The sequence below is a fragment of the Leptospira ilyithenensis genome, assembly GCF_004771005.1.
In the GTDB taxonomy this organism is placed as follows: domain Bacteria; phylum Spirochaetota; class Leptospiria; order Leptospirales; family Leptospiraceae; genus Leptospira_A; species Leptospira_A ilyithenensis.
Map to the genome: position 1 here is coordinate 173015 of NZ_RQHV01000036.1, position 52622 is coordinate 225636.

Annotated in this window: 47 protein-coding genes and 2 tRNA genes (1 of these 49 cut by a window edge); 29 read left to right on the forward strand and 20 right to left on the reverse strand. The window is 40.8% G+C overall.

Annotation, left to right across the window (positions count from 1 at the left end):
* From EHS11_RS05560 to EHS11_RS05600, 10 genes are all read left to right on the forward strand, one after another.
* Positions 1–695, forward strand: partial view of a MiaB/RimO family radical SAM methylthiotransferase gene (locus EHS11_RS05560; RefSeq protein ID WP_135763415.1) — the 3' portion only. 652 nt of this gene lie to the left of the window's left edge; only the last 695 of its 1347 coding nucleotides appear in the window; its start codon lies beyond the left edge, outside the window; it ends in the stop codon at positions 693–695.
* A complete protein-coding gene (pgsA, locus tag EHS11_RS05565) occupies positions 695–1441 on the forward strand; it encodes a CDP-diacylglycerol--glycerol-3-phosphate 3-phosphatidyltransferase (RefSeq protein WP_135763416.1) in 747 nt (248 codons plus the stop codon). The genes EHS11_RS05560 and pgsA overlap by 1 nt, the downstream gene beginning before the upstream one ends.
* Complete coding sequence (trpD, locus tag EHS11_RS05570) at positions 1422–2468, forward strand: anthranilate phosphoribosyltransferase (RefSeq protein WP_135763417.1); 1047 nt, start codon at positions 1422–1424, stop codon at positions 2466–2468. The genes pgsA and trpD overlap by 20 nt, the downstream gene beginning before the upstream one ends.
* A 6-nt stretch (positions 2469–2474) precedes the next feature.
* Complete coding sequence (gene yajC, locus EHS11_RS05575) at positions 2475–2804, forward strand: preprotein translocase subunit YajC (protein ID WP_135763418.1); 330 nt, start codon at positions 2475–2477, stop codon at positions 2802–2804.
* A gap of 3 nt (positions 2805–2807) precedes the next feature.
* Positions 2808–3458, forward strand: a complete 651-nt coding sequence (locus EHS11_RS05580; RefSeq protein ID WP_135763419.1) for an SRP-less Sec system protein — start codon at positions 2808–2810, stop codon at positions 3456–3458.
* A gap of 22 nt (positions 3459–3480) precedes the next feature.
* On the forward strand, positions 3481–5415 hold the full coding sequence (gene secD / locus EHS11_RS05585) for a protein translocase subunit SecD (RefSeq protein ID WP_135763420.1): 1935 nt from the start codon (positions 3481–3483) through the stop codon (positions 5413–5415).
* Positions 5408–6349: a protein translocase subunit SecF gene (secF, locus tag EHS11_RS05590; protein ID WP_135763421.1), complete on the forward strand. Its 942-nt coding sequence runs from the start codon at positions 5408–5410 to the stop codon at positions 6347–6349. The genes secD and secF overlap by 8 nt, the downstream gene beginning before the upstream one ends.
* Positions 6350–6403: 54 nt before the next feature.
* Positions 6404–7663 carry a bifunctional diaminohydroxyphosphoribosylaminopyrimidine deaminase/5-amino-6-(5-phosphoribosylamino)uracil reductase RibD gene (locus tag EHS11_RS05595; RefSeq protein ID WP_167884360.1) on the forward strand — a complete coding sequence of 420 codons (1260 nt, stop codon included), beginning with the start codon at positions 6404–6406 and terminating at the stop codon, positions 7661–7663.
* A 101-nt stretch (positions 7664–7764) separates the two neighbouring features.
* Positions 7765–7908 carry a hypothetical protein gene (locus EHS11_RS19785; RefSeq protein ID WP_167884361.1) on the forward strand — a complete coding sequence of 48 codons (144 nt, stop codon included), beginning with the start codon at positions 7765–7767 and terminating at the stop codon, positions 7906–7908.
* Between the two features lie 33 nt (positions 7909–7941).
* Positions 7942–8553 carry a riboflavin synthase gene (locus EHS11_RS05600; protein ID WP_135763423.1) on the forward strand — a complete coding sequence of 204 codons (612 nt, stop codon included), beginning with the start codon at positions 7942–7944 and terminating at the stop codon, positions 8551–8553.
* Here EHS11_RS05600 and EHS11_RS05605 read toward each other — a convergent pair.
* On the reverse strand, positions 8536–8913 hold the full coding sequence (locus EHS11_RS05605; protein WP_135763424.1) for an STAS domain-containing protein: 378 nt from the start codon (positions 8911–8913) through the stop codon (positions 8536–8538). The genes EHS11_RS05600 and EHS11_RS05605 overlap by 18 nt on opposite strands.
* 119 nt (positions 8914–9032) lie before the next feature.
* Here EHS11_RS05605 and EHS11_RS05610 point away from each other — a divergent pair, with 119 nt between their 5' ends.
* Positions 9033–10241 (forward strand): bifunctional 3,4-dihydroxy-2-butanone-4-phosphate synthase/GTP cyclohydrolase II, encoded by a 1209-nt coding sequence (locus tag EHS11_RS05610; protein ID WP_135763425.1) that lies wholly within the window; start codon positions 9033–9035, stop codon positions 10239–10241.
* A gap of 3 nt (positions 10242–10244) precedes the next feature.
* Here the strand turns inward: EHS11_RS05610 and pdxH are convergent, their stop codons facing one another.
* Genes pdxH through EHS11_RS05625 form a run of 3 tightly spaced genes read right to left on the reverse strand, consistent with a single transcriptional unit; the run spans position 10245 to position 12824 of the window.
* On the reverse strand, positions 10245–10892 hold the full coding sequence (gene pdxH / locus EHS11_RS05615) for a pyridoxamine 5'-phosphate oxidase (protein WP_425460544.1): 648 nt from the start codon (positions 10890–10892) through the stop codon (positions 10245–10247).
* Entirely contained in the window at positions 10879–11709 is an 831-nt protein-coding gene (locus EHS11_RS05620) for a prepilin peptidase (protein ID WP_135763426.1), read from the reverse strand. Before EHS11_RS05620 ends, pdxH begins: the two co-directional genes overlap by 14 nt.
* A gap of 8 nt (positions 11710–11717) precedes the next feature.
* Positions 11718–12824, reverse strand: coding sequence for a pyridoxal phosphate-dependent aminotransferase (locus tag EHS11_RS05625; RefSeq protein WP_425460545.1), 1107 nt, complete (start codon positions 12822–12824; stop codon positions 11718–11720).
* Between the two features lie 84 nt (positions 12825–12908).
* Here EHS11_RS05625 and EHS11_RS05630 point away from each other — a divergent pair, with 84 nt between their 5' ends.
* Genes EHS11_RS05630 through EHS11_RS05650 form a run of 5 tightly spaced genes read left to right on the forward strand, consistent with a single transcriptional unit; the run spans position 12909 to position 19021 of the window.
* Positions 12909–15926, forward strand: coding sequence for an AAA family ATPase (locus EHS11_RS05630; RefSeq protein WP_135763427.1), 3018 nt, complete (start codon positions 12909–12911; stop codon positions 15924–15926).
* Positions 15927–15932: 6 nt separating this feature from the next.
* Entirely contained in the window at positions 15933–16421 is a 489-nt protein-coding gene (gene smpB, locus EHS11_RS05635; protein ID WP_135763428.1) for an SsrA-binding protein, read from the forward strand.
* Complete coding sequence (gene der / locus EHS11_RS05640; RefSeq protein ID WP_135763429.1) at positions 16418–17782, forward strand: ribosome biogenesis GTPase Der; 1365 nt, start codon at positions 16418–16420, stop codon at positions 17780–17782. The genes smpB and der overlap by 4 nt, the downstream gene beginning before the upstream one ends.
* Complete coding sequence (gene plsY, locus EHS11_RS05645; RefSeq protein ID WP_246047615.1) at positions 17779–18402, forward strand: glycerol-3-phosphate 1-O-acyltransferase PlsY; 624 nt, start codon at positions 17779–17781, stop codon at positions 18400–18402. The genes der and plsY overlap by 4 nt, the downstream gene beginning before the upstream one ends.
* Positions 18392–19021, forward strand: coding sequence for a hypothetical protein (locus EHS11_RS05650; RefSeq protein ID WP_135763430.1), 630 nt, complete (start codon positions 18392–18394; stop codon positions 19019–19021). The genes plsY and EHS11_RS05650 overlap by 11 nt, the downstream gene beginning before the upstream one ends.
* Here the strand turns inward: EHS11_RS05650 and EHS11_RS05655 are convergent.
* Positions 18985–20844: a motility associated factor glycosyltransferase family protein gene (locus tag EHS11_RS05655; protein ID WP_135763431.1), complete on the reverse strand. Its 1860-nt coding sequence runs from the start codon at positions 20842–20844 to the stop codon at positions 18985–18987. The two genes, EHS11_RS05650 and EHS11_RS05655, sit on opposite strands and share 37 nt — an antisense overlap.
* A gap of 74 nt (positions 20845–20918) precedes the next feature.
* Between EHS11_RS05655 and EHS11_RS05660 the strand changes: the two genes are divergently transcribed.
* Positions 20919–23696 carry a chromosome segregation SMC family protein gene (locus EHS11_RS05660; protein ID WP_135763432.1) on the forward strand — a complete coding sequence of 926 codons (2778 nt, stop codon included), beginning with the start codon at positions 20919–20921 and terminating at the stop codon, positions 23694–23696.
* Positions 23697–23736: 40 nt separating this feature from the next.
* Here the strand turns inward: EHS11_RS05660 and EHS11_RS05665 are convergent, their stop codons facing one another.
* From EHS11_RS05665 to glnA, 3 genes are all read right to left on the reverse strand, one after another.
* Positions 23737–24024, reverse strand: coding sequence for a Cys-rich protein (locus EHS11_RS05665; protein ID WP_135763433.1), 288 nt, complete (start codon positions 24022–24024; stop codon positions 23737–23739).
* 22 nt (positions 24025–24046) lie between these two features.
* Positions 24047–24123, reverse strand: a tRNA-Met gene (locus EHS11_RS05670).
* Between the two features lie 197 nt (positions 24124–24320).
* Positions 24321–25781 carry a type I glutamate--ammonia ligase gene (gene glnA / locus EHS11_RS05675; protein ID WP_135763434.1) on the reverse strand — a complete coding sequence of 487 codons (1461 nt, stop codon included), beginning with the start codon at positions 25779–25781 and terminating at the stop codon, positions 24321–24323.
* 473 nt (positions 25782–26254) lie between these two features.
* Here glnA and EHS11_RS05680 point away from each other — a divergent pair, with 473 nt between their 5' ends.
* On the forward strand, positions 26255–28000 hold the full coding sequence (locus EHS11_RS05680) for a GAF domain-containing SpoIIE family protein phosphatase (RefSeq protein WP_135763435.1): 1746 nt from the start codon (positions 26255–26257) through the stop codon (positions 27998–28000).
* A gap of 15 nt (positions 28001–28015) precedes the next feature.
* Here the strand turns inward: EHS11_RS05680 and EHS11_RS05685 are convergent, their stop codons facing one another.
* The 3 genes from EHS11_RS05685 to EHS11_RS05695 form a co-directional block, all read right to left on the reverse strand.
* Positions 28016–28732 carry a hypothetical protein gene (locus EHS11_RS05685; protein WP_425460550.1) on the reverse strand — a complete coding sequence of 239 codons (717 nt, stop codon included), beginning with the start codon at positions 28730–28732 and terminating at the stop codon, positions 28016–28018.
* Between the two features lie 109 nt (positions 28733–28841).
* A complete protein-coding gene (locus EHS11_RS05690) occupies positions 28842–29525 on the reverse strand; it encodes a response regulator transcription factor (RefSeq protein WP_135763436.1) in 684 nt (227 codons plus the stop codon).
* The gene (locus EHS11_RS05695; protein WP_135763437.1) at positions 29522–30391 is read right to left on the reverse strand and encodes a sensor histidine kinase; all 870 of its coding nucleotides are present in this window, start codon (positions 30389–30391) and stop codon (positions 29522–29524) included. The genes EHS11_RS05690 and EHS11_RS05695 overlap by 4 nt, the downstream gene beginning before the upstream one ends.
* Before the next feature lie 120 nt (positions 30392–30511).
* Here EHS11_RS05695 and EHS11_RS05700 point away from each other — a divergent pair, with 120 nt between their 5' ends.
* From EHS11_RS05700 to EHS11_RS05720, 5 genes are all read left to right on the forward strand, one after another.
* Complete coding sequence (locus tag EHS11_RS05700) at positions 30512–31936, forward strand: MBOAT family O-acyltransferase (protein WP_135763438.1); 1425 nt, start codon at positions 30512–30514, stop codon at positions 31934–31936.
* On the forward strand, positions 31937–32854 hold the full coding sequence (locus EHS11_RS05705) for an RNA-binding protein (protein ID WP_135763439.1): 918 nt from the start codon (positions 31937–31939) through the stop codon (positions 32852–32854).
* 72 nt (positions 32855–32926) lie between these two features.
* Entirely contained in the window at positions 32927–33991 is a 1065-nt protein-coding gene (locus tag EHS11_RS05710; protein ID WP_135763440.1) for a class I fructose-bisphosphate aldolase, read from the forward strand.
* Positions 33992–34037: 46 nt separating this feature from the next.
* Positions 34038–35735, forward strand: a complete 1698-nt coding sequence (locus EHS11_RS05715; protein WP_281282558.1) for a 4-alpha-glucanotransferase — start codon at positions 34038–34040, stop codon at positions 35733–35735.
* Positions 35736–36013: 278 nt separating this feature from the next.
* The gene (locus EHS11_RS05720) at positions 36014–36556 is read left to right on the forward strand and encodes an Mpo1 family 2-hydroxy fatty acid dioxygenase (protein WP_135763442.1); all 543 of its coding nucleotides are present in this window, start codon (positions 36014–36016) and stop codon (positions 36554–36556) included.
* Between the two features lie 6 nt (positions 36557–36562).
* Here EHS11_RS05720 and EHS11_RS05725 read toward each other — a convergent pair whose 3' ends face one another.
* Positions 36563–37345 carry a helix-turn-helix transcriptional regulator gene (locus EHS11_RS05725; protein ID WP_135763443.1) on the reverse strand — a complete coding sequence of 261 codons (783 nt, stop codon included), beginning with the start codon at positions 37343–37345 and terminating at the stop codon, positions 36563–36565.
* Positions 37346–37474: 129 nt separating this feature from the next.
* On the opposite strand from EHS11_RS05725, the gene EHS11_RS05730 reads away from it, so the two are divergent.
* The 3 genes from EHS11_RS05730 to bla are packed head-to-tail and all read left to right on the forward strand — an operon-like array spanning position 37475 to position 41083.
* Complete coding sequence (locus tag EHS11_RS05730) at positions 37475–38497, forward strand: MBL fold metallo-hydrolase (RefSeq protein ID WP_135763444.1); 1023 nt, start codon at positions 37475–37477, stop codon at positions 38495–38497.
* 20 nt (positions 38498–38517) lie between these two features.
* Entirely contained in the window at positions 38518–40287 is a 1770-nt protein-coding gene (locus EHS11_RS05735) for a transglutaminase-like domain-containing protein (protein ID WP_135763445.1), read from the forward strand.
* The gene (bla, locus tag EHS11_RS05740) at positions 40271–41083 is read left to right on the forward strand and encodes a subclass B1 metallo-beta-lactamase (RefSeq protein WP_425460547.1); all 813 of its coding nucleotides are present in this window, start codon (positions 40271–40273) and stop codon (positions 41081–41083) included. Before EHS11_RS05735 ends, bla begins: the two co-directional genes overlap by 17 nt.
* A gap of 17 nt (positions 41084–41100) precedes the next feature.
* Here bla and EHS11_RS05745 read toward each other — a convergent pair whose 3' ends face one another.
* Genes EHS11_RS05745 through EHS11_RS05765 form a run of 5 tightly spaced genes read right to left on the reverse strand, consistent with a single transcriptional unit; the run spans position 41101 to position 47491 of the window.
* Positions 41101–42231: an alpha/beta hydrolase gene (locus EHS11_RS05745; protein WP_135763447.1), complete on the reverse strand. Its 1131-nt coding sequence runs from the start codon at positions 42229–42231 to the stop codon at positions 41101–41103.
* Positions 42228–43352 (reverse strand): M23 family metallopeptidase, encoded by a 1125-nt coding sequence (locus tag EHS11_RS05750; protein WP_135763448.1) that lies wholly within the window; start codon positions 43350–43352, stop codon positions 42228–42230. The genes EHS11_RS05745 and EHS11_RS05750 overlap by 4 nt, the downstream gene beginning before the upstream one ends.
* 19 nt (positions 43353–43371) lie before the next feature.
* Positions 43372–43776, reverse strand: coding sequence for a bactofilin family protein (locus tag EHS11_RS05755; RefSeq protein WP_109018881.1), 405 nt, complete (start codon positions 43774–43776; stop codon positions 43372–43374).
* 60 nt (positions 43777–43836) lie between these two features.
* Positions 43837–46389 carry a penicillin-binding protein 1A gene (locus EHS11_RS05760; protein ID WP_135763449.1) on the reverse strand — a complete coding sequence of 851 codons (2553 nt, stop codon included), beginning with the start codon at positions 46387–46389 and terminating at the stop codon, positions 43837–43839.
* 31 nt (positions 46390–46420) lie between these two features.
* Complete coding sequence (locus EHS11_RS05765; RefSeq protein ID WP_135763450.1) at positions 46421–47491, reverse strand: zinc dependent phospholipase C family protein; 1071 nt, start codon at positions 47489–47491, stop codon at positions 46421–46423.
* A 57-nt stretch (positions 47492–47548) separates the two neighbouring features.
* Here EHS11_RS05765 and EHS11_RS05770 point away from each other — a divergent pair, with 57 nt between their 5' ends.
* Together EHS11_RS05770 and EHS11_RS05775 are read left to right on the forward strand one after the other, a co-directional pair.
* Positions 47549–48814 carry a diaminopimelate decarboxylase gene (locus EHS11_RS05770; RefSeq protein WP_135763451.1) on the forward strand — a complete coding sequence of 422 codons (1266 nt, stop codon included), beginning with the start codon at positions 47549–47551 and terminating at the stop codon, positions 48812–48814.
* 3 nt (positions 48815–48817) lie between these two features.
* Positions 48818–49510 (forward strand): IspD/TarI family cytidylyltransferase, encoded by a 693-nt coding sequence (locus tag EHS11_RS05775; RefSeq protein WP_135763452.1) that lies wholly within the window; start codon positions 48818–48820, stop codon positions 49508–49510.
* Here the strand turns inward: EHS11_RS05775 and EHS11_RS05780 are convergent.
* From EHS11_RS05780 to EHS11_RS05790, 3 genes are all read right to left on the reverse strand, one after another.
* Positions 49507–50601, reverse strand: coding sequence for a PilZ domain-containing protein (locus EHS11_RS05780; protein WP_246047616.1), 1095 nt, complete (start codon positions 50599–50601; stop codon positions 49507–49509). The two genes, EHS11_RS05775 and EHS11_RS05780, sit on opposite strands and share 4 nt — an antisense overlap.
* 99 nt (positions 50602–50700) lie before the next feature.
* Positions 50701–51231, reverse strand: a complete 531-nt coding sequence (locus EHS11_RS05785; RefSeq protein ID WP_135763453.1) for a Crp/Fnr family transcriptional regulator — start codon at positions 51229–51231, stop codon at positions 50701–50703.
* The gene (locus EHS11_RS05790) at positions 51228–51647 is read right to left on the reverse strand and encodes a cyclic nucleotide-binding domain-containing protein (RefSeq protein ID WP_135763454.1); all 420 of its coding nucleotides are present in this window, start codon (positions 51645–51647) and stop codon (positions 51228–51230) included. The genes EHS11_RS05785 and EHS11_RS05790 overlap by 4 nt, the downstream gene beginning before the upstream one ends.
* A 457-nt stretch (positions 51648–52104) precedes the next feature.
* Here EHS11_RS05790 and EHS11_RS05795 point away from each other — a divergent pair.
* Positions 52105–52186: transfer RNA gene (locus EHS11_RS05795), tRNA-Leu, on the forward strand.
* Positions 52187–52622: the final 436 nt, after the last annotated feature.

Here is a 52622-nt window from a genome sequence, read left to right on the forward strand (position 1 = left end):
AAGATACGGACAAGCTACTCCAATTGATCGAGTCCGTTTCCGAAGTGGAAGGACTTCAGATTTTAAGATTGTTATACCTCTATCCAGATAAAAAAATGGAAAGACTTTTGGATCTTTACGGCAAAATCGATAAGATCGCACCTTACCTGGAATCTCCCCTTCAGCATGTATCCAAATCCGTTTTGAAATCCATGAACCGGACCGGAGAATATTCCTATTTCAAATCTTTGTTTGAAAAAGCAAGATCGGTGAAACCCGGACTTGAGATCCGCACTTCTTTTATCTTGGGTTTTCCGGGAGAAACTACGGCTGACGTGGATGAAATCATCCGATTCATTCAAGATGTAAAACCGGAGAAAGTAAATTTATTTCCTTATTCTCCCCAGGAAGGAACCAAAGGTTTCGATTTGGAAGGCAAACTCAAAGACAAAGAAATTTCCAAACGGGTGAATTTGGTCAGAGATGTTTATCTGGAAGTTTTAAAAGACACTCATCAGTCCAGGATTGGCAAAATTTATCCGGCGATTGTCGATGAAGTTACGGAAGAGGGAGCAATTGTTCGCAGATTTCAAGATGCACCTGAGATTGACGAAGTTGTTTTTGTAGAAGATCGAAATTTACGAGTCGGCCAAATCGGAAATGTGAAAGTAGAATCCTTTTTCGAATTGGATATGGCAGGTTCTTGGATAGCTTGATGGAAGACTGGAAAACAATAGCAAATATACCGAATTTACTTACCGTACTCAGAGTCCTCGCGCTTCCTTTTTTTATTTTTGCGCTCTTTCAAAAGGAAATCAATTATCAGATTTTCGCTTTTGTTCTGTTTGCATTGGCATCTATCACTGATTTGGTGGACGGGTACTTGGCGCGCAAATGGAATCAGCAAACCGAGTTTGGAAAATTTTTAGATCCGCTTGCTGACAAGTTTTTGGTGATCGGTTGTTTCGTTACGTTTTTATTCATCCATGAACCGATTGAAGTCTGGATGGTTGTACTGATCATCGGCCGGGATATGCTGATTACTTTTTTGCGTTATATTGCAGTGCGTTCAGGATCTTCTTTGCGAACCACAATGATGGGAAAAGTAAAAACCGCATTTCAAATGGGAGCGATTCTGATCATTCTAGTTATCTTTATGCTGATCTCCGGCAAAAGAAGAGCGATGATCAATGATATGTATTCGTTAGGCAGAACTGCCGGACTTAGCACTTTTGAAATCGCTTCTGCCAATGCGCACGGATTCGTGGATCTTATCAGTTCTGAAAAAGAAAAAGAAAGCTCCGAGATTTTCACATCCATCGCCTCTTTCGTTCCTTACTTCGGAATGTTATTCACTACGATCATTACTGTGATTTCAGGGCTTCGTTATATTTTTACCAATTACAAGTTGCTTGGTTTTTCCAATTTGAGAAGGGTTTTTTATGACAGAATTAAATCTTAGGGAAATTTTAAACAAAACCATTTCGAAAGCTCATTTAACAAAAGAAGAATCAAAATTCTTCCTGAATGAAGTAATGAATGGCAAAGTTTCCGAGATTTTACTCGCTTCCTTTCTCACCGCATTGAAACAAAAAGGAGAAACCTTAGAAGAGTTAGTCGGTTTTGTTTCCGCAATGCGGGAAAATGCGGAAAAACCTTCCTCAGAGTTCGATTTTGATTTTATAGATACTTGTGGAACGGGGGGAGACGGGAGAGGATCTTTCAATATCTCCACTCTTTCCGCATTCACTTTGGCAACTCTCGGCGCCAAGGTAGCAAAACATGGAAACAGATCCGTTTCTTCTCTTTCCGGTTCCTCCGATATTTTGCAGTCCGTAGGATACAATTTCGAAAAACCGAAAGAAGAGTTGGAGGCGGAATTCGCCCGGACCGGCTTTGTATTTTTATTTGCCCCTGCTTGGCATCCTTCCATGAAGTATGCGGGTCCTGTGAGAAAAGAGCTAGGCTTTCGCACTTTTTTCAATCTGATTGGGCCTCTTTCCAACCCGTTCCGGCCTGCATTCCAGGTTGTCGGGGTCTATGACAAAGCTTTACTTACCGTTGTCTCGGGGATTCTTAAGGAACTGGGGAGCAAACGATCCATTGTCTGCCACTCAGAAGACGGACTGGACGAATTTTCCATTTTTGCGCCGACCGATTATTGTTATTTTGACGGGGAAACCATCCAAAGTTTGCGTTTTGACCCAAAATCCCTTCCTTTGAAAAAACAGATTGAACCGGGGGAAGTCTTTGCTAATTCTAAAGAAGATTCCTTTCGCCTTTTTTCGGAAGTTTTATCAGGAAAGGAAACTTCAGGAACCGATATGGTGGCTTTGAATGCCGGAGCAGGACTTTTTGTTTTGAACCGAGTAGGAAGTATAGAAGAAGGTTTCGGGCTCGCCAAGCAGTCGATTTTAGAGAAAAAAGTTCTCAAATTCACTCAGGAAACATTGAATTTAACCTTAGCTGTTTCATCTTTGGACAAATAGATAATTATGTATACAATCCAATTACTCGCATCCTCATTTTTCTTCTTCGCGCAAGACGCAGGAGCAGATAGTACAAAGTCTTCTTTTCAAACACTTCTGATCATTCCGATCATGTTAGTTGCCATGTATTTTCTTGTGATTCTTCCCAATAAAAAGGAAGATAAAAAAAGAAAAGAAATGATCGCAAATTTGCAAAAAGGCGACACAGTAGTGACCAATAGCGGACTCCACGGAAAGATCGTGGAGTTCAAAGACAATAATGAAACAGTTGTTATTAGCATCAGCGCAAATACGAATGTTACATTTGAAACTTCCGCAATTCAAAAAAAGAAATAGTTAATGAAAAACTCCTTTGTCACAATCTTGCTAACATTTGCTATCGCATGGCAGATTATGGCACAGGACTCTCTAGATTTTTTGGATAAGGTAAACGACAAACCGAAGTCGGCTACTACCGTAAAACAGAAAGAAGAAGCGACCACCACTGTTACCAAAAAGGTTACAGACAAGGCTGTCGCTACTACCCCTACCAAGAAAAAAAGATCGAAGAAAAAAAATAGCAAAGCGGCTTCTCTAGCCACTGAAACAAATGCAAATTTAAATTCCAATCCTGTCCAAACCAATTCCACTCAGACAGCGGTAGTTCCTGTAAACCCGGAACCGAAAAATGTTTCCGAGCCTGCCCAGAAAGTAGAGGAAGAGGTTTCCGTATCAGGTCTCTGGATTGATCCGAAGATTTATGTGGAACCGGACGGACTCCCCGGTTTTGGCGGGGATGCTACCTTAGTCCGTTCTCCAAGCTCCAATGACAAATCATTGGGCAATTCCGGGTCGACAACTGTAAACAAACCATTGTTTAGTTTCTCCGAATTTTTTGATAAATACAAAAAAGCAATGTTGATTCTTGGTTTTATCATTCTATTTGCATTCTATAGATTGCGAATGGCAAGACCTAGCTCAAGTTCCAACAACCGCCCGTATAGAAGATAATTTTACTTTAGGAGCATATCGTTTGCGATCGTTTAGTTTACTATTAATCCCGGCTTTAATTTTAGCTGTTTCTTTTACCATTCTGTATCCGAATTTTGCAGACAGAACGTTAAACCTTTCTGTACAACCCGAAGTTTATAATTTGGATGAAGAAACCAAACAAAAAGTCGTTTCCGGTTTCTTTGAAAGATGGGAAAAAGATTATAATGCAAATGGAAAATGGCTGATAGAGCCGAACACCGGTTTGCCTTCCAAAGAAACTCCTATTTACAAAGTAAAAGGAAGATTCATTACTTCCGCAAAGATCAATCAGATCTCTCAGGAAAATCAGAAATTGATTTTAGAGTCCAAAAACAAATTGGAACCTACCATGATCGAAGAATTGATCCGGGGAGGAAAGTCGCTTTCCATTAAACTCGGGTTAGACTTGCAAGGTGGTATGCGGGTTGTTTTGAAAGGAGACTTTGAGGATTATAGCGCAAAACTCCGTGATATTTACGCGAAAGAAATTTCAGAATTAAAAATAACGATCTCGGATGTTGTCAAATCCGCAGAGGATAAGAAAAAAGCAACTTCCAGATTGGAAGAAATAGAATCCAATTTCGAACTCTCACCTATGCGCAAGTTAGTTGAGCTAGAGAAAGCGAAGATGATTATCGACAATCGTCTCACCAGCCAAAATTTAACCGAACCTCAAGTTCGGATTCAAAAAGAGCAAGATGCGATTGAAGTGTCTCTTCCCGGTGTAACAAACTCCGCTGCCATATTGGAAATACTTCAAAATACGGAAACCGTAGAATACCGAATTGAAGAACCGAATCCTTTTGTTTTCCGATCAAAAATCGAAGAAAGCGAAAGAAGATTTATGGATCTGAACCAACGGGAAGAAACCGATATTTTTAAATTCCAAGAGATTGTTAAAAACAAATTGGGCAAAAAAGTCCAAGACTCGTTTCTCGAATCCCTGGAAAAAAAATACAATATCCCTCCTGAATATAAAATTTTCGCATATTGGGCTCGCGGGTCTGCTGCAAAATCGGCACTTTTGCCCAGAAGTTTTTCCGTTTTGGAAAGAAAGATTGCTCTTTCCGGAAACGATATGACCAATGCGCAACCTGCCTTTAATTCGAATAGTTACGGTTGGATGGTGAGTTTTACCCTCACTCCCAATGGTGCGGAAAAGTTTTTTGATCTGACTTCAGAAAATCGCGGACGGAATTTAGCAATTGTTTGGGGAGATAAGGTAGTATCCAACCCTGTTATCAATGATCCGATTGCAGGGGGACGTGCCGAAATCTCCGGCTCTTTCACACAAGAAGAAGCAATTCGTCTTGCCAATGTGATTTCGGAAGGAGCATTGCCGATCCCGCTTTCGGTTCTTGAAATGAGATTCATCGGACCGACTCTCGGAATAGAGTCGATTGAAGTGGGGATTCGTGCGGTCATCATCGGTTTCATTCTGGTGATGTTATACATGATCATCTATTATCGATTAGGTGGATTTGTTGCCGATATATCACTACTTGCAAACGTAATCATTCTCGCTGCCCTTTTATCCTTAATGGATTTTACTCTTACTTTACCAGGTTTTGCGGGCTTGATCTTAACGATGGGTATGGCGGTTGATGCAAACGTACTTATTTACGAAAGGATTCGGGAAGAAATCGAATCAGGCAATGCATTGCCGATCGCAGTCACTGCCGGTTTTCAGAACGCGTTCTGGACCATCATGGACGCAAACATTACCACTCTCATCGCAGGTATTCTGATGATCCGTTTGGGCAATGGTCCGATCAAAGGTTTTGCTATTACATTATGTTGGGGAATTATAACTACATTGTTTACTTCATTGTTTTTATCCAGATTGTTTGTTGAACTTTTGGTGAACCGAGTAGGAGTTCGCCATTTAAACCTAAGACCTTTCTTTTTTGGAAAGAAGGCGGTATCAAATGTTTAAGTTTGATTTTATCAAATACAAAGCGATTTCGATTACTTTATCTACGATTCTGATCATTGCAGGATTTGCTGTCACCTTTGGAAAATATGACGGGTTTGCACATTCTCTTGATTTTGACGGAGGACTTCGTTCCGTGATTGAACTCCCCATAGGGAAAGGTCGCTCGGATTTGGAATCGTTTTTTAAAAAGACAGAGATTGAAGCTGTGATCATCCTTTTGGAAAAAGATAAAAATATCTACCAAATGGATATTGGTTTGGGATCCACTCCTCAAATCGACCAGTTGTACAACCAAATCCCTGAGAATGAAAGAGAGCTAAAAACTTCTTCAATTGATAAATTTGTAACTATTTTGCAAAGAGAGTTCCAGGTCCCTAAAGAAAAAATTCTATCGGCTGACCAAGTGGGTGCTGTAGTCGGGAGCGAGTTGACTTCGACTGGGATTACACTTTTGGGAACCACTCTTTTGATTATTCTGTTATACTTGAGTTATAGGTCTCAGTTCAAGTTTGCATTGGCTTCGGCACTTGCACTCATTCACGATATACTCTTTACTTTGGCGATGATCGGGTTTTTCCAAATGAAACCGAGTGTTCCTATGATTGCCGCATTACTTACGTTACTTGGTTATTCCATCAATGACAAGATCGTAGTATTCGATAGGATCAGAGAAAATTCGCATGGCAAAGACAATCTGGCGCTTTCGAATGTAATTAATATTTCCATCGGACAAACTCTCGGAAGAACGATCAATACATCCCTAACAACGCTGATTTCCGTCGTTGCTATCATCATCGGTGGCGCGGTCGAATTGTATGATTTTGCTTTCATTCTGATTTTCGGTGTGGTCGTCGGAACATATTCTTCGATTTTTATTGCTGCTCCTATTTCGGAAATTTACGATCAGTTTAGAAGGAAACGTAAGTTAGCGTAAACGTGGGTGTTTTCGGAACTTCCCCCATCTGATAAAAAAAGAATTTTAAATGAATTGAGAAGACTTTCCTTTTCGGCGATGGGATTGTCTTCTCCCAATCCGCCTGTTGCGGCCTTGATCTTAGATGATTCGGGTCGCATTCTTGCTTCCGGGCACACTCAAATTTCAGGCGGTTTTCATGCAGAAAGAGCCGCTTATACAAATTGGAAAGAAACTCTTTCGAGGGAATCTCTAGAGCAAAAAAATATATCCCATTCGCTCGTTGTCAGTTTGGAGCCTTGTACCCATTTCGGCAAAACTCCGCCTTGCAGAGATTTGATTCTCAGTGAAAAACCGAAGGAACTGGTAATCGGATTTAAAGATCCTAATCCTCTTGTTGCTTCCGGAGACTGGGGCAGGTACAAAGAGCAAGGAATTGTAACGAGACTTGCTCCCGAAGTCGCAAAATATTCTTTTCCATATCTCTTCGGTTTTTTTACCAGAATGAAAAAGGAAAAACCATGGATTTGGATCAAATCGGCTGTCACAAAACAAGGGTTTTATGCATCTGAGGCTGAGGAAAGAGTTCAAATTACAAGCGAGTCTTCAGATTATTATTTGCAGATGCTTCGGGGAAAGTTCGATGCAATTGTGGTCGGACCGAAAACGGTCAGTACCGACGAACCGTCGCTTAATTTTCGTTTAACGGAAGAATCTTTTCGGAAAAGGGGAGATGTTACAAAACTTTTTGTTTCGGATAATGAAAAATTCTTTTTTTCTCCGGGAAAGGAGTTTTTGGAAAATCTGTTAACGGAAACAAACGAAAAAGAAAGATATGATTTTCATATTGGTCAAATTCAATCATTTCAACCATACCGTATATTCATGTTAGGTGAAAGTCAGGTTTTATCGAAAACATTTGTTGAAAAACAATCGGATCTAAATTTACAAATGGGAAAAAGGGGCTGCATCTTTTATCGGATCCTTGCAAAAAATTCGAAGAAATCGGATATGAAATCAAAAGAAGATTCAAAACTTCTGGAACTTTCCGATTTTCCTATCGACAGTTTCTATTCTGATGAAGGCGGACTATTTCTTCAATCTCTTGCAAAAAGAGAAATCGGAACAACCATTTTGGAAGTCGGGTCTTTTTTATATGAATTTGTAAAGGATCATTTGGAAGAAGAGGATTGTATTTTGACAGTAGAGGGAAATTCGAATGTTACTATTTCCGATGGGAAAAAATTTGCAGGATTTTCCGAGGGGGAGTTGGTTTCCGGGTTCCAAGTGGGTGAAGATCGTTGGAATTTGCACTGTTTGTCCAAGCGGGTTTAATAAGCTTTGAAGGTATGAGTTTCACAAACGGCAAAAAGGCGAAATTTTGTTCGTTTTTTTTGGTAGTTTGGAAAAAGAATTTGTGAGAAAATAGGAGAAATATGGTAGAGGAAAGCCATTGGGTGGCTTTGTGGTTAACCCCACCCCTTCTTCACGCCAATAGAAGCGAAGAAGTATTCGAAGAATCATCAGCAAAGCTGATCTCGGGCGGGGATTTTAGTACCATCACCCAATCCATCCCTTGACGAATTTCCTCCTCTCTTTAATCTGGAAGTAAGATGTTTACAGGGATCATTGAAACCAAAGGCAAAATAGTAAAGGCGAGTCCTATCAATTCGGGGATTGAATTTCAAATCCAAACTGAGTGGGACAAACCTGACCTTTCCGTCGGAGACTCCGTTGCTATCAACGGCGCTTGCATGACTGTTACTACGTTTCAAGAGAAGGGGAATATTTTTTCATTCTACACTTCTTATAAATCCCTGGAACTGACCAACTTATCCAAGTTACATGTCGGAGGATCGGTGAATCTGGAAAGAGCCATGTCGGCAGGACAAAGATTTGGTGGTCATATGGTTCAGGGTCATGTGGACGGAGTAGGAAAGATTCATAGCCGAAAGACAATCGAGTCCGATTCTGTTGAAGAGTTTTGGGTGGAATGTCCCGAGTCCTTAATCAGATACTTGGTAAAAAAGGGAAGCATTACCGTAGACGGAGTAAGCCTCACAATCGTTGAAGTTGAGAACCGATTGTTTCAATTGATTTTGATTCCGGAAACACTTCGCAAAACAAACGCTATGTCTTGGGAGGTCGGAAAAATCGTAAACTTGGAGGTGGATGTTCTTGCAAAGTATATTGAAAATTTTATGGAATTAAGATTTTCGAAGTAAGTCGTTTATGTCCGCGTCATCGTCTCCTTCCCCATACTTAGTTTGAAAATCACCCAAACTTAAGATTTCAAAAAACATATCTAATTTTGCTAATTTAAATACGTTCTGAATCATCGGTTTCATTCCAATCAGGATGAGTTTGCCTTTTTTGTTTTTCAGATTGTTCAGACTCTTGATAAGAGAACCGATACCGGAGGAATCAATATAATCAAGTCGGCTCATCTCTATCGCAACTATGCTAGGATTCGCTTCGGTTACCTTGGAAAAAATGGATTCAAATTCTTCGGTGGACTCGATATCAAATTTCCCTGAAATTTCTATCGTCTTCACCTTGCCGGATGTGTTTAACTTGAGCTCCATTGGCCCTCCTCAATTTGACAATCTTACGCTAAAACTGACATAAAAATCAATGAATTTCTTCTAGTTTCTACTTTTAATCGGAGGGCTTGGGTAAGTCTTAGTAAATAGAGGGCAAAAATATGATTCGGCCTATTGAAGAAGCAATCGAAGAAATCCGCCAAGGAAAAATGATCATCCTAGTCGATTCGGAAGATCGGGAAAACGAAGGTGACCTGGTCGTTGCTTCTGAATTTGCAACCAAAGAACAAATCAATTTTATGGCAACCTACGGCCGTGGCCTTATCTGTGTGCCAATGGAAGCGGAAAGATTGCGTCGTTTGGGCTTGGGGAAGATGGTCGATGATCATACCCTGGGAGACAAACACGGAACAGCATTTACCGTATCTGTGGATGCAAAACACGGAACTACTACAGGGATTTCCGCAGGAGATCGCGCCAAAACCGTAGAAGTTTTGTTAGATGAAAAAACGGAATCCTCCGATCTGGTCCGCCCGGGCCATCTATTTCCATTGCAGGCAGTCTCCGGAGGAGTCTTAAGAAGAGCGGGTCATACCGAAGCTGCTGTCGACCTATCCAAATTGGCAGGTCTGTATCCGAGCGGGGTGATCTGTGAAATCATGAATGATGACGGAACCATGGCCCGTCTTCCCGATTTGGAAAAATTCGCCGCTACTCATAAACTGAATATATATACAATCGAAGATCTGATTCGCTACCGCCGTAACCAGGAAAAGTTGATTCGAATGGAAGTGGAGGCAAACCTGCCGACGGAATACGGAGAATTTAAGATCCGTGCCTATTCAACCGAAATCGACGATAAAATTCACGTAGCTCTCATCAAGGGAGACATTGATTCGGAAACTCCGATACTTGTCAGAGTACATAGCGAGTGTTTGACGGGAGATATTTTCTCCTCTCAAAGGTGTGATTGCGGACCTCAATTGCATAGCGCACTTCGAATGATCGAAAAAGAAGGAAAAGGTATTTTGCTTTATATGCGCCAAGAGGGGCGAGGGATCGGAATCATCAATAAACTGAAAGCATATTCTTTGCAGGAAGGCGGTTTGGATACTGTCGAGGCAAACGCACAACTGGGTTTTGCTCCCGATTTACGCGATTACGGAATCGGTGCACAGATCTTACGGGATATCGGAGTGCAAAAAATGCGACTCATTACAAATAACCCACGTAAGATTGTAGGTTTGGAAGGATACAGTTTGCAAGTAGTCGAACGGATTCCGATTGAAATTGTTCCTGAGGCAAATAACGCGCATTATCTGGCGACAAAGAAATTGAAACTAGGGCACCTTCTCAACCTACACGGTTGAATTTTAAGGGGCGAGTCGGTCTTTTTGCCAACCTTCGCCCGTTAAGGTAAATTGGATTCGATCGTGTAGTCGCCCCTTTCTTCCCTGCCAGAATTCGATTCTATGGGGGGCGAGTCCGTAACCTCCCCATTCTTCCGGCGTAGGAACATCCTTACCTTCCAGTTCTTTTTCGTAACGTTCCAATTCCTTTTCCAGATAATTTCGATCGGGAACAACCGAGCTTTGTTTGGAAACGATTGCTCCTAATTGTGAGACTCTCGGACGTTTGGAAAAATAATCGATCGATTCTTTTCGGCTTACTTTTGTTATACTACCTTCGATTCGAACTTGTCTTTCCAGGTTTGCCCAAAAAAAAGTAAGTGCGGCTTTGGGATTTTCTTCCAGTTCTTTTCCTTTGCGGGAATCGTAATTGGTAAAAAATAAAAACTTATTTTCAGAGATGCCTTTCAGGAGCACGATTCTCCCCGATGGTTGGCCGTCTTTGCTCACTGTGGAGAGATGCATAACATTCGGTTCTTCCACATTTTCTTCTTCCGCAATGGAAAACCATTTTTGAAAAAATAAAATAGGATCGTTTCCCGTTTCTTCTTCACTTAATGTAAATTTTTCATAGGACTTGCGCATATCTTCCATGTGTTCATTCGGTTTCATCGACTGTAATTCCTTCTATTCCTAAATGAAAAAATAATATTTTGGATAAATATGTAAAGAAGAGTCCTATCGAAAAATAGACTCCCATCGGGATGGCTTTGCCCCGAAGAGACTCTCCTTTTTTACGGGAGAGTAAAGTAACAATCGTAGCAATCAAATAAGATGAGTTTAAAAACATCATCCACCAAGGATGACCGGATAAAAACGCGAAAACAGGTGCAAACAATACATCTCCAAATCCGATTCCCTTCCGGTAAACCAGATAGAGGGTGAGATAAAATCCTGCAAATCCCAGAAACACATATAAATCGGTGAACACGGGCCATTCTTCCGATAAAAAATAATTGCAAACAAGACCGAATGCCAGAATAAAAAAAAGATTCTCATAATCTAACGAGAAATAGTTGGCATCCGTATAGATACTGATCATTAAATGCCCCAGTAAAAACGGAAAAAAAACGGCAAATCCAAGAGAACCTGTCATTTGAAAAAAGATGACTACAACGATTCCAAAAAACAATTCGGATACCGGATAGATCCAGGAAAGTTTCGAATGACAGGATTTGCATTTTCCTTTTGTAAGAAAGAAACCTAAAATAGGAATGAGGTAGAGTGAGGAAACCGGAGTTTTACAATGGGGACAATGGCTTGGAATGATAAAAAGTTTTTTTAGTCTCTCGAGTCTCGTTCCTTGTTTTCTTTCTTTGCCGTAAAAATAAAGCAAAACCCTCTCGGCAGTAGTGATGTAAAAACTACCGAGAGCCGCGCCATAAACAAATTGAAGGATCGCAAAAACAATGTTAGTTTGGAGATCCATTTTACGGACTAGTTCGCAAGTTCTTTGGAAAGTTCTTGTAAAGCGGTCATCCCTCGTTTTAGGTTGTCCCATTCCGTAGCAAAAGAAAGGCGGACATGATCTTTGTTTTCGCAAAAGATAAAACCGGGAACAAGGATCAATTTCTTAGAGGTGATCGCAAGTTTTGTAAACTCTTCATCTTGGATCGGAACTTTTAGAAAATAGTAAAAAGCTCCTCCCGATTTTTCCAACGGATAAAAATCCTTAAGGCTTTCGTATACAAAATCCCTCTTTTCCCTATAGTCTTGGATATAGGAACTCATATCCGTTTTTAAAGCTTCGATCCCCGCCCATTGAGTGACGGAAGGTGCGCATACCACAGTGTATTGTTGCAATGTAGTCAGTGCTTTTATGACCTCCTCGGGGGCGAGGATGGTGGCAAGTCTGAGCCCGGTCATATTGTATGTTTTTGAAAATCCGGTCAGAGTGATCGTTTTATCATAATCTTTTCCGATCGAATAAAACTTTTTATCATAATCGAATAATTCGTAGATTTCATCCGAGATAAGATAAGCTCCGGTTTCTTCGGCTAAGTTTGCAAGCGCGGTCAATTGTTCTTTTGATAAAACTTTTCCTGTAGGATTGGACGGATTGGAAAAAATAATCAGTTTGATCTTTTTCTTTCGGAATGAATTCAGATCGTCAGTGCCGAAAGATTCTTTTACTGTCAGAACTTTTGCTCCGTAAAATTTCAGCATGGAAGGATACATTAAAAAATAAGGAGAAATCACCAAACATTCGTCATCTGGGTTGACGAGTGCGTTAAAAAGTAAAAACAGAGCGGAGGAAATTCCGGAAGTTACCAATATCCGATCGGGAGTAGCATATTTAATCCCGTTTTCCGAGAGAAATTTTCGGGCCATTGCTTCTTTCAATTCGGGAATCCCGCCGGTAAGGGTGTATGCCGTTTTGCCTTCGCGGGCGGCCTCAGCCATTGCATCGATAATGTTAGGCGGACAAGGGAAGTGAGGTTGTCCTATAGATAAGTTGATTGGGTTTTCTATGGTTCGGGCCAGCTCAAAAGCTTTTCTAATGGGCGAAGAGTCGATTCCATACATTCTAGATGCAAATTCCATACTATTTAAGTGAAAAATTCGGTGCCTTTCGGTCAATAGAATTTGGTTTACAGGGAGTTAAAACATCGAAATCGTGAAGCATATATGGAATTTGTTTCGATCGCATCTGTCAAAGTTCCCGTTTTACCGAATAAAACTTCGTTTCCCGTTTTTCCTTCTAGTTTAGTAGAAACAGATTCGGTTCAGTCTACCTTACAAAAGATCCTATACCCTATGTTGGAAGGGATTCCCGTTCTTCTCGTGGGAGACGCCGGGGTAGGGAAAAATGCTCTTATCTATTATATCAATTCCAGACGCAACCAACCAACTTTACGTTTCAGTTTCAACGAAGACACTCTTCCGGAAGATCTGATCGGCTCCTACCGAATCCTCCTGGATGGAAAAGGGTTTACCTGGTCGAACGGTCCTTTGACCAATGCTCTCGATTCCGGGCTAAGTTTTGTCGCTGATGAGATGAATCTTTGTGCTCCCAATATCATCAAACGGTTTTCTTCCGTTTATGAATCCAATTATTTGGATTTGCTCGAGGGAAGCGGAGAAAGGATTAAATCCAAAACAGGATTTTGGTTTATAGGAACTCAGAATCCGAGTGAAGGATTTGAAGGAAGAAAGCCTCTTCCTTTCGATATCACCAAACACTTCGCAGTTGTTTATGTGGATCCTTATTCTCCGGACGAGATGTTCTATATTTTGAAAAAACTTTATCCGGCTCTCGGAGAAGAAGTTCTGCAAAAAATCATCCGTGTCACGATCGAATCGGAAAATAGAATCAAACGGGGTGATATAGGAAAAGGGGATTTGGAAAAGTACCATTTCAACCTGCGAACCTTGCAAAAATACTGCAACCGACTTATGGCTTTCGGAAAAGAAGATAGAACTGTTGCCTTACGAGAGGCCCTCTATCTATTCCAAGAACTTTTTCGAAAAAACGAAGATCGTAGTTTACAAACGGAACTCATCGAATCCGAGTTTGGTGGCAAAATCAAATCCCGTTCGACAAAAGGATATGTTCAAAACGGAACCATATTCTGGAACGACAAAGAGATCAAAACCTGGGAAGAGAAAAAAACCATTTCGATTCTTTCCAAGTATCCGACCCCGGAACCCATCCTTGGATTTTTGGACCAGGTATTAACAGCCATTCAATGCAAGGAAAATATCCTGATAGAATTCAGAGAAGACCAGGATCCTCAGGAATTTTTACCTTTATTTACGGAACTCACAGGGATCGATATCGAATCGGTTATGTTGTCCAAAGGGATGCATACTTCCGATGTGGTGGGAGCACTCAAACCTACGAGAGACGGAAAGATCGAATCTGTAGATTGGGTGGACGGACCGCTCACTCGTGCGATTCGAAATGGAAAAATTATTCTTATTTCGGGACTTGAGTCTGCCGGAGCGGAACTTGTGGAAAAGATGAATATGTTAACGGACGATGCACGTTCTTTGACTCTTCCTCCCGAATCGGGAGAATCCATTCCGATCCAATTGAAGGAAACTTCCATAGTATTCGGGCTTAAAACTTACCGTCATTCCAAATCAGTTTCCACGATTTCCCGCGCATTCAGAAACCGTTTTACGCCTGTTATCTTTCCTGAATTGGAAGATGCAAAAGTTTTGGAAGAATTATTGAGCTTTTATCTTCCGGAAGGTGTATTGCCCAGAGCTTTAGCAAGTTTTCATACCAAGGCAAAGGAACTCGCAGAAAAACGTACGATCGGGTCAGCCAATTTACAACCATATCGGTTCGGGATTTCCAATTTGCTCAAATGGAAAAATCATATCTATCGCTATAATGAAAAAGATGTAAGGTCCGTCGCCTACCGAGGGGGAACGATCGCCTATACCAATCAAATCTCCGATCCTAAAGAGAGAAAAGAATTGGAGAGACTACTCGATGGTTATCTTTCCGGTGTGGAAGTCGTATCAGAACTCTTCGATGAAATCGAAGAGAAAAAAAAAACTTTTACAGTAGAGTCGAATCTAGATAAAAAAAAATGGTGGGATCCTGAGCTTCATGAAAGGGATCCACTTACCGGCGAAGCAAAAAAACTCAATTCGGGAAATGAACTGAAACGGGGGATTGAAATCAATACCCCTGAGACTGGTGGTCAGACCAAAGAAGGTGCTGATGCCTGGTATGGTTCTGAAACCCAAGGCAATAACGGACAAGGTGAGCCTGCTGGCGGCGGCGGCGGTTGGGGATACCGCACGGAAGAACTTTATAAACAATTCTTAAAGAAAAGAAGACTACTTTGGGATTATTCCATGATCATGGGTCTGGATGAATTCAAAAAAGTATTCGGCAAAGAATTGGAAGAGGTGGAGCTCAACTTAGAACAGTTGTTTGATCCTGAAATCGACATCCATCGTATGTATCGCAACGAAGGTTCGAGAGTAGATGCCCGCAAATACATTTCCTACAAAAGCGGTAAGGGAGATACGAAGATCTTTGATAAGACTACGATTGAAAAGAATGATGAAAAACTGAAAGGCGTAGAAGTTACCTTTCTTGTATCGAAGTGCAGAAGGATTTTCAATTTCGAGTATTCTGTTGCAATGCTTTCCGCGCTGCTTGTCAGCTTACATATATTAAATGAACATGATATTGCAACCAGTGTGAACACATTCTGCGATATCAAAAATTCCAAAGATACAATCGATATCTTTAATTCCAAAACTGCGGACGAAGATTATACTCCGGAGAAAGAACAGGAACTGTTCAATAGTTTCTGCAAAAATTGGCATGGAGATTCCATTCCGGAATACCAACTTCTTTCCAATTGCGAGAGGTTCTTTTCTCCCGATGCTCAAACCAAGATCGTTGTGATTTTGTCCGATTTTCGCGGGCAAAGGGCAAAAATGGATATTTCCGATGAAATCGGCTCTTTTGAGACCAGAAAACTGAAAGAAGCTGTACTAAAAAACCAGGAAAAAAATTATGTATTTTTAGGGGTAGGACTTGGTTCCAGATACATTGCTGAACATGTATTTTCTGACTCATTGCAAATAACAGGGGATAATTTTTTCTCCATGGCAAATTTGATTGGGGCGGAAATTGCCAGACTCATCCAAATCCATCATTCTCTAAGAACCTAAACCAATATGGGCAAAACCAGTAAGGACGATAAACCAAGAGCAACGGATCCTCTCGTCAACAAAAAGGCGAAGTTCAATTTTGAGTTAATCGAATTCTATGAAGCTGGTATTGTTTTAACCGGATCCGAAGTTAAATCCTTACGTAGCAAAAAAGGAAACCTGACCGACTGTTTTGCAAAAATTAGAAACGGAGAAGTTTTTTTAGAAAACTTTCAAATCCCTCCTTACAAGGACGGAGGTTATGCGAATCACCCTGAGATTCGCCCTCGCAAACTTCTATTGAAAGCAAAAGAGATCACTAAGATCGAACGTGCAACCAAAGAGAAGGGACTGGTTCTGATAGCAACTAGATGTTATTTTAAAGACAACCGTTTGGTGAAAGTAGAAGTTGCTACCGCCAAACCGAAAAAACTTTTCGACAAGAGAGAGGACATCCAAAAGAAGGAAGCCAAAATCGAAATCGAAAGAGCTATGAAGGATAAATTACGCAGATGAAAGGCCTCCCCATCGTCTCCATTGTCGGACGACAAAATGTGGGTAAATCCACTTTATTTAACGCGATTCTGCGTGCACAATCCGCGATTACGGAAAATACTCCCGGCGTAACCCGTGACGTATTACAGAAATTAGTCGAAAAAGACGATTTCAAAATTCCGTTTTATCTATGCGATACCCCGGGTCTTGACATTGAAAACCTGGATGAAATCAATACTGAAATTTTAGAGATTGCCTTTGAACATTTGAGAAGGTCGGATCTGATCATTCATGTAATGGATCACAAAGACCTCAGACCGTATGATCATAAATTGGTCGCCTTATTGAAAAAAGACGAAACTCTTTCTCAGATTCCGGTTCTATCTCTTGTCAACAAAGTGGATACCGATCAGGACGAATATGATCTGGAACCTTTTTACCAACTGGGCATCAATGAAATCGTTCCTATTTCCGCGATCGGGAGGAGGAATTTTTCCCTTCTCTACGATAAGATCAATTTTCTATTACCGGTAAATAAAAAGAAACCGGATGATCCTTATTGTAGAATTGCAATTATAGGAAAACCAAACTCAGGTAAGTCGAGTCTTCTGAACACGCTGCTCGGTTTCAAACGCGCGGTAGTCAGTGAAGTTCCCGGTACGACTAGAGATTCCGTTCATAGTCAGTTTATGTTTCAGGAAAAAAAGTTGGAGATCATTGATACGGCGGGGATTCGAAGAAAATCGAAAGGCGGGGAGAGTTTGGAATTTTATTCTTACAAACGCACGTTATTCGCTTTGGGAGAAGCGGACGTAGTCATACTTCTTATCGATGCCTTAAAAGGTTTCGGCGAATTTGACAAAAAGATCTTTAGTGAAATCCAGGAAATGGGAAAACCCATGATCCTTGCTGTGAACAAATGGGATGCTGTGGCGGACAAAGAAAGCAATTCCTGGAAAAACTACCAGGAAAGACTTTTCTTTCGTATGTCGATTCTCAAAGAGCGTCCTGTGCTTTCTCTTTCTGCCACAGAGAAGCTTCGCACTCATAAGCTATTGGAAACCTGTGTTGAGCTCTATGAAAAGTCCCAGAAAAAGCTCACAACACGTGCTCTAAATAACTGGCTAAGCAAATGGAGTGGAAAAAATAAGGTAGGAAAGGCATCCAATCGACCTCCGAAGGTGTTTTACGCCACTCAGATCTCGCAGATACCTTTTAAAATTTTGTTTTTTGTGAATGATTCGAAACTCTTTCCGTCGAATATTTTATCGTTCTTCCGAAAGAATATAGTAAGTGAGTTTGGTTTGGAGGGACTATCCGTCGAACTGGAACTCAGAAACAGAAGCGATTCCAAGGATAAGGACAAAGAAGGTAAAGAATGATCTTTCTTCTCGCAATACTCGCAAGTTACCTGCTCGGAGGGATTCCGGTGGGTTTTTTGATCGCAAAAAAAGTGAAAGGAATCGACCTCCGGGAACATGGAAGTAAAAACATAGGAGCTACCAATGTGGGCCGGGTGATCGGCTGGAAATACGGTAGTGTTGCATTGGTTCTGGATGCTCTGAAAGGTGCCATCCCGGTTTTACTCGCAGATTATATTCCTTCCCCTTATTCACTTGCTACCTCTGAAATTTTATTGGGGTGTGTTGCCATACTTGGCCATACATTCACCCCTTACTTGGGTTTTAAAGGAGGCAAAGGTGTAGCTACTGCCTTGGGTGTTTATCTTACACTTGTTCCGGTTGTTACATTATGTGCGGTTGTTATTTTCTTTATCGTTTATAAAATCAGCGGGTTTGTTTCTTTGGGATCGATCCTCGGAACTCTTTCCATGCCGATTTGGTATTGGGCAATGAACAGATTTCTACCAAACATCGGTTATTCTCCGATCATATTATTTGTTCTTATCGGAACTTTTTTTCTGATTTGTTTTTCTCATCGGGAAAACATCAAACGCATATTACTCGGCAAGGAACTCAAAGCTGTAAGCCATGCAACATGAGAAAGAAGCTACTCTTTCTCATAAAGAGAAGTTATTCCTAATCAATAAATTCATAGAAGAGCACCCGGAAGCGGAAATTCAAGATTTCTACAAGTGGTTGTATTTCGGTGAATTCGGAGTAGAGGAATACAATACATTACTTGCCGGCAAAAAACAAATTCCGGAATTGCATGTCATTCTTTCCGAGATCAAGGAAGAATCAGTCCTTGAAAAAAAAGTAACACATGTTTGGGAACCGTTCGGTTTGTCCGCACGTTTTGTCAAAGTATTCGTAAGCCCTTATTATTTGAATGATTGCCCGATCAAAAGATTGGTGAACTTGATCGAAAGATCTCCCGCATTTCGCGGAGCACGTATGACTTTCAAATTGGATTGGAATCTTTTAAAGGAAACTGTGATCGAAATCCGACAAGATTTAACCAGAAGGGATTTTATCAATTTCGAAGAAAGAATCAATTTTCATCAATTGCCAGAGTTATCATTTACGGAAGCATTCCAAAAACAAAATCCATTCTATTATAGAGTGGTATCTCAAAAACTATTCTTTGATTATTTCCCCGAGTACGTGGATGAAACAGTCTTTCATCCTTTTGTGGACAATAGTTCGCTCATAGGATAGAGACTTCTTTTGAGATACTTTAGTTCCTTTCTTAAAGATTGGGTCAGCAGATTGTTTTTGCGAGCGAGTGTTAGGTCTCCATGGCGAAGCAAATAGATCTCCGTTTTTCTTACCATCCTTCTCAAATACAATTGGTTTTGCACCCAGATCCAAAGAGGACTTGTCAATAGATCGAATTCTTCCTTGTTTTCAGTTTCAATGACGATGAGTTCTTTTTCAATGAATGTTAAGTCGTCACTGATTTGGCGGAATAGTTCTTTCCCCTTTTTGCCGAGCTTTGCATCGGTTTTGTTTTTTTGTCCGAGAAGAGATACAAGCCAAGGTTCTTTTTTTCTCCAGGGATAGCCGTGATCTTTTTTTGTGAGTAAATCCTGGATGCCTCTTTCCGGTTCCAGGTTTTGAAATCCCTCGATGAGTGCTCCATCCGCATTTAAGTTGATCAATTTCAAATCGACAGACCGCGCCGATTCTTCAAACCAATGACGGTAAAGCTCCAAAACATAATCGGTCAGAACCGTTTTTCCGTTACAAGAAGGAACTTCCTTTGTTTCCCGTTTGCGAATGATTACTTCATTGATCCGTTCCAGGCTTTGTCGCCTTGTAACTAGCGTTAACCATTTTTCATTATGATGAGTTCCTGTGGAATGGATTTCCCTTCCTGAGTAAGCAAGATCCTGGCCTACAAAGTAGATTTCGGAAAATCCCATATATCTGAGCATATCGAAGGCTGTTGTGGCAACACTTCCCCCCGATTGAATGTCTCCCACTTCCTCGAAGACAGAGTCTGCGAGTTCTCCTCCGGCTGTTACCTCCCGAATCAAAGTTCCTTCCGCATCCACTTGGAATTTTGCGGTAACTGAATGAATTACGGAACGAAACATAGGTTCCTTCAGCAGAGTGGGGGAACTGACAAGATCGGCAAAGAGAGGAATCGGTTCCAAATTTTCTCCCATAAAATGAAAGAATGAATTTGTCTGTGCATCGAGTGTGACCACGCCATCGGGAATGATCCCGTCTTTCAGTAAAACTTTCAAAGAAGTGTCACAGGAAAGTACAAATACTTTATCTCTGATTTTGTGAATCCATTCCAGATTTTTTCTAAGAGATGGGCCAGCTGATACAAGTAATGCGGAGAGTCCTTGAAAATTATCTTTTAAGGAGGAAATTTTAAATCGTTCCGGTGAAGTTTTTGCTACTTGCAAAAGATTCCAGATGGAATTTTTCACCCATAGTCTTTCGAACTCGAATTTGGTCAGTAGATCACTCATTTTTGCAGAAAACACGGACTGAATTCTGTTTTCGATTTCTGAGTAAAATACAAGTTCCCGTTGCATATCCGATTGGTTTCGGATGATTTTCAGTCCGCTGACTCTATCGATAGGCAACGACTCCAGATAGTTCATTCCTAACGGTAAAAAAGTTTCTCCGGAAAATATATGTCTGCCGGGAATTTTTAATGTATCTTTCAATACACGATCCCACATAACTTCGATTAGCGAAGGGTCGTCTCCTATTATAACGAAAATCTGACCTGGTCTCAAGGCAGAATTGATTCTTTGAATCAGGTGGAGATTTCCGAGTCCCATAAGCAAGACCACGTCCGTAGATTTTAAGTTATGCGATTCAAGCAGTCTTTCCGCTTGTTTGTCAGGGAAAAATTTGGAAGAGAGGGCTTCTCCATTATATGAGACATAATATTGTCCTTCTTCCTTCGCGGGAATTATGTCCCATAAGCCTGCTGTTGGCCAGTTTTGGAAATAATTTCGAAGATAAGGCTTTCGATTAAAAATTTCACTGGAAACTTGATCCGTAATTTGGGACATAATACTATCTAAAGTTTTTTCTTATGTCTCCCAACCTCTGTCAACCGGGAAACGAAGGAAAGCACGAGCAAAACATGCATCTAAAAAGCCTTAATATTGTTGGATTCAAAACTTTCGCAGACGAAACGGAAATCGCATTCGACCCGGGCTTCACCGCCGTAGTAGGTCCCAATGGTTCCGGTAAGTCGAATATTGTCGATTCTGTAAAGTGGGTATTTGGCGAAAAAAGCGCCAAAGGTCTGCGCGGTGAAAAAATGGACGATGTTATCTTTCACGGAACAGAAAGTAGGCGAGCGGCGGGATTTTCCGAAGTTTCCATTCTATTTGATAATCATGATAATTATTTCTCAATCGATTTTCCTTCCGTAAAGATTACACGAAGACTTTACCCTGACGGGGAAAACGAATACTATCTCAATGATGTACGTTCGGCGAGAAAGGATATCGAAAAAACTCTTTTGGATACGGGGATCGGCAAGTCCAGTTACTCCATTTTGGAGCAAGGCAGGGTGGATCAAATCCTAAACTCCAAGCCGGAGGAAAGAAGAGCTATCTTTGAAGAAGCCGCAGGAGTCTCTCGATTCAAGTTGGATCGTAAGGAAGCCACCAAAAAACTGGATGATACCAATCAGAATCTATTACGCATCCAGGACATTATGAACTCCATGATCAAAGAAATGGAGACCAAGGAAAAACAATCAGAAAAAGCGGAAGCATATTTCAAACTAAAGGCTGAGTTAGACGAATCGGATAAAAACCTACGTTATTTGAAATTGAGAGATTTCAAAAAGCGAATGAAAAAATCCGACGAAGATTTGCTGGATATTCGGGATAAAAACAAAAACCTTCTCTCTCAGATCCAAGATGAGACTTCACTTATTTCCGAAAAAGAAAAGTTCAAAGAAGCAAAAGAAAGAGAAATTGCGGATATTGATAAAAAATTATTCGATCATCTTTCCCGAACCCAAATTCAAAAAGAAAAAATTTCAAAAAACAAAACTTTCATCGCTGAATATGACATTCGCCTTTCTGATATTAGTCGGGTTTTGGACGAAGAAAACCAGTCTGCAGTGAAACTGGAAGTGGAAAAAAAACAGATTGAGTCGGAAACGGAACATCTGAAAGAAATCCAAACTCATCTTTCCAAAGAGATTCAGAACCAGGAAGTCATTCGCAAGGATTTGGAAGACAAAATCAAATCGGAAGAGGAATCCATTCTCACCAAAGAAACTAAAATCCAAGAGAATGAAAAAAGACATATATCACTTCGCGAAAAGCAAAAACTGATCATCCAGGAACTCATCCAGGAGTTGGAAAATAAGAAAAAGGAATCTCAAGGAAACGAGGAAAAAAGAAACGAAGACAAAGCGGTTCTTTTGGCCAATTTGGAATCCTACCAAATGTATTTGGAGACTTCTTATTCCTATTTAAACCAAGGGAATTTGGAAGATCTGTCTACGGAACTCCGAAAGATCGATTTGAGCTCTTATAAAGAGCAGTTGAATGTATTTCTACAGAAAGAAGATAGTTTCAGAAATCTGCTTTTCGATAAGGACGGGGTTTTATCAAAGAAGGAAGTCGTTGATCAGGACATCGAAGATTTGCTTTTGGAAAATGAAAACTTAACAAGAAGCATACGGGAAAGTCAGGCATTGATTTTAAGTCTGAGAAATCATTGGGAAACAGCCCGTAATCTGATTGTAGATTTGGATAAAAAAGTTCTGGAAACTCAATCCAGGATAGACAACCAAACCAGACAAACTGTCGAATTGAATGATCGAATCGCCGAGATTTTTAAAAGAATCGCAAGTTCAAAAGAACAGGAAACAGGCATTCGGGAAAAACGGGAAAAGCTGGAAAAAGAAGTAATTTCTCTTGAGAAAGAGATCGAAGATTCCTATCAGGAATTTCTTTCTATGAGCAAGATGTTGGAATCTGAAAAAGAATCCTTACAGAAATTACTCGAAGAAATTCAAAATCTGAAAAGCAATATTTCCAAAAACCAGGAAGTTTTCCAGACTCTACTCCCTCTATTATCCGAAAAAGAAAGAACATCATCCGCATTGAAAGTGCAGATTGATTCGTTGATTGAGGAATTGTACAACGATTATTCGCTCACAGATTCCGAATTGGAGATGGAGAAGGGTGGGGCCACTCTGGAACAGAAGGAAGAAGAGCGTAGACTTCGTTCGGCAAAATCCGAAATCCAATTGCTTGGTTCCATCAATCCTCTGGCGATAGAAGAATACCGTACGATCAAAGAAGTCTATGAACATAATTTAAAACAAAAAGAAGATATAGAAAGTTCCAAAAAGGACATTGAAGATGTATTGAAACGAATCAATACGGAATCCGAAAAATTATTTCAGGAAACTTTTGAAAAGATCAAAGCCAATTTTCAGGAAACTTTCTCCACACTTTTCAACGGAGGAAGAGCGACTCTCGAACTGACCGAAAAAGAAGACAGCCTGAATTCCGGTGTGGAAATTATGGCGGAGCCTCCGGGCAAACATGTGCAAAATTTACGATTATTATCCGGGGGTGAAAAATCCCTTACCGCCATAGCATTGTTATTTGCAATCTATATGGTAAAGCCGAGTCCATTCTGCTTTTTGGATGAGATTGATGCGGCATTGGATGAAGCGAATAAACTCAGGTTTTGCCAGATCCTTGACAGGTTCAAAGACAAAACTCAGTTCATTGTTGTATCCCATGCTCAGTCTACGATTTCGCGTGCAAATGCGATCTTCGGAGTTACGAACGAAGAACCGGGGATTTCGAAAATCGTATCTCTACGACTGGACGAAGCGAAGGTATTCTCCAAACAACTTTCTAAAACCGGAACTGATTGAGGCTAAAGGGAAAGGAAAAAAGTAAGAAAAGAAAAGGCGGTTATTTACCGCCTAGCTCCTTCATAATGCAAGAACTGAAAGTTTTGCAGGAATCTCCTGCGGCGAGGCAAGCTGCAATTTTGTTGTAGTATTTTGGTTTGTTGCAATTGAAATCACAACCTTTTTTAAGCATTTGTTTTTGGTCTTCTGTCGCTTGCGGATTTACTTGCACGGAACAGGTGTAAAAACGATCACAGGCTTCCTTACATTTTGGAAAGTCTGCTGCCATTAGATTGGATGTGATAAGAAGGAGTGAAACCCCTGCTAGTAGAAGAATTGTCTTTTTCATGCGAAAGTCTTCCTTTACGATCTGGTAGCGAAGACGGGAGTCGAACCCGTGACCTCAGGGTTATGAATCCTGTGCTCTAACCATCTGAGCTACCTCGCCCTATACCTTAGATCGTTTTATAGAGCCAAATCATTAGCTCTTTTGTCATTTTTTATGCGATAAGTGACTGGTAAAGGAAAAATCAAAATCTAAGATTCTCAAATCTTTTTTGGAAACTAGGGAACTTTGAAGGAACTAGGTGGGTAAAGGGAAGAGGATACAAAAAAACCCCCGCATTTTCAGCGAGGGTTCTATTCTTAGCAAGAATAAGTTGTTAGGAATTCGTATGGGTGAGGGCGACCTTCCCATGGCCAAATTTCAGTTTCAAACTTATAGTGTTGGTATGTTTGAATGAAATTTTCACTCATTACATCGCCTTGTTTGAAAACATCTTTGCTCGCAAGCATCTCTTCTATAGCTTCTCTCAGAGTGTGAGGCATTTGTTTGATACCTTTCTCTCTGATTTCATCCAAAGAGAGTTCGAATAAATCTTCTTCTCTCGGTTGGCCCGGATCCAATTTCTCTTTAATTCCGGTAAGACCAGCCATAAGCATGGATGTGAACGCCAAGTATGGGTTAGCTGTTGAGTCAGGGAAACGGAATTCCACGCGAATTGCTTTTTCTCCGGACACGAAAGGAATGCGGCAGGATGCCGATCTGTTTTGTGCGGAATAAGCAAGGATAGAAGGAGCTTCAAATCCCGGAATCAATCGCTTATAAGAGTTAGTGGATGCATTTGTAAACGCAGCACAAGCTCTAGCGTATTTTAAAACTCCAGCAACATAATTCAATGCCAAGTCGGAAAGACCTTGGTATTTGTCTCCGGCGAAAAGATTTTTTCCACCTTTCCAAAGGGATTGGTGAACGTGCATACCGTTACCATTATCACCAAACAGAGGCTTTGGCATAAAAGTTGCGGTTTTTCCGTGCTTATGAGCAACCATCTTTACGACGTATTTTAGCTTTTGTACGTTGTCCGCAGCTTCTATCAATGTTCCGAATTTAACACCGATCTCACCTTGAGCTTGCGCTACTTCGTGGTGGACTACGAATGTTTCCATTCCGATGGCTTCGAGTGTTCTTACAAACTCTGCACGAAGATCCACTTGGGAGTCGATCGGTGCAACCGGGAAATAACCGCCTTTTGTTCCGGGTCTGTGACCTGAGTTGAAGTTGATTTTTCCTGCGTTTGGTGCGCCTGGAATTTCAGAATGAGAGTTCCAAATACCTTCGTTGGAATCCAATTCGTAGGATTGACAGTTGATTTCATCACGAACTTTCAAGCTGTCAAAAACGAAAAATTCGTTTTCAGGACCAAAATAAGCAGTATCTGCGATTCCCGTTGTTTTCATGTATTCCAATGCTTTCTTTGCAATGGAACGCGGGCATTTTTCGTAGTATTGTTTTTTGTAAATGTCCCAAACATCACAGAACATAACAAGTGTTTTGTCAGCTGTAAATGGGTCAAGGAATGACGTTGCAATTTCAGGGTGGAGTTGCATATCGGAAGCGTTGATTGGCTGCCATCTAGCAATCGAAGATCCGTCAAATGGGATCCCTTTGAATGTGTTTTCATCCACTGAATTCACATAATAAGAAACATGGTGCCATATTCCTTTAATATCAGTGAATCGGAAATCGTAGAATACGACTCCGTTTTTCTTGGCGAACTCAACCACTTCCTTTCCGGAAGTAAATTTTGGGGTTGCGAACTGCATCTTTTTCTCCTTCGTTCAGAGGTTCGTTTCTGATTCTAATCTGGTTGTCCAATATACTGCAATATCTATACCACGTCAATTCGATGGAAATTTAAGGAAATCGCACCGTTTTTAAGCAGACTGCATTCTATTGATGTGTACCGAAAATGGGCAATATGTCTTAAATATGGCCAATCCGTAAACAGGAAGCGCTTATTTTCATAAGAGAATCGGAATCTAGTTTTACAATCTCGGTTTATTTCTGCAATGAAATCAAATAGTGGGGAATGAAAAAAAAGAAGTCCTTTCTTAAATCGAGAATTCTTAACTGTTGTTAGCATTAAGTAATATGGATTTTTTTGTCATTTTTACCTGGAGGAAATTCAAAATTTTCTCTAAAATTCGTGCTTTAAAAATGAGTATCTTGTATTTGTCAAAATGACATATTTTTTTCGTTTATCCTAAATTGGCTATCTATAAGTATTGGAGCATTGATGGAAAGTAACGGACAGTATGTGCGTACAAGTCGTCTTGAAAGTTTTATTAAATTTTCTTCTGATCCCATCTGGTGTTATGAAGTCGACATTCCTATGCCGACAAATCTTCCCGTCTTAGAACAAGCAAAGTATCTATTCGAACATTCGATTGTAAAGGAATGCAATCTAGCCACGGCTAAAATCTACGGATTTACCAAGCCGGATGATATGATCGGAAAATACATAAAAGATTTGATTCCTCTTCAGGATTTTTCGCCGATCGTTCGGTTTGTCGAATCAGGTTACGAATTTTCCAACGAAGAATATTTGGAAGTTTTATCTGAAAATCGCAAAAGAAATTTTATCATCAATGTTCATAGTGAATTGTTAGACGGTAAATTCGTCCGGTGTTGGGGCCAACAAAAAGAGATTACATTGATGAAGGCTACGGAAGAGAAATTGAACGCTTTGCTTCGTCTTTCCGAAATCCTGAATGAAATTTCAAGAGTCTTTGTGTTCAGTAAGGCTGAGTTTATTACCGACGCAGTTCAATTTGCTTTGGAAAAAATCGGTGAATATACTTCAGCGGATCGTGCTTTTATCATGGAGATATCGCAAGACAGACAATCTATGTCTTTCACACACGAGTGGTTAAACGAGGGAGTCGAGTCAGCAGTTTTAGTAGGCCAGGATTTGCCTATCTCTTCTATGAATCCGGAGAATTTGGCGATTCTGATGAACGACGGAATTTTATTTATGCCTGATTCCAGGGAGCTGCCGGAAGGTTCTTGGGTGAGGGGCATGATGGAAAAAACAGGAGTTAGGTCCTCTCTCTCTATCGGACTTAGGGATGAAGGAAATCTGATGGGAATCATGGGTGTGGTTAGAGTTCATAAAAAATACGAATGGCCGAAAGAATCTCATAATCTGCTTTCTCTTGCGGCGGATTTGATTTCCCAAGGGATGTTAAGGGCACGCAGCGAACTTGTGTTACATGCCAAAGAAAGAAAACTTCAGAATTTTTATTCTGAAATCACCGAAGACCTGATGCTCGCCCGGTTGACTCAGGAATCATGGATTGCAAAGGATTTTCCCAATTATAATAACGTTAGATTTTTCAGTAATTTTTTTCCTTACGGAGAAATCGGGGGCGATATCATACTCTATGATTCTCCTTCTCCCGATTATATTGATATTTTATTCGGAGATATTTCGGGGCATGGGATTTCTTCCGCTTTGGTTTCGGGTATCGTAGCCATGGGTTTTAAAAAACATTCCGATTCCAGACTCTCTCCAAAGGATCTTCTGAAGGCATTGAATACCGAACTTGAGCCGGTGATGGGCAAACATCATATTAGTTGTTGTTTGGTGAGGATTTACCATGAAACCAGAGAAGTCGTTTTTTGTTTTGCGGGGCATCCTCCTTTGCTTATTTGGAATACGCAAAAGAAAGAAAAGATACAATCTCTTATCCATGAAAATTATCCGCTTCTTTTGATAGAAGAATGGGAAGGGATTGAAATAAAATATCAATTTCAGCCTAAGGACCGTTTGTTTCTTTATTCGGACGGAATTTATGAGGTTGAAAATAAGGATAGAGACGGTGTTTTGGGCTTGGAAAAATTTCTAGTTATGGTGGATGAATTGAAGGATTTCAATACTGATGGAGAAGACTTTTTGACTTCCGTCGTAACCAATGCGGTGATACGTGAAGACAGAACCATCCGGGATGATATCGCTCTCTTATTGATTGAGTTTACTTAAGTCAGGAATTTTAAATTATTCTACATCAGCGAGATCTAATACCGGTTTGTCTGCTTGCGGATAACGCGCAAGATACTCTCCCACGATCTTTTGTTTTCCTTCCAGCTTTGCTAAATGATTTTCGATGATATAACCGAAGTCCAATTTGCCTTTTACGATTTCATATCTTTCCGTTTCAATCGTTCCCAAATCCAAATCCGAAGGGACTTCATTCGCTTTGTCGGCATATTCTTTTGCCTTTTCCCAATAAGGGATGGCTTCTTTGTAAAATCCTTCCGCGATCTGAAATGAATTTTTCAATTCATGGGCAAAGTCCAGGTTATAAAAATAAACATGTCTTTTGTCGAACTTGGAAGCGATTCTCATATAAGACCGCATGATCCCCAAGTTGATTTGCATAAACATAAGGTTTCTATACTTATAATATTCCGCTTCCGTTTTTGTTTCGCATAATGCATGTTTTGGGTGACGAAATCTTTTTGTCATAGCGATTTTCAGAAAATAAATGTTTTTCCGAAGTTCGTTTTCGTTATAATGCTGTTTGAGATTGTATAATTCGTAATAATCTTCCAGATACTTCGGATCCCATTTATGCAGTTTGTACGGAACCCAATCCGAAAACTTGGTGTAAGGACCGTTTTTTTCGTATTCATAATTATAATCTATATCCGTTTCCCAGGCAAAAAGAGAAGGGGAAAGTAGGAACAAGATCAGAATGAATTTGGAAAAAATGGATTTCACCTTATCATTGTCGGAAGAATTCGAATTTCCCAAAATAGAAAGGACCGGTCAGCCCTTCTGGAAAACCGTAAAATTGCTAAAAAATCTTTTTTGTAAAGGATCAATTCAGCGGGGAGAGGGGCGCTATCCATTGGTAACCGACTCCTCTTACATTTCGGATGGAAGATTCCCCCAAGGCTTCCCGAAGTCGTACGATCGCATTGTCTATGGTTCTTTGTGTGGGAAATGCGTCTTCTCCTACAATCTGATCCAGGATTTCGTTTCGACTCCAAACATGATTCGGTTCCGAGATAAGAAGTTCCAAAAGGGCGCAGTCTCTTTTGGAAAGAGGGATAAGTTCTCCGCCAGGGGATTTGACGGCAAAGGAATCCAGATGGATTTCCAAACTGCCGGATCTCCATTTTTTACCAAATGGTTTTTGGCTGATTTGGATCACTCTTTCCAGTCGGATGAGTAGTTCTTTTAAATGAAATGGTTTAGGGATAAATTCCACAGCACCCAATTCAAATCCTTTCAATCTTTCCTGGGCGCCTGCCTGTGCTGTAAGAAATAAAAAGGGTGTGTCTTTGGATTCCTTTTTGATGAATTCCGCAACATGAAATCCATTTTCATCGGGAAGCCTGAGATCCAGAATGACGAGGTTCGGTTTTTTTTCTAAGAATACAATTTTGGAATCGGCGGCGGTTTTGGACCAAAAGACTTTATAACCTTCTTTGACCAAACGTTCCCGTAAAGTTTCTCCCAGGCTTTCATCATCTTCTACAATCATTACGGAAGGTTTCATATAATTTGTTTTTTTACCTCAAGCGTAGCCGTGAATCCTTTGTTAGTCGAAAATAAGAATAACTGTCCTCCCATTTTTTTTAGAAGGTTTTTGGCGATATAGAGTCCGATTCCTGTGCCGCTTGTCCTCGTGTGACGCACAAATGGTTTTGTTAGGTCGCGTAAATTTCCCGAAAAACCGATTCCATTGTCTCTGATGCTGAGATGGACTTTTTTGTTTTTAGATTCGGTGCAATCCAATTGAATAGAAGTCGCTTTCCCGTGGAGACCGGCATTTTCGATTAAGTTCTGTAAGATGGATTCGATCGCTTTTTTGTCAGCAATGATTTTGGTTTGGGCATCGCAGGACGGATCGATAATTAAATCGGGATAATCCACTCTGACGGAAGATACCAATTCCTTTAAGGGAAAAGTTTCTATATAAAGTTTTTCGCCTTGCATGAGGCTCGCAAGGTAAAATGCCTTTTCCATTCTGGATTCAATTCGTTTGTTTTCTTTCAGTAATTTTTCATAACGAACCAGAATCTGTTTGTTTTGGTTGTCACTGATCAGTCCTTCGATTTGCAATTGCAGACTTGCCAAAGGGGTTCTCATTTCATGGGTGACTGTTGTGAAAAAATCGGAGATGAGTTTGGCTCTTTTGAAATCTCTATAGGAAAGCCAGGCAAGAGTCACCCCGCCCAGAGTCAGCATTCCCAAAAAGAAGGAACCTTCCAACTTGAGCATACGATCCACCCGTTCTAATTCCTGGGCGCTTCTCGTATCTTTCGTCATTTCCGCGATGGTTTTTGCTTGCCTAAGTCCCAGAATCCACCACCAAATCCCCAAGGAAACGGTTAAGCTGAGCCATGCTACGGCAAAAATCATCCGAAAACGGGCGGAACCCTTCAAGGGAAGGTTTTCTCTTTTAAAAAAATCTTGTCATTTCGACTTTTTACCAAACTTAATACGTAAGCTGGATTTTCAATACGGTAATCCAAAGTTTTCATGTTATTTAATTCTCTACAGTTTTTACTTTTTTTTCCCAGTGTCCTTTTTGTATTATTCTTTCTCAAAAACCAAAAAGCATCTCTTATTTTTTTACTCGTAGCAAGTCTTTACTTTTATGCTTCCTGGAATTTTAACTACCTTTTCTTAATTCTAATTTCCATTATTTCTACTTATATTTCCGCGATCGCAATCGATCAAAATACCGGAAAGGAAAGAGAAAAAAAAATCATTCTGATGTTCGCCATCTTTCTGAATCTTTTGATTTTGTTTTTTTTCAAATACTATGACTTTTTTAGAAAAGAACTTTCTTCTTTCAACATAACAAGTCAGTTTCCCGAATGGAAATTTCTTTTGCCAGTAGGAATTTCTTTTTATACATTTCAAGCCATCGGATATTTGATTGATGTATATAGAAGATCGATTCCTGCAGAAAAAAATTGGATTAACTATTCTTTGTTTATTACATTCTTTCCTCAATTGGTAGCAGGCCCAATTGAAAAAGCGGAACACATTCTGGTTCAGTTTCGCAATCAAATCAAATGGGAAAAGGCAAATCTTGTAAATGGGTTCGATCTTGTACTCTGGGGTTTTTTAAAGAAAGTCGTGCTTGCGGATAGGTTATCGGTTTATGTTGATTCCGTTTATTCGAATTTAGAAGTACATGGCGGTTTGACTTTGTTAGTTGCCTCTGTTTTGTTTTCGATTCAGATTTACTGTGATTTTTCAGGATACTCGGACATTGCCGTCGGGATTGCCAGGATGATGGGATTTAATCTCATTCAGAATTTCAAAAATCCTTATTTTTCAAAAAACATTGGAGAGTTTTGGAGTAGATGGCATATTTCGCTGACTTCCTGGTTTCGTGATTATTTATATATTCCATTAGGTGGAAATCGTGTAACAATATTTCGAAATTATCTCAATGTTTTAATTGTTTTTTTACTAAGTGGGCTTTGGCATGGGGCCAATTGGACATTTGTTGTCTGGGGTTTGTTACACGGTCTTTGCCGAGCCTTTGGGATGGGTTTTCAGAAAATGACTTCTCACCAAACTTTTTTTGTAAAATTGAGTAAATCGAAATTTGTGGATTTAATTAATATTTTGTTAACTTTTGGATTTGTAACTTTCGCATGGATTTATTTTCGAGCCAATAATCTAACGGAAGCACATTACATCATAGGAAATATTCTTTTCAAAATGGAATTAACAAATACTTCCTTGCGGCAAACGATTCTCCCTTTCACACAGTCCAATGTTTCGATTGCACATGCCATTGTAGTAAGTTTTTGGGTGTTTTTTGTTTTTTATATTGAGAAAATAAAAGAGGTTAATTTTAACTTTGTTCTAAGGTTATTTATTTCGATATCGATTCTATTTTTTGGAAAATTTGACAATGTTAGTTTTTTGTATTTTCAATTCTAAATGAAAAAGTCTTCAATACTTATTATTTTAAAAATACTAACGGGAGTTTTTATTTTTTTTACTCTTGTTTTTTTTAAAAATTATTATTCTTATTTATTTTCAAGCACCACTTCCGGGCTCATGGCTTTGCCGGAAAATCCAAATTATTTATTGGTTGGTTCTTCTCTCACTCGCCAATCTTACGATCCGAATATCCTTGGGTCTCAGTTAGGAAAAGTTTACCTACTTGCCTATAATGGAAATCAACCTTGTATGATTTCGGAACAATTACGATTTTTAAAAAAAAGAGGAAAAACTTGGAATCACTTAGTATTGGAATTTTATCCTCAAACCTCAAGCCAAGGTCCATCCATTACTGATTTGAGGATTATGTTGGACAGCGATCTTGATTTAAAAATACGTTACCTAACTTTGCTAGGCAATGAGAGAGATATCAGTTTTTCCGAATATTATGAACTCATTGTAACTTCCAATATAGAATTGATCACTACTCATTTTTTGACAGGAGCATTGATCGATAGTTTTTCTGTTGATGGTGGTTATGTGAATAAAAGAGAAGAGGGATCTTCGGAAGAACGTCTTGCCCAGGAGTCTGCAAAAATCCGTATAGTTTCCCCAAAAATCCATTCTGCACAATTGCAGTGCTGGAAGGATTTGATCGAGGAAAGCCAAACCGAAGGAAAAAAACTAGAAGTTTGGGAAGCACCCAAGTTTTTTTATGTGAGTTCTGATCCAAATTACCAAGAGATCAAGGCAACGTTCTCTCGATTTCTTTTGGAAAAAGGAATTCGTTTTCGTTCCTTTTCTTTTTCGGATCGTGATCCGCTTTTATTCCGTGATCCCATCCATTTGTCAACTAAAGGGAGAGAAGTTCTTAGCAAAACCGTTTTAGAGGTAATCGAAAAAGACCAGAATTGAATCTTCTAGCAAGCAAAAAGGGGTTGTCAGCTCTGGTTTCTAGCAGATTTTACATTGATAAGGAGTACCATCTTGAACTTCGAAGATATATCGAAACATTTAGGAAAAGACGCTGAATCCCTACTTGGATTCAATAAGCCAAAAATCTCAAAAGACCTTTTACACGTTCCTGGAAATGACTGGGTAGACCGGATCTTCGGACCCACGGATCGTTCCATCCCCGTATTACGTAGCATTCAATCCCTTTTAGGACATGGAAGATTGGGGGGAACCGGTTATGTTTCCATCCTTCCTGTCGACCAAGGAATAGAACATTCGGCAGGAGCTTCTTTCGCAAAAAATCCGATTTACTTTGACGGTGAAAATATTATCAAACTAGCGTTAGAAGGTGGTTGCAACGGAGTCGCTACAACTCTAGGAGTATTGGGTTCTGTTGCGCGTAAGTATGCACATAAGATTCCTTTTATTTTGAAAATCAATCATAATGAGCTTCTCACTTATCCGAACAAAAGCGAACAACTTCTTTTTGCTACCGTAAAACAAGCGCATGACCAAGGTTGTGTTGCGATCGGTGCGACTATTTATTTCGGGTCTGCAGACGCCGGAAGAGAAATCGTAGAGATTTCCAAAGTTTTTGAAATGGCGCATCAGTTAGGAATGGCAACCATTCTTTGGTGCTATATTAGAAACAATGCTTTCAAAAAAGATAAGGACTATCATGTTTCGGCGGACTTGACCGGTCAGGCAAATCATTTGGGTGTTACGATCCAAGCTGACATCATCAAACAAAAGTTACCTGAAAATAACGGTGGTTATAATGTTCTGAATACGGAGTCCACTTATGGAAAAACGGATAAGAGAATCTATTCCGATTTGACATCCGACCATCCGATCGATCTGACACGTTATCAAGTGGCAAATTGTTATATGGGAAGAGCTGGTTTGATCAATTCCGGCGGTGCATCCGGTGAAAACGATTTGCAAGATGCGTTGAAAACGGCTGTGATCAATAAGAGAGCAGGCGGAATGGGTTTGATTTCGGGACGTAAAGCTTTCCAAAAACCGATGAATGACGGGGTTTCCCTTCTTCATGCGATCCAAGATGTATATCTTTCCAAAGAAATCACGGTAGCATAATATCGGTTCTTCGAAAGAAAATAGAATCTTAAAAAGAAGAGGGGGGATACTCGTCCCTCTCTCTTCGATTCTCACCAAAGATTCCTTTGAGTGTGGGGATATTTCCTCATTATTTCTCTTGGGAAAATGGGCCAGATCGGCAGGTTTTTCCATTTTACAAATCCTTCCTTTGAATGACACCGGTTTCGGAAAATCGCCTTATAGTTCCATTTCCGCCTTTGCCATCGATCCGATTTATATTTCATTGAAAGAATTGGGAATCAGCATGGTTTCCAGAAAATCCAAAATCGTATCTAACCAGGTGAACCAAACCAGGATACGTGAATTGAAGTTAGTCGAACTTCGTAAGTTTTTTCTTTCTGCTAAGGAAAAAAATGAAAAATTGGCAAATCTGTTTTTATCCGAACATTCCTGGGTGGAGGGTTATGTGTGCTTTCGGGTATTGTATGCCCGGAATGAAGGTAAGGACTGGAGCTTTTGGCCGAAAGAACAGAAAGATCCAGGGAAAGTGAAGGAGCAAATTTTTTCCGATTTCAAGGAAGAGGCTTTGTTTTTATCTTATCTGCAATATATTGCTTTTATACAATTAGAGAAAGCCAAACAGTCATTAGAGAAAATAGGAGTCTTTCTGAAAGGCGATATGCCTATTCTTACTTCCCGTAATTCCGCCGATGTTTGGGAACATCCCGAATATTTCGAATTGGATTTGCAAGCGGGCGCCCCTCCTGACGCGTTTTCGGACGAAGGACAGAACTGGGGTTTTCCCGTTTTGAATTGGAATGTTTTGCGCAAAACAAAGTTTAGCTGGTGGAAAGAAAGGCTTCGGTATCTGGATCATTTTTTTCATCTCTATAGGATTGATCATGTGATCGGAATGTATCGGATTTGGGCAATTCCTATTCAGCAAACAAGTGCTAAATTTGGATGGTTTCATCCTCAAATCGGTTGCAGCCGATCTCATTTTCTGGAAAAGGGATTGGATGTAGAAGACTTAATCAAACGTAAGTTAATTTATGAATTCAAAAAAGATTCTTTTGTTTTTTACTGGGATTTTTGGAAAGAGTCCGGTTGGTCGGAGTTGCCCGAAGAGATTAAGGCAAAGGCATTTCCTCTTTCTGAAATCAATTTGAAAGAAGATGAAACCCTTTGGGCAAAATCGGGAGAAGAGATTCTTTCTGCTTTGGACGGATTTGCAAGTGCGGTACCATGTGCAGAGGACTTGGGAGCCGTTCCCGGTTTTATAAGAGATTCATTGAAGAAGAGAAATACTCTCGGGATCGATGTGATCCGTTGGACCCGTTCTTTGGAAAATGGAAATTATATCGAACCTGAAGGTTATAGGAAGACTGCAATCAGTGTTTTGTCTACTCATGACACTTCACTTGCTTTGGATTGGTGGATGAATCTTTCCAATGGAGAGAAAGAATACGCACAAACCTTCTTTTTTACAGATCAGAAAAAGGAGCTTCCTGCTTCCGCTTCTGAAATTTTAGAGGGTCTGTTGGATTTTTCTTTTTCTACGAACAGTTTATTTTCCATTCAGATTTTGCAGGACCTTCTATTTACGGGGGAAAATGCTATTTTGGAAAACCTTTCCTCCCATAGGTTCAATTTGCCAGGGACTCCGGAAGATAAAAATTGGTCTTACCGGTTTTCCTTTTACATAGAGGATTTGATTCTTGATGAGAAGCTGACTCTTGCTTTGAAAGAAAAGATGGTTCGTTCCCACCGATTCGTGGAATGAATTTGGGCAAAAAGGCGAACTTTTCCAAATTAAAAAAACGAATTTTGGAGATAGGGTTGATCTCCTTTCCCTGACATGGTAAAGGAAGTCATTGGGTGGCGGGTGGTTAACCCCTCCCAATCTCAATAGGGCGGGGATAGTATATCTTTCGATTGCTTTTCGACTCCCGGTCTGTTCGCAACCAAGGATTTTTCGTTTTTCCTAGTTCACTGCAGAATCCTTCAAGTCGGATTCCCTTCTATCTGTTAAGATGTTCTTACATAGAAAGGAGACACCTTATGCGCTTTGCAAAAGAAATGGCGTTTTATTCCGCCTACCATCAAGAAAAAAGAAATGTTTGGATTCATGTCATTGGAGTTCCCATGATTACGTTTACTCTGTTTTTAGTTTTGAGCAGATATTCCCTGACAGAACTACAAGGATTTCATGTAACAGCTGCTACGGTATTTGTTGCGGCAGTTTTGGCGTACTACTTTACATTGGACTTTATTTTCGCTATCGCAGCAACTTTGTTATTCGGTTCTCTTTACGTATTGGCTCAGTATCTGACTTCAACTTTATCTTCCGAAGTGGCATGGGCTGTGTTCGGGCTTGGCCAACTGGTAGGTTGGGGCGCTCAGTTTTACGGACATTTTATTTTCGAAAAAAGCCGCCCGGCACTCTTTGACAATCTATTTCAGGCACTTGTTTCCGCTCCTTTGTTTGTCATTGCCGATGTTTTTTTCGAACTGGGCTATAGAACTGATTTGAAAGATGCGATCGAGAGAGAATTAAAAGAAAGAGGGAAATGGAAAGATTTTTCTCACGCACACGCTAAATAAAAACTGTTAACTGCAGAAAAATAATTTCACTTTATGATTTGCCCCCAAAAATTTTGATGGGGGCACTCCGAACATTCTTTTGAATGTTCGGCTCAAATGCGATTGGTCTGCAAATCCTGCAGCATGAGATGCATCAGTCAAGTTCCCTCCCGATTGCAAAATCTTTGCAGCTTCATGAAGCTTCATCCAGAGTAGATATTGGCGAAAAGGAATTCCTATCTCTTCTTTGAATAAATGCATGAATCTGGATTCGGAAAAACCGAGTTCACCTGCGAGAATAGGAACGGAAAGATCTTCTCTTAAGGAAATTTTCATTTTTTCCACAAGACCTGCAATTCTCGGATCCAATAGTTTTGCTTCGGGCCTTGTAGTTCCCAGTGCACCAAGAATGGACTCAAATAAGGAACGTGCACTTTCACAATCTAGTTTGGCTTCCAATAAATCCTTGCACTCTTCCGTGAAATTTCGGACTTCTTCGATCGGGATTTCTTTGATTCCTTTTCGTCCGAACCTGGTTAATAGTGACGCATAATATTTGCTATATGGGTCGAATTGCAATACGATCATATCGGAATTTTCAGCGAGCAACATATGATGGAAATTTGGTGCGAGGAATGCCGCCTGGTAGTATGTTTTTTCTTTTTCGTCAGTCAGGATGCAAAATGGTTCTGAGATGGAAATAAGAATGGATACTGCAAAATGTGCGTGAAAATCCGTTTCTAATCCGCGTGTTCCCAGAAGAATTTTTCCACCGAAATAAAACAAACTACCGGAATAGGAATCAACCATTTTGAAAAGACCATCTAACTTTGTTTTTGCTTTGTAAATCCATTTTTCCCACCGACCCCGAAAAACGATTGAAAATATAAAAAATTTCCGCACTCTGAAACGCACATTGACGGATAGGATCGTTTAAGAATGAATCGATTAAAAAACCATTTGCAATTTTGTTTTAAGTTTTTTCTGTTTTTTTCCTTTTTATGGATTCAATCTTGTATGTTCGGTTCTTCCGGAAATGTAAGAGATTACAAAAATTATCTTTCCGAACAAAAACAAACGAACTCGGTTCCTTCGGGAAAAGTAAGAGTTACCTTTCTTGGAACTTCTTCGTTGCTCGTTGACGACGGAGAAACACAACTTCTAACGGACGGATTTTTTACCAGACCGTCCTTATTTCGAACTGCATTTTTAAGATTATCTACGGATATATCCATTATCGAATCGGTGATGGCAAAGACCCGGATGAATCGATTGAAAGGGATCTTTGTCTGCCATTCCCATTATGATCATGCAATGGATGCACCTTTCGTGGCAAAACTTACGGGGGCAAATTTGTACGGATCCTCTTCCACTTTGAATGTAGGAGCTGGAGCCGGGCTTTCTTTCGATCGGATGAATTTATTCATTCCCGGTAAACCAGTTCGCATCGGAAAATTCACAGTCACCGTTTTGTCATCCAAACACACTCCTCCTTTTAAAATATTAGGCAAAACAAATGCCACCGATCCCAATCATCCGAATATCGACTCTCCTTTGATACAACCTGCGAAAGCAAGCGATTATATTGAAGGAGGGGCTTTTGATTTTTTGATACAACATGGAAGTCATTCTTTGCTTATCAAAGGAAGTACAAATTATATAGAAGGCGCATTGGATCGTTATAAGGTGGATGTTTTATTTTTAGGAATCGCTCAATTGTCAAAACAGCCAGAAACATTTCAGGAAACGTATTACAAGGAAACTGTGAAAGCAGTAAAAGCAAAACAAGTGATTCCAATTCATTGGGATAATTTTTTCAAACCTCTTGCCGAACCCTTGGAACCGAACTTAAAAATCGGAGATGACTTTAATGCAAATATGAATTTCATACTTCATAAAACAAAAGCTGATAATGTGAATGTTATTCTTTTGCAAGGGTTTGAAACAATAGACTTATTTTAATCGGAAGGTCCAGTACATATATGAAACAACTTAAATTTATTTCCCATTCATCCTTTGCGATTTTGACTTTGTTTTCTTTTTCTCTCTTTTCTGAAACCTCAACTTATACTGCATATCGTTGGAAAGAGGTCAGAGGAGATTATACCATTTCCAATCCACCGGTTTTGGAAGAAGGGGAATCCTTGGATTTATTCGAATCTGTTTTGGTTCATAAAGGGAATGTATTCTATTTGGTTCGTTCGAAAGAAAAACCTTTGGAGATTTTAAAATGGAATTTGAAGTCGGGAGAAAAGATCCGAATCTCCTGGACAGGAGATAAGATCACAGGATGGGCCGGTTTCAAAGACAAAGTTTACTTTCGCACAAAGAAAAAAATTTTAGAAATAAACCCGGACACTCTTCACACTCATGCGTCCTCCGATTGGGAAGACACAAGTTCCAATTGGCATGATATGGTGATTGATGGAACCAAGGTTTATTCCCATCACGGGGTAAAATTCGGTATCTACGATCTAACTACCGGCAAAAAAATAGAAGAGAAAAATTATCCTATAACAGGTGTTCAAAGATTTATTCCCTGGGGAGAAAATCAAGTCGGCCTTGTTTCCACTCTTTGGGGAGCAAAGATCCAAATCCTAGACATCGGATCGAACACGATCACAAATGAATACAAACCCGGCATCACTCACCGCGCACTGATGAAGTCCTACTCCGTAGAGAAAGGGAAACTATTGATATTGGATCCTGTGACAAAGAATTTTTTGGAATTGGGACTTATCGGAGATAAGCTCTACGACTTATCAAAGGGAATTCAATTACTGGAAAATAGGAAGGCGATCCGATTTTCACCGATAGAAAATGAAATTTATGCGGAAGTGAGTATTACCGCATCCTCGGATATGAAAGCTTCCGAAGTTTCCCTTGTCTTACCTCCTAATGAAAGTTATTCGCAAGAGTTGACAGACGAACAGTTTACCAAGGATTCCGAAATAGAGTATGACAGTTTGGGCAACAGATCCGTTAAGTTTTCGGTTCCTGCTCTCTCTTCCGGGGAAAGTTTTGAAAAGATCGTGTACAAAGCGAAAATGAAACGGTTTAAAATCGAATTTGACCTTTCTTCTCTAAGATCCAAACTCAGTGACCTTCGAACGGATTCAAAGTTTTCCGCTTATACGGCAAACGATTGGTTTTTAAAGTATGATGATGAAATTGTCAAGGAAAAACGGACGGAAGTCTTGGGAGAAGATCCTGATATCTTTGAAACTTTATCGCGTACGCAAGAATATGTTTCCAAAATTCCCTATAAATCCGGCAAGTTCGAACCTGCGCCCCAGGTAATTTCCAAAAACAACGGTGCTTGCACGGAACACTCGTATGTTACAATGGCATTTCTCCGAAGTATAGGAATTCCGGCAAGACTGGTTTGGAATTATCTACCGACGGAATCTTCCGATAAGATTTTTTTAAATCATAAATTCGTTGAGGCATGGACGGAGGAGTTCGGTTGGATTCCAATGGAGCCTCTGGCTGGACCTGCAAAAATTCCAGGATCAACTTATGCACGTCATGTGGTATTCGCCAACTTGAACGGAGTTTATCATGAAAAAATTTCAGGAGGAGACAGGCTGATTCAATTTACAAAACCTTTTCTTGGAAACTCTAAAAAGGCAAAACTCCGTCTGGACTTTTATAAAAAAGGAATCGAAGATGGCGAGGTCTCTGAAGTGAAAATCCAAACCAGATCTTTACCAAAACAAAACAATGAGGAAGAGAATGTTTTTGTTCCTTAAATATTTGTGTAAAACATTACCTGTCGCTATTTTATTATTTTGTTTCGGGATGAATTATTTTTGTAAATCCACCGGACTGAAAAATACATCCGGTGCGCCACCGGAACCAGTCGATTCCGGTCTATCCGATTCGGATTCGATTGAACTGATCCGAGTGAAAGAGAATGTTTGGGTTCATCGTAGCAGCGGATTTTTTAAAGGAGAAAAAATTCCTGCGAACGGACTCATAGCCGTTACTTCCAAAGGGATCGTTATCGTTGATACTCCTTGGACGGAAAAACAAACGGAAAACCTGATCCTGGCTGTGAAAGAAAAATTCCAAAAGGAAATCAGTTTCGTTATCATCACTCATGCCCATGCGGATCGGATTACAGGAGCTGGTATATTTATCAAACAATCCGTTCCAGTCTATAGCACCAGTTTGACGGCAAAGGAAGCGGAAAAAAAAGGATTTCCAAAACCGAATCCTAAGCTCGATCTGGACCCAAGAATGAGTCTGGGTGATACTGGGCTCGAAGTATATTATCCGGGACAGGGGCATACCAAGGACAATATTGTAGTTTGGTTGCCCAATACTCATATTTTGTTTACAGGTTGTCTCGTCAAATCCTTGGAATCGAAATCTTTGGGAAACATAGAGGATGCAAATCTAAACGCTTGGCCTATGACCGCAAAAAATCTTTTGGAAAGATACCCTGATGCGGAGATAGTGGTGCCCGGTCACGGTGATTGGGGCAAATCGGATTTGATACGGCATACCATTCGTTTATTGAATGAAAATTCCAAAACCGAATGAATCGGACAAGAGTTTATCTATTTCCTTAAGATCCAACCTTCTCCGTTGTATTGTCCCGCACGTCTGATAAACAATCTTTTCTCTATGGAAACTCCAAGTAACACTTGATATATGTCAGTCAGTATGGGTCTGGAAGAATAATATCCGTGACCAAGTCCGCCGATTCCAAGAACCGGAGAGTCCACTTCATTTACATTGATCACATCTATATCGTTGAATCTAAAACAGGTTCCTGCGCGGCTTCCACCATTTACTTTTTGTGAGGCGATGAGTGCGTTGTCTCCGGGGGAACAGTAAAGAGTCACTCGTTTTGAGGAGGCAACCAGATTCGGAGCAAGATTTGTGAATTCCACCTTGTCAAAGTCAGGTGCATTTAGGATCAATTGTTCCAGAAATTTCGTTTTCCCTCTTTTGACTGCAATATCAATCGCAGGCAGTACCACCTGATGTCCCATACTATGAACTACCAGATGGACTTTTTTATTTAACACTATGATTTTGGATAGAAAGTCGGCAAAGGGTTCTCTGTTTAGTTTTGCTTCGATAAAATTGGCTTCGTAAACGGAACGCACCATCAACTGATTTATAATTCCGGCATCGGTTCCCGCTGGCCAAGAATATAAAATCACTTCGCCCGGAAATTTCAAATCATAACGTATCTGTCCCGCTCTGACTACCGCTTCTTCGAAAGGGACATTGAATCCGTGAACAAAGACAAGTACTTCCTCGAAGGGATTTGATTTTATCTTTTGAAAGAAATCTTCTTCTTTTCTATCTCTTTTGCCATTCAAATGAAAAAATGAATTTTTGTCCTGAGAATTGTCCCAGGTAATATCACCAATGGAATGTTTTGCGGGAATTCCTATGATACATTCTCCGTAATGAGTGGTAATATCGCTTAAAAAATCGAATGTGTTTGAATCACAGTTCGGAGCTGCTACTGTTCTTTCCCTTCTGGTGGTTACGTAATTTATGTTTAAATTTTTTGTTTCATCGAAACTATCTTTTGTTCTTTCGTTTAAAAGTTGGCCTATCGTAGGAGGAGTGGCACAATCAAAAAGAGAGAAAATCAGGGGAAGCAGAAAGAAGAGGATCGGTAATTTTGGGGACTGGTTGAATTTCAGAATGCGATATGGGGAAAATGTCATTTATAAGAAAATCCTCTTAATAGCTTTGAAGGGTTTACGTTTTTGCCGTCTTTGATCACTTCAAAATGCAAATGCGGTCCGAAACAATAACCGGTACATCCTGATCTGGAAATTACCTTTCCGACGGATACATAGTCTCCTGACTTTGCATAGAGACGGGAATTGTGAGCATATAATGTCTGGTAGGCGTTGTCGTGTTGGATGATGATTGCGTTTCCGTAACCCCCCATCCAACCTGAATAAATGACTTTTCCTTTCCTTGCGGCCATGACCGGTTCGTAGTTTGCGCGTAAGTCGATGGCTTGGTGAAATTTGTATTGAGGGTATGATCTTGTTCCCCAGCCTGAAGTAATGACCCGGGAGAGCACTGGTATTTTCCAAATGGGAAGAGGATCCGGGATCACCGCTCCGGGTAAGAATACTTTTTGTCCTGATTTGAACAGGTCGTAATCTTCCAGTGTGTTTTCGGAGTAGATGTCTTCCATCTTTACTTTGTAAAAATCAGCGACTTTTGCAAGAGTGTCTCCTTTTTTCATTTTATAAACTAAACCTTGTTTGTTGGGGATGTTCAGAATCTGCCCGGGCAACAAAACTATTTCCGGTTGGATACCCGAGGAACCCGCAATTGCTTCCGTGGAAACTCGGAACTTGGTAGCAATCTCCGATAAGGTTTCATTCCTTTTTACTTTATATTGAATGACTTTCAGTTTTTTAAGTTTGTCTTCCGCAGGTCTGTCTAGTTCGGCTGACCGTAAGATTGCGAATTTTTTCTCTTCAGTTTCTAAAAGATATTTTTCGTCCGCAGCTTTTGCTTCCTTGTCTTTGGAATCGTTTTCCTGAACTTCGTCAATCGTAGTGCTCGGTTCGACGTCCAGATAACTTTCGCTATAGTTCGGCCTATCCCAAAGGATCCCCAAAAGTAGCGCCATAGTGGCTGAGGATGCGAGTAGTGGAAGAACCCGGTAGCGCTTTCTGTTTAAGTCTATCGTTCCGTGAAATACTGCTGTTTGTAGATGAAGATTGTAAAAGTACTTTCCTGGGGAAAGTTGAATGACATTTAAATTTCCCCAGCGAAGAACATGCTTACCGATCGTTGATTTTTCTGGTGATCGAAGTAGCATCTTTCAAAGTTATGCCAGCTTACTCTTTGCTGTCTAAAGATTTAATGCCGCCAAACGATTCTTCAACGATTTTGCGGACATCTTTTTTCTGGCCACCGGTAATTGTGATGTTACCCTTTGCCACTACACCTTTTTGAAGTTCTAAATAAGGAGCTGTGATATCACCTAACATTCTTCCTGTTCCCTCGAGTTTCACCTCTGATTCGGCTTTTATATTTCCGATAAGGGTTCCGGAAATGACTACTTCACGAGCAGCAATATTGGTTTTAACTTTTCCAGTCTCGCCAACTACAAGTGCGTCTTCCGTTTTGATATCTCCTTCGAATTTACCATCAATTCTAAGGGATCCTGCAATATAAAATTTTCCTTCGAAAATGGAACCAGGTCCGATTACGCTATTGATGGAGTCTTTATTGATCGCCATTCCTACTCCTTTTTACCCTTCTGTGAGATTCGTAATTTGAGGCTTTGATGACAAGCCTTTTTAATAATCTATGTCTTCATCGCCGCTAAAGACACTTTTCTTTTTCTTCTTTTTGATTGGTTTCGGTATTTTTTCCGTTCCGGGTGGTTTTGCCACAACTGTTGTCTGTTTCGGCTTTTCCTGGCGAACCGAGCTTGAGGTTTCCGTAGACATCCATTGGGATCCATGATCGGAACAAACATCTTTCGGAACGGTGCTCGGGATAAAATACTCTTCAATGAGCTCTCTGCACTGTCCTCCGGGGAGTTTGCCGGACATGGTACAAACGGCTCTTTTGGTAATTTTTAGATCGGTTGTCCAAGAAAACTCGGCTTTGGGTTCATTGTCAAGAGATCTTGCCATAAACCTTCCCCACACGGGGGCTGCAAGCCTTCCTCCCGTCATCCCTCGTCCTAAGGAAATGGTTCCCACATCATAACCGAACCAAACGGAAGTGACTAGTTCCGGAGTGTATCCTACAAACCAAGCATCTCTAAAATTATTTGTGGTACCTGTTTTTCCATATGCTTTTCTGGAAAGCCCGTAGGAAAGAGCTGCCTTTCCGGTTCCTTCCCGGATCACATCTTCCATCATAGAGGTTACGAGGAATGCGGCCTCGGGGGAGATCACTTGTTTTCTGTCGGATTCATCGAATTCATTTCGGAAGTCTTTGATGATTTTGCCTTCTTGGTTTTCCACATAAAGGACGGAGATGGGGTTTACCGTTTTTCCTCCGGAGGCAAGTGCCGCATAGGCACGGGTCAGTTCGTAGGGAGTGATTTCAAAACTTCCCAGTGAAACGCTGAAATTATAAGGAATGTCCCTGCCGGGAAGTTGAAGTAATCCTTGTAAGGTGCTCATGATATTGGAGAGACCAATTTGTTCCAGAACCCGAACTGCTACGGAGTTTTTGGATTGTTCCAATGCTTTTCTGAGTAGTATAAATCCGGAATATTCCGAGCTGTAATTTTCGGGAGCCCATTCGTCTCCGTCTTCCATCAAATATTGTAAGGGAGAGTCTGCAAATAAAGTAGCGGGAGTTACGTTTTTTTCCGGGTCGGGGTTTTTCCCGGAATAATCCATTGCTGCTGCATATAACACCGGTTTGAATGCCGAACCGGGTTGGCGGAATGCTTGGAAAGGACGAATTTGTTGGTTGTCGGAACGAAACCCCGAACCTCCTACAAGCGCCGTAATATAGCCAGTGTTTGGTCTTATTGAGATGAGGGAACCTTCTACGGGTAACAGGTGATCTTGGGTGGATTGGTTCGCGTAATTATTATCCAGAAAGTCCCCGAGAGAATCGTCACCAGTCAGATAGTTCAGAGTTGTGAACGTATCTCTGATGTCCTCCTGGAATGCGGAACGAAACGTTCTTTCCGTTCTTGAAATTTTAAATTTGAATTCGGGAAGATCATACAAATCTGCAATCACTTCATAAGCTGCACCGAAATTATCGTCAAAGGCATCTATATTGCGGAATGCTCTTTGGTTTGATTCCAGAGTTTGTGCCTGGAGTGCGGGAAACATTGCTTTTTCAGCTTCCGTTTGGTGTTTGATTTGGATGGTGGAATAAATCTTCAATCCGCCGTTGTACAATCTGTCCTTTCCGATGGAACGAAGCAGATTTTTTCGAATGTATTCGGTAACGTAAGGGAAACGGTTCAATCTGTCCGAAAATGCGGAATCATTGGGAGAACGGTTTAGATTGGAATAATAATCCATCAGTGCAGTGTATTCTTTTTCCGCGTCAGTGACTGTCATCCTTCCGTTTTCGATGAGTTTCTTGAATACTACCCGCACTTTGTTGATACTGGAGATCGGATTGGTAAGAGGGCTGAATTGTGTAGGTCTTGTGGTAAGGCTTGCGAGAATGGCTGCCTCCCCCCAGGTAACATCATGGAGTTCCTTTCGAAAATAAAATCGGGATGCAGCTCCCACTCCGATCGTTCCGTGTCCCAATGGAATTTCATTCAAGTAGACTTCTAAAATCTTATCCTTTGGATAAGCCATTTCCAATAAGAATGCAAGCCAAGCTTCTCTTGCTTTTCTTGCGATGGATCTTTCAACGGAAAGAAATTTCAATCTCGCGACTTGTTGTGTGATTGTGGATGCTCCTTCCTTCACTTTACCGGCAATCAAATTGACTACAAAGGCGCGGGCGATCCCTTTCAAATCAATTCCGCTGTGAGAGTAGAATTGATTGTCTTCCGTAGATAGAAAACATTGTATCACTTTGTTTCTGTTATCCTGAGAAAGGCTAGGTTTTTCTTTTTTTAAAATATCTATGTCTACGGGAATTCTGGAAAATTTATAATATTCCGCGATCGGTTCGAATTTACCTTTTTCTGTCTGCGCATAGAGAATGGAAGGTATGTCATACATGGAGGCTTCTTTCAAACGAAAGAAATCCTTCAGTGATCCAGTGAGTAAAAAAACGTTGACCCCGCCCAACACGAAGAGGGCGATTGCGGTTTTTCGAACTACATTCCCTTCTTCCCAAATCCAAGATGTAAGATCTCTAAACCAAATGATAAATATTTTTTCGAAAAGCCCTACAGCTTCTTGTTTCATAATGTCCGACTTTGTTCCTGAATTTAAGGGTTTATACCAAGGGAGAAAATTCTTTCATACTGTCGATCCCCTGGTAACGGAGACCGGTATCCAAATTATAGCCGCCGTAAGTTTCCAAAATCTTAGATCTGTTCTCCGGAGAAAAGGAATATTCATAAGCTCGGGTAAGGATTTCTTTTGCTGAATGGCTAGCTTGGTTGAGTAAATCGATGAAAGAATCCTTGTACACCCGTTTCGGGTCGGCAGGGTAGTTCCATTCCCTTTTTTCCTCATTCATGATCTTGGGGTTGATTTCGCTCAAACTGGGCAACATAAGCACGCTTGCATTGTATTTGTGGAATGTCAGATGATCCACTACGGAAACAAGTCCTCTCATCCAGGAACTTCTGGAGTCAAGAGTGCTTGTAAAACGGTAAAACCCCATATAAGACTCGTTAAGTATATCACCTGGAATGATCTTTCTTTCCGAACCGAGATAGGAGGATCCGAATTCGGTCGGGAAAGTTTCTTTCAGACAATGAAGCCAGAATTGCCAAAGGATAGGATCCATTTTGTTTTTGATCCCGACTGTTCTATGACGGATGTCTATGTATTGGGGGAAATCGTATTCGCGGGCACTCATACCCCAGCGGTAATGAAGCAACATCGTATCCAAACCGAATTCCACCTTCATATGGTTAATCTGTGCCTGGTAGGATATTTTTTTATCACTACTGTAGTAGTCTCCCGAAATATAAAAGATATAAGGATGGGTTTGTACATCCACTACGCAGTGGCAGATATAACCTAATGCGAATGCAAGATAACGATCCCGATAAAGCCCCATCTCCGTTTCGTTCACTTGATCCAAAAAACTAAGTATAAGTTCTGTTACACGGCTGTGATGGGCAAGGTCTCCCCAGAAAGCGGCCTTTTTTGTCTTTTGAGGTTGTAATACATGATAAAAATAAAATATGTCCGGAGCAACCGCACCCAAATTCGCGTAGTGGGAAACATCCTGTCTGTTGAGTAGTGCCGCAATTTTTCTTTGCGTAGCATTCCCGTGTTCCAGGTGTTTTTTTACCTGAGAAAGGGCTTCGATGTGAGTGATCTTTCCTGCCATGTTTCCTTTTTTTGACTTTTAAGAATAGAACCTATTGAAAGTTTTATCTTAATTCTTATGACATCAATCGAAAAACTAAAGTTTTTGAACGAGGACCAGGTTCGTTCCATCGCGGGAGAGTTCGGAACGCCCGTATTTGTCTATTCCCAAGCTGAGATCGAAAAAAAATGCGATGAGGCACTTTCTTTCCCGAATGCCTTCGGTTTAAACGTTCGTTATGCAATGAAGGCCAGTCCCAATGCAAATGTATTGAAGATTATGCAAAATAAGGGAATCCTCATCGATGCATCCTCGGAACATGAGGTGCACCGTGCCGTTGCGGCGGGTTTTCCTTCTTCTGCGATCATGATTACATCCCAACAATTTCCGAAAGACCTTAAATCCTTTATAGAAAAAGGTGTGGAATTTAATGCCTGTTCCTTGCAACAATTGGAGGAATTTGGAAAATTATTTCCAGGTCATACGGTTTCCATTCGTTTTAACCCCGGTCTCGGCTCCGGTCATACCAAAAAAACGGATGTAGGGGGAGTGACTTCCTCGTTCGGGATTTGGCACGAAAAGATGCCCGAATTGAAAGCCATCGTTTCAAAATACAATTTAGTGGTAAACAAAGTCCATACCCATATCGGTTCGGGAAGTGATCCTGAGGTTTGGAAAGCAGTCGCACATTATACCCTGGAATACGCCGAGATGTTTGAATCGGTAACTACTGTTAGTTTGGGAGGCGGATATAAAGTGGGTAGAATGGCGGATGAAAAATCCACTGATTTGCAACTGATCGGAAAACCCGCAAAAGAATTATTCGTTCAATTTGCCGAAAAACACGGGCGCAAATTGACGCTGGAAATCGAACCCGGCACCTATTTGGTCGCGCTTTGCGCATCTCTCATCACAACCGTAGACGACAAAATCGATACCGGTTCCAAAGGGTATTGTTTTTTGAAACTGGATACCGGGATGGACGCAAATACAAGACCTTCGTTGTACGGGGCAAAACATCCGTTAGTGACTGTTCCCGGAGACGGAAGGGCCGTTACCAAAACGGAAGAATATGTAGTAGTAGGACATTGTTGCGAGTCGGGAGATGTATTCACTCAAAAAGAAGGAGGGGAACCTATCGCTCGTTTGATGGCAGAAACGAATGTGGGGGACCTGGTTTCGATGGAAGCGGTAGGCGCTTACTGTTCAAGTATGTCTACCAAAAACTACAATAGTTTTCCCGAAACACCTGAAGTTCTGGTTCTGAATTCCGGAGAAACGAAACTGATTCGCAAAAAACAAGTGTTAGAAGATATATATAAAAACGAAATCAAAGTTTTATAATTCATGCGCAACCTTTATGCAGTCATCCTTGCGGGAGGAGTGGGAACTAGAATCGGAGGGAACACCCCAAAACAGTTCATCCATCTCGCTGGCAAACCGTTATTCCGATATTCGATAGAAGTATTTCAAAGCTGGGGACTTCTTAAATCCTTAACCCTTGTTTCTCATAAAGATTGGATCTTAAAATTGGAAGAGGCGGCCGGTCCAGTTTTGGAAGTCAACGATCGGATTGTGGAAGGGGGTGCTTCCCGCCATTTATCCTGTTTGGCGGGGATTTCCTCCATTCCTTATGATGATGAGGATATGATACTGATCCATGATGCGGCAAGGCCCTTCTTTACCGCTACCGAACTGGACGAGCTTGTAGGTTCTGCGCAAATTTACGGAGCTTCTACCTTGGCGACAGCGGCAACGGAAACGATTGTAAAAGTGGAAGAAAACTCAAATTTTACAAAAGAATCCGTTCCCAGATCCTTGTTGTATATGGTAAAAACTCCTCAGGCGGTCACAGGAAAATTATTAAACGAGCTCCTTGCAAATCCTGTCAGTAAAGATATTTCACTTCATCCGACGGATCTATGTTCCTGGGTGGAAACATTGGGAAAACAAACGGGGATCGTGCCTTGCTCTTCCAAAAACATCAAGATCACTACTCCTACGGATGTAGTTCTTGCTACTGAATTGTTAAAAGCCTAACGTCCGTGGAAAATTCTGAATCTTTGTTTCCAAACCCAGATGCGGAAATGATTCATGTTTTCCGCTGACTCGATTTGCAAACCGTAACCTACCGGTTTCCCATAACGAGCGTTCGGGTTGGACCATCGGACGATCCCTTTTAAGGAAATAGTACCCGAACGGGTGAGTATTTTTACGGAGATAAGCTCTCCCATTTCGTAAACCACATCTGATTTGATGTAAAGTCCTTCCGTGGAAATATTTACAAGCTCTCCCGTGGATTCTCCAGGAAGGTTTTTGCCCGCTTCTATTTTATTGGAAACAGGGTATCTCGGTGCGAATACTCTGGTAAGAAATTTCAAAAATTCTTCTTTTTCTTCTTTCTGGGCTACCTGAAATTCGTATGTGATGCCCGCGAGGTCGGTGCCGTCAGCTTCCCGATCCAACCTAATGATTGTTCCTTTTACGGAGATGGGAATGATTTCTCTTTTTTCATTTTCCAATTTGAGATGGAGATTGATCGGATCGTCTTCTTTTAAAAAATGATGTTGCGGTAAAGGTATAAGAGCGCCTGAGCCCGAGACATTGATGGTATAACCATCTCCTTCTCTTTCTCCGTCTACATTGGTCCAATGAAAAGGAACCGGATGAGTCTCCCTGTATCTTCCTCTCCAACCTCTCTGCAATCCGCTTAAGTACGGAGCGGATATTTCCTTTCTTAAAAAATAAAAAATAGCACCTAATATAACTGCGGTGAAGACGGCGTTCCAAACGATGTCGGGAGTCTGCAACCGGATGCCGGCAAGAAAAAGCTTTTTGCCAAGGCTGATCCAGGCCACCATCCAAAGATTGTAAGAAGCCAGAACAATGGCGAATAGCAGAAACAGATAATAACCGAATTTCTTTTTTGCGACGAGTCCGTATGCAATCACAAGGCTCAGTGCGGAGAGAAAATACTGCAGCGGCTGAATCCGATCAAAAACGTGATCCCATCTTTGGCTTAAGTCGTATAAGGCGGCGGTAGCAAAAAAATTAAGAAACGGAATCGTAAAAAATATAAGGGCAACGAATAATATGGGAAGCGGATAGTGGAATAATCGAAGTGCCATCATGAAAAATCTCCAAAAAAAAAAAGTTAAGTCAAGAAATTTTTACGGATTCCTTTGCAAATGATGCAATGCACGATAAATACATTGCAGTTTTGCATTTTGTCATCCTGTTCCTTTATTTTTCTCTTCCTCCGGCGGGGAAGTTTCCATTGGGGTGTTAGACGGTTCTGCAGCATCCGGATTTGCTGCTGCGGGCTCCCGGTTCAAACTATCTTGGTTGAGTAAAGAATAGATTTCTTCTTTTCTTTCCGTAACTTTCTCTTCTACCTCGGATAACCTGCGAATGATGCTATGAAGTAGTACGGATAGGAAAGCAGGGCTTTCTTTTCCCATTCCCAGAAAGATCTCCCGGTTGATAATCCCCAGTTTCGTATCTTCTGCGATGGCAATGACGGTAGCCGCACGGGGAGAAGGTTGGATGAGCGCCAGTTCTCCAAAAAATTCCCCCGGTCCCATTTGGCGAATGATCAGGTCTTCTCCATTTCCCGTTTTTTTCGTGACTTTCAATTTTCCGGAAAAAATAAAATACATGACCCCGTTTGTTTCTTCGCCTTCCTGAAATACCGTCTGGTCTTTGGGAAAATGGCGAATGCTCACTTCGCTTAGGAAACGTTTCAAATGATCCGTGCTCATGTTTCCTCCGATTTCATTTCTTCTATTATTCTTTCCAATTCATTCAGTCTGGTTTCCGCACGGTGCAGTTTTTCTACGGAACTGCGTAGTAGGTGAAATAGAAAATGTGCGTTGATCTTTGCCAATTTTTCGAACTGGTCTTCTCGTAAGATTCCGAGTTTGGCATTTGCGGAAACAACGCTCACACTCATCGCTCTAGGATTACGTGTGATGAGTGCCAGTTCTCCAAAAAACTCACCTGGTCCGAGTCCTTTGATGATTTCCTGCAGACCGTCAGGATTTTTTTTTGTAACGGCAAACATTCCCTGCATGATGCAGTACATATTGCCGTCGTGATGGTCGCCTTCCCTAAAGATAATTTCACCCCGCGCATAAGTCTGCGTGGAAATATTTTGCATGTATTCTAGTATATTCATCGTAGACCTTCGGGTCATTTCTCCTTAACGGAACTGTTTGTCATTTAGAAAAACACTCCACGCTCTTTTTCGCGGAACATCCGTCCGGCGAAAAAACTTCGGCCATCCCTGGCCTCGCCGTTTGCGAGAACTGTTTTCCGAATTGTTCAATATAATATAGTATTTGAAATTGCACATCCAAACTACAAAATTAGTAATTCAGAGTATTCTAAAATTCTAATTTATGTTTTCGATACTACTGGCAAGTATGGTTCGTTGGAAATCAAAACTTTACCACTTTCCAATGGAATTTGACGAAACCGGGAAATCATTCCCTTTCCTGTTTTGATAAAAATAAGAACTTTCTTCCTATTTTCCAAAGAAAAAATCCGCCGGTAATTCTTTAGGAAACGAAGGGTCTTTTGGAAAATCTCTCTCGACAAGGAAGCCCTCCATAACAATATGCCTATAACTACATGCGGGCGTGGCGAAATTGGCAGACGCACCAGATTTAGGTTCTGGCGCCGAGAGGCGTGGGGGTTCAAGTCCCTCCGCCCGCAAAATCAGATCTCATTTTCAAAAAATCCAAACAAACGACGAAATACTTGAGGGCTTGAACAGTCGAACGATCTGTTAGTTTCGTGACCCATAGGGAACGAAACTAACAGACCCGAGGAAAGGAAGTCCGAGGGAGAGAGCCATAGAGTGCGAGAATGTGAACTGGGCGGTAGGCCGACTGACTTTTGGAAACTCACGTCAATCTTTGAGATGGGCTTAACCCACCGAAGGGAGACATCTCTCTTGCTTTTAAGAGACTATGTTAGGATGGAGAGGCTCACATCTTTTCCTTTTGTCCGAAGCGAGGCTCTCCTTATAAGATGGGATTTTGGTATCCCCGCCCTGATTTGGGAGGGGTGAACCACCCATCCCGTTACCCATAAGTAAGTAACTTCCACATGATTGCCGCAGATTGTAATTTGTAAAGTCCCCTAGCCA

Excerpts from the sequence above, each read along its gene's own strand:
- EHS11_RS05705 (WP_135763439.1), top strand. The coding sequence starts at position 31,937 with ATGAAAAAGTCTTCAATACTTATTATTTTAAAAATACTAACGGGAGTT.
- plsY (WP_246047615.1), top strand. The coding sequence starts at position 17,779 with ATGATCTTTCTTCTCGCAATACTCGCAAGTTACCTGCTCGGAGGGATT.
- pgsA (WP_135763416.1), top strand. The coding sequence starts at position 695 with ATGGAAGACTGGAAAACAATAGCAAATATACCGAATTTACTTACCGTA.
- EHS11_RS05605 (WP_135763424.1), bottom strand. The coding sequence starts at position 8,913 with ATGGAGCTCAAGTTAAACACATCCGGCAAGGTGAAGACGATAGAAATT.
- EHS11_RS05730 (WP_135763444.1), top strand. The coding sequence starts at position 37,475 with ATGAATCGATTAAAAAACCATTTGCAATTTTGTTTTAAGTTTTTTCTG.
- EHS11_RS05630 (WP_135763427.1), top strand. The coding sequence starts at position 12,909 with ATGGAATTTGTTTCGATCGCATCTGTCAAAGTTCCCGTTTTACCGAAT.
- EHS11_RS05745 (WP_135763447.1), bottom strand. The coding sequence starts at position 42,231 with ATGACATTTTCCCCATATCGCATTCTGAAATTCAACCAGTCCCCAAAA.
- EHS11_RS05750 (WP_135763448.1), bottom strand. The coding sequence starts at position 43,352 with ATGCTACTTCGATCACCAGAAAAATCAACGATCGGTAAGCATGTTCTT.
- EHS11_RS05755 (WP_109018881.1), bottom strand. The coding sequence starts at position 43,776 with ATGGCGATCAATAAAGACTCCATCAATAGCGTAATCGGACCTGGTTCC.
- EHS11_RS05690 (WP_135763436.1), bottom strand. The coding sequence starts at position 29,525 with ATGAAACCTTCCGTAATGATTGTAGAAGATGATGAAAGCCTGGGAGAA.
- EHS11_RS05735 (WP_135763445.1), top strand. The coding sequence starts at position 38,518 with ATGAAACAACTTAAATTTATTTCCCATTCATCCTTTGCGATTTTGACT.
- EHS11_RS05790 (WP_135763454.1), bottom strand. The coding sequence starts at position 51,647 with ATGAATATACTAGAATACATGCAAAATATTTCCACGCAGACTTATGCG.
- EHS11_RS05610 (WP_135763425.1), top strand. The coding sequence starts at position 9,033 with ATGATTCGGCCTATTGAAGAAGCAATCGAAGAAATCCGCCAAGGAAAA.
- trpD (WP_135763417.1), top strand. The coding sequence starts at position 1,422 with ATGACAGAATTAAATCTTAGGGAAATTTTAAACAAAACCATTTCGAAA.
- EHS11_RS05600 (WP_135763423.1), top strand. The coding sequence starts at position 7,942 with ATGTTTACAGGGATCATTGAAACCAAAGGCAAAATAGTAAAGGCGAGT.
- EHS11_RS05725 (WP_135763443.1), bottom strand. The coding sequence starts at position 37,345 with ATGGTTGATTCCTATTCCGGTAGTTTGTTTTATTTCGGTGGAAAAATT.
- EHS11_RS19785 (WP_167884361.1), top strand. The coding sequence starts at position 7,765 with ATGGTAGAGGAAAGCCATTGGGTGGCTTTGTGGTTAACCCCACCCCTT.
- EHS11_RS05625 (WP_425460545.1), bottom strand. The coding sequence starts at position 12,824 with ATGGAATTTGCATCTAGAATGTATGGAATCGACTCTTCGCCCATTAGA.
- EHS11_RS05775 (WP_135763452.1), top strand. The coding sequence starts at position 48,818 with ATGCGCAACCTTTATGCAGTCATCCTTGCGGGAGGAGTGGGAACTAGA.
- secF (WP_135763421.1), top strand. The coding sequence starts at position 5,408 with ATGTTTAAGTTTGATTTTATCAAATACAAAGCGATTTCGATTACTTTA.
- yajC (WP_135763418.1), top strand. The coding sequence starts at position 2,475 with ATGTATACAATCCAATTACTCGCATCCTCATTTTTCTTCTTCGCGCAA.
- EHS11_RS05650 (WP_135763430.1), top strand. The coding sequence starts at position 18,392 with ATGCAACATGAGAAAGAAGCTACTCTTTCTCATAAAGAGAAGTTATTC.
- EHS11_RS05765 (WP_135763450.1), bottom strand. The coding sequence starts at position 47,491 with ATGGCAGGAAAGATCACTCACATCGAAGCCCTTTCTCAGGTAAAAAAA.
- EHS11_RS05700 (WP_135763438.1), top strand. The coding sequence starts at position 30,512 with ATGTTATTTAATTCTCTACAGTTTTTACTTTTTTTTCCCAGTGTCCTT.
- EHS11_RS05780 (WP_246047616.1), bottom strand. The coding sequence starts at position 50,601 with ATGATGGCACTTCGATTATTCCACTATCCGCTTCCCATATTATTCGTT.
- EHS11_RS05770 (WP_135763451.1), top strand. The coding sequence starts at position 47,549 with ATGACATCAATCGAAAAACTAAAGTTTTTGAACGAGGACCAGGTTCGT.
- EHS11_RS05680 (WP_135763435.1), top strand. The coding sequence starts at position 26,255 with ATGGAAAGTAACGGACAGTATGTGCGTACAAGTCGTCTTGAAAGTTTT.
- EHS11_RS05655 (WP_135763431.1), bottom strand. The coding sequence starts at position 20,844 with ATGTCCCAAATTACGGATCAAGTTTCCAGTGAAATTTTTAATCGAAAG.
- EHS11_RS05580 (WP_135763419.1), top strand. The coding sequence starts at position 2,808 with ATGAAAAACTCCTTTGTCACAATCTTGCTAACATTTGCTATCGCATGG.
- EHS11_RS05760 (WP_135763449.1), bottom strand. The coding sequence starts at position 46,389 with ATGAAACAAGAAGCTGTAGGGCTTTTCGAAAAAATATTTATCATTTGG.
- EHS11_RS05620 (WP_135763426.1), bottom strand. The coding sequence starts at position 11,709 with ATGGATCTCCAAACTAACATTGTTTTTGCGATCCTTCAATTTGTTTAT.
- EHS11_RS05695 (WP_135763437.1), bottom strand. The coding sequence starts at position 30,391 with ATGATTTTTGCCGTAGCATGGCTCAGCTTAACCGTTTCCTTGGGGATT.
- der (WP_135763429.1), top strand. The coding sequence starts at position 16,418 with ATGAAAGGCCTCCCCATCGTCTCCATTGTCGGACGACAAAATGTGGGT.
- smpB (WP_135763428.1), top strand. The coding sequence starts at position 15,933 with ATGGGCAAAACCAGTAAGGACGATAAACCAAGAGCAACGGATCCTCTC.
- EHS11_RS05665 (WP_135763433.1), bottom strand. The coding sequence starts at position 24,024 with ATGAAAAAGACAATTCTTCTACTAGCAGGGGTTTCACTCCTTCTTATC.
- EHS11_RS05785 (WP_135763453.1), bottom strand. The coding sequence starts at position 51,231 with ATGAGCACGGATCATTTGAAACGTTTCCTAAGCGAAGTGAGCATTCGC.
- pdxH (WP_425460544.1), bottom strand. The coding sequence starts at position 10,892 with ATGAAACCGAATGAACACATGGAAGATATGCGCAAGTCCTATGAAAAA.
- glnA (WP_135763434.1), bottom strand. The coding sequence starts at position 25,781 with ATGCAGTTCGCAACCCCAAAATTTACTTCCGGAAAGGAAGTGGTTGAG.
- EHS11_RS05720 (WP_135763442.1), top strand. The coding sequence starts at position 36,014 with ATGCGCTTTGCAAAAGAAATGGCGTTTTATTCCGCCTACCATCAAGAA.
- bla (WP_425460547.1), top strand. The coding sequence starts at position 40,271 with ATGTTTTTGTTCCTTAAATATTTGTGTAAAACATTACCTGTCGCTATT.
- EHS11_RS05660 (WP_135763432.1), top strand. The coding sequence starts at position 20,919 with ATGCATCTAAAAAGCCTTAATATTGTTGGATTCAAAACTTTCGCAGAC.